The 57,671-nt window shown below is 46.2% G+C and carries 44 protein-coding genes, 1 other RNA gene and 1 pseudogene (1 of these 46 running past the window's edge); 29 read left to right on the forward strand and 17 right to left on the reverse strand.

Translation table 11 applies throughout. The annotated features are described in order from the left end of the window. On the reverse strand, positions 1 to 1,519 hold a 1,519-nt coding region (locus B3K42_RS04435; protein ID WP_292597075.1), incomplete at its 3' end, for an HD domain-containing phosphohydrolase. 311 nt (positions 1,520 to 1,830) lie between these two features. Continuing rightward, a complete protein-coding gene (locus B3K42_RS04440) occupies positions 1,831 to 3,387 on the reverse strand; it encodes a hypothetical protein (RefSeq protein ID WP_110990965.1) in 1,557 nt (518 codons plus the stop codon). 1,322 nt (positions 3,388 to 4,709) lie between these two features. Here B3K42_RS04440 and B3K42_RS04445 point away from each other — a divergent pair. The 3 genes from B3K42_RS04445 to B3K42_RS04455 all read left to right on the forward strand — a co-directional run bounded on the left by B3K42_RS04445 (position 4,710) and on the right by B3K42_RS04455 (position 13,844). Beyond that, positions 4,710 to 5,564 (forward strand): pirin family protein, encoded by an 855-nt coding sequence (locus tag B3K42_RS04445; RefSeq protein WP_110990966.1) that lies wholly within the window; start codon positions 4,710 to 4,712, stop codon positions 5,562 to 5,564. A gap of 208 nt (positions 5,565 to 5,772) precedes the next feature. Continuing rightward, positions 5,773 to 8,565, forward strand: a complete 2,793-nt coding sequence (locus B3K42_RS04450; protein WP_110990967.1) for a Two component regulator three Y domain protein — start codon at positions 5,773 to 5,775, stop codon at positions 8,563 to 8,565. A gap of 371 nt (positions 8,566 to 8,936) precedes the next feature. Continuing rightward, on the forward strand, positions 8,937 to 13,844 hold the full coding sequence (locus B3K42_RS04455) for a right-handed parallel beta-helix repeat-containing protein (protein ID WP_110990968.1): 4,908 nt from the start codon (positions 8,937 to 8,939) through the stop codon (positions 13,842 to 13,844). Positions 13,845 to 13,930: 86 nt separating this feature from the next. Here the strand turns inward: B3K42_RS04455 and B3K42_RS04460 are convergent, their stop codons facing one another. Further along, positions 13,931 to 15,274 (reverse strand): APC family permease, encoded by a 1,344-nt coding sequence (locus B3K42_RS04460; RefSeq protein WP_292597081.1) that lies wholly within the window; start codon positions 15,272 to 15,274, stop codon positions 13,931 to 13,933. A 616-nt stretch (positions 15,275 to 15,890) separates the two neighbouring features. Here B3K42_RS04460 and B3K42_RS04465 point away from each other — a divergent pair. The 3 genes and pseudogenes from B3K42_RS04465 to B3K42_RS04475 all read left to right on the forward strand — a co-directional run. Further along, positions 15,891 to 16,514 carry a SatD family protein gene (locus B3K42_RS04465; protein WP_110990971.1) on the forward strand — a complete coding sequence of 208 codons (624 nt, stop codon included), beginning with the start codon at positions 15,891 to 15,893 and terminating at the stop codon, positions 16,512 to 16,514. A 128-nt stretch (positions 16,515 to 16,642) separates the two neighbouring features. Further along, positions 16,643 to 17,431, forward strand: coding sequence for a DUF3307 domain-containing protein (locus B3K42_RS04470; protein WP_110990970.1), 789 nt, complete (start codon positions 16,643 to 16,645; stop codon positions 17,429 to 17,431). A 228-nt stretch (positions 17,432 to 17,659) separates the two neighbouring features. Then, positions 17,660 to 17,800: pseudogene (locus B3K42_RS04475) on the forward strand (HD-GYP domain-containing protein); the annotation flags it as partial. Here the strand turns inward: B3K42_RS04475 and B3K42_RS04480 are convergent. Together B3K42_RS04480 and B3K42_RS04485 are read right to left on the reverse strand one after the other, a co-directional pair. Then, positions 17,797 to 19,308: a hypothetical protein gene (locus tag B3K42_RS04480; RefSeq protein ID WP_110990969.1), complete on the reverse strand. Its 1,512-nt coding sequence runs from the start codon at positions 19,306 to 19,308 to the stop codon at positions 17,797 to 17,799. The pseudogene B3K42_RS04475 and the gene B3K42_RS04480 sit on opposite strands and share 4 nt — an antisense overlap. A gap of 1 nt (position 19,309) precedes the next feature. After that, the gene (locus B3K42_RS04485) at positions 19,310 to 20,065 is read right to left on the reverse strand and encodes an ABC transporter ATP-binding protein (protein WP_292597089.1); all 756 of its coding nucleotides are present in this window, start codon (positions 20,063 to 20,065) and stop codon (positions 19,310 to 19,312) included. Between the two features lie 181 nt (positions 20,066 to 20,246). Here B3K42_RS04485 and B3K42_RS04490 point away from each other — a divergent pair, with 181 nt between their 5' ends. The 3 genes from B3K42_RS04490 to B3K42_RS04500 all read left to right on the forward strand — a co-directional run bounded on the left by B3K42_RS04490 (position 20,247) and on the right by B3K42_RS04500 (position 25,434). Beyond that, entirely contained in the window at positions 20,247 to 22,367 is a 2,121-nt protein-coding gene (locus B3K42_RS04490; RefSeq protein WP_292597091.1) for an efflux RND transporter permease subunit, read from the forward strand. Positions 22,368 to 22,470: 103 nt separating this feature from the next. Next, positions 22,471 to 22,959: a 2'-5' RNA ligase family protein gene (locus tag B3K42_RS04495; protein WP_292597129.1), complete on the forward strand. Its 489-nt coding sequence runs from the start codon at positions 22,471 to 22,473 to the stop codon at positions 22,957 to 22,959. Between the two features lie 105 nt (positions 22,960 to 23,064). Beyond that, positions 23,065 to 25,434 (forward strand): Lon protease family protein, encoded by a 2,370-nt coding sequence (locus B3K42_RS04500; RefSeq protein WP_292597093.1) that lies wholly within the window; start codon positions 23,065 to 23,067, stop codon positions 25,432 to 25,434. 82 nt (positions 25,435 to 25,516) lie between these two features. On the opposite strand, the gene B3K42_RS04505 is transcribed toward B3K42_RS04500, so the two are convergent. Next, positions 25,517 to 26,527, reverse strand: coding sequence for a phospholipase (locus B3K42_RS04505; RefSeq protein WP_110990946.1), 1,011 nt, complete (start codon positions 26,525 to 26,527; stop codon positions 25,517 to 25,519). A gap of 130 nt (positions 26,528 to 26,657) precedes the next feature. On the opposite strand from B3K42_RS04505, the gene B3K42_RS04510 reads away from it, so the two are divergent. The 3 genes from B3K42_RS04510 to B3K42_RS04520 all read left to right on the forward strand — a co-directional run bounded on the left by B3K42_RS04510 (position 26,658) and on the right by B3K42_RS04520 (position 30,356). Continuing rightward, on the forward strand, positions 26,658 to 27,881 hold the full coding sequence (locus tag B3K42_RS04510) for an alpha/beta hydrolase family protein (RefSeq protein ID WP_110990945.1): 1,224 nt from the start codon (positions 26,658 to 26,660) through the stop codon (positions 27,879 to 27,881). A 2-nt stretch (positions 27,882 to 27,883) separates the two neighbouring features. After that, entirely contained in the window at positions 27,884 to 28,573 is a 690-nt protein-coding gene (locus B3K42_RS04515) for an aspartate/glutamate racemase family protein (protein ID WP_110990944.1), read from the forward strand. Positions 28,574 to 28,808: 235 nt separating this feature from the next. Continuing rightward, a complete protein-coding gene (locus tag B3K42_RS04520) occupies positions 28,809 to 30,356 on the forward strand; it encodes an ankyrin repeat domain-containing protein (RefSeq protein WP_110990943.1) in 1,548 nt (515 codons plus the stop codon). A gap of 104 nt (positions 30,357 to 30,460) precedes the next feature. Here the strand turns inward: B3K42_RS04520 and B3K42_RS04525 are convergent, their stop codons facing one another. Beyond that, positions 30,461 to 30,907 (reverse strand): MarR family winged helix-turn-helix transcriptional regulator, encoded by a 447-nt coding sequence (locus B3K42_RS04525; protein WP_110990942.1) that lies wholly within the window; start codon positions 30,905 to 30,907, stop codon positions 30,461 to 30,463. Next, positions 30,897 to 32,276: an MATE family efflux transporter gene (locus B3K42_RS04530; RefSeq protein ID WP_110990941.1), complete on the reverse strand. Its 1,380-nt coding sequence runs from the start codon at positions 32,274 to 32,276 to the stop codon at positions 30,897 to 30,899. Before B3K42_RS04530 ends, B3K42_RS04525 begins: the two co-directional genes overlap by 11 nt. A gap of 834 nt (positions 32,277 to 33,110) precedes the next feature. Between B3K42_RS04530 and B3K42_RS04535 the strand changes: the two genes are divergently transcribed. The 4 genes from B3K42_RS04535 to B3K42_RS13840 all read left to right on the forward strand — a co-directional run bounded on the left by B3K42_RS04535 (position 33,111) and on the right by B3K42_RS13840 (position 37,049). Continuing rightward, positions 33,111 to 34,013, forward strand: a complete 903-nt coding sequence (locus B3K42_RS04535) for a DMT family transporter (RefSeq protein ID WP_110989546.1) — start codon at positions 33,111 to 33,113, stop codon at positions 34,011 to 34,013. An 86-nt stretch (positions 34,014 to 34,099) separates the two neighbouring features. After that, complete coding sequence (locus B3K42_RS04540) at positions 34,100 to 35,485, forward strand: TldD/PmbA family protein (protein WP_110989547.1); 1,386 nt, start codon at positions 34,100 to 34,102, stop codon at positions 35,483 to 35,485. Next, entirely contained in the window at positions 35,485 to 36,828 is a 1,344-nt protein-coding gene (locus B3K42_RS04545) for a TldD/PmbA family protein (protein ID WP_110989548.1), read from the forward strand. The genes B3K42_RS04540 and B3K42_RS04545 overlap by 1 nt, the downstream gene beginning before the upstream one ends. A gap of 8 nt (positions 36,829 to 36,836) precedes the next feature. Further along, positions 36,837 to 37,049 carry an FmdB family zinc ribbon protein gene (locus B3K42_RS13840; protein WP_375232233.1) on the forward strand — a complete coding sequence of 71 codons (213 nt, stop codon included), beginning with the start codon at positions 36,837 to 36,839 and terminating at the stop codon, positions 37,047 to 37,049. 161 nt (positions 37,050 to 37,210) lie between these two features. Here the strand turns inward: B3K42_RS13840 and glnA are convergent, their stop codons facing one another. After that, positions 37,211 to 38,536, reverse strand: coding sequence for a type I glutamate--ammonia ligase (gene glnA / locus B3K42_RS04550; protein WP_110989550.1), 1,326 nt, complete (start codon positions 38,534 to 38,536; stop codon positions 37,211 to 37,213). Between the two features lie 135 nt (positions 38,537 to 38,671). On the opposite strand from glnA, the gene B3K42_RS04555 reads away from it, so the two are divergent. The 4 genes from B3K42_RS04555 to B3K42_RS04570 all read left to right on the forward strand — a co-directional run bounded on the left by B3K42_RS04555 (position 38,672) and on the right by B3K42_RS04570 (position 41,499). Then, complete coding sequence (locus B3K42_RS04555; RefSeq protein ID WP_110989551.1) at positions 38,672 to 40,096, forward strand: phosphoribosylaminoimidazolecarboxamide formyltransferase; 1,425 nt, start codon at positions 38,672 to 38,674, stop codon at positions 40,094 to 40,096. 45 nt (positions 40,097 to 40,141) lie between these two features. Next, positions 40,142 to 40,403, forward strand: an RNA gene (gene ffs / locus B3K42_RS04560) — signal recognition particle sRNA large type. Between the two features lie 80 nt (positions 40,404 to 40,483). Then, positions 40,484 to 40,951 (forward strand): peroxiredoxin, encoded by a 468-nt coding sequence (locus B3K42_RS04565; RefSeq protein ID WP_014729978.1) that lies wholly within the window; start codon positions 40,484 to 40,486, stop codon positions 40,949 to 40,951. Between the two features lie 44 nt (positions 40,952 to 40,995). Next, positions 40,996 to 41,499, forward strand: a complete 504-nt coding sequence (locus B3K42_RS04570; RefSeq protein ID WP_110989553.1) for a flavin reductase family protein — start codon at positions 40,996 to 40,998, stop codon at positions 41,497 to 41,499. On the opposite strand, the gene B3K42_RS04575 is transcribed toward B3K42_RS04570, so the two are convergent. Then, positions 41,482 to 41,955, reverse strand: coding sequence for a hypothetical protein (locus B3K42_RS04575; RefSeq protein ID WP_110989559.1), 474 nt, complete (start codon positions 41,953 to 41,955; stop codon positions 41,482 to 41,484). The genes B3K42_RS04570 and B3K42_RS04575 overlap by 18 nt on opposite strands. 991 nt (positions 41,956 to 42,946) lie before the next feature. Between B3K42_RS04575 and B3K42_RS04580 the strand changes: the two genes are divergently transcribed. Further along, positions 42,947 to 43,888, forward strand: a complete 942-nt coding sequence (locus tag B3K42_RS04580) for a DMT family transporter (protein WP_292597105.1) — start codon at positions 42,947 to 42,949, stop codon at positions 43,886 to 43,888. A 283-nt stretch (positions 43,889 to 44,171) separates the two neighbouring features. Here the strand turns inward: B3K42_RS04580 and B3K42_RS04585 are convergent, their stop codons facing one another. From B3K42_RS04585 to B3K42_RS04595, 3 genes are all read right to left on the reverse strand, one after another. Further along, positions 44,172 to 44,459, reverse strand: coding sequence for a hypothetical protein (locus B3K42_RS04585; protein ID WP_258367043.1), 288 nt, complete (start codon positions 44,457 to 44,459; stop codon positions 44,172 to 44,174). A gap of 68 nt (positions 44,460 to 44,527) precedes the next feature. Then, the gene (locus B3K42_RS04590) at positions 44,528 to 45,127 is read right to left on the reverse strand and encodes a cation:proton antiporter (RefSeq protein WP_292597109.1); all 600 of its coding nucleotides are present in this window, start codon (positions 45,125 to 45,127) and stop codon (positions 44,528 to 44,530) included. Between the two features lie 17 nt (positions 45,128 to 45,144). Then, positions 45,145 to 45,336 (reverse strand): hypothetical protein, encoded by a 192-nt coding sequence (locus B3K42_RS04595; protein WP_258367045.1) that lies wholly within the window; start codon positions 45,334 to 45,336, stop codon positions 45,145 to 45,147. 163 nt (positions 45,337 to 45,499) lie between these two features. Between B3K42_RS04595 and B3K42_RS04600 the strand changes: the two genes are divergently transcribed. From B3K42_RS04600 to B3K42_RS04630, 7 genes are all read left to right on the forward strand, one after another. Continuing rightward, the gene (locus B3K42_RS04600; RefSeq protein ID WP_110989555.1) at positions 45,500 to 45,700 is read left to right on the forward strand and encodes a hypothetical protein; all 201 of its coding nucleotides are present in this window, start codon (positions 45,500 to 45,502) and stop codon (positions 45,698 to 45,700) included. Further along, positions 45,697 to 46,596, forward strand: coding sequence for a nitrilase-related carbon-nitrogen hydrolase (locus B3K42_RS04605; RefSeq protein WP_110989556.1), 900 nt, complete (start codon positions 45,697 to 45,699; stop codon positions 46,594 to 46,596). Before B3K42_RS04600 ends, B3K42_RS04605 begins: the two co-directional genes overlap by 4 nt. A gap of 155 nt (positions 46,597 to 46,751) precedes the next feature. Next, positions 46,752 to 47,699 (forward strand): D-alanine--D-alanine ligase family protein, encoded by a 948-nt coding sequence (locus tag B3K42_RS04610; RefSeq protein ID WP_292597112.1) that lies wholly within the window; start codon positions 46,752 to 46,754, stop codon positions 47,697 to 47,699. Next, positions 47,686 to 48,117 carry a hypothetical protein gene (locus tag B3K42_RS04615; RefSeq protein WP_258367046.1) on the forward strand — a complete coding sequence of 144 codons (432 nt, stop codon included), beginning with the start codon at positions 47,686 to 47,688 and terminating at the stop codon, positions 48,115 to 48,117. The genes B3K42_RS04610 and B3K42_RS04615 overlap by 14 nt, the downstream gene beginning before the upstream one ends. A 69-nt stretch (positions 48,118 to 48,186) precedes the next feature. Continuing rightward, the gene (locus tag B3K42_RS04620) at positions 48,187 to 48,972 is read left to right on the forward strand and encodes an amidohydrolase family protein (RefSeq protein WP_292597115.1); all 786 of its coding nucleotides are present in this window, start codon (positions 48,187 to 48,189) and stop codon (positions 48,970 to 48,972) included. 79 nt (positions 48,973 to 49,051) lie between these two features. Then, positions 49,052 to 49,732: a hypothetical protein gene (locus B3K42_RS04625; RefSeq protein WP_258367048.1), complete on the forward strand. Its 681-nt coding sequence runs from the start codon at positions 49,052 to 49,054 to the stop codon at positions 49,730 to 49,732. Between the two features lie 257 nt (positions 49,733 to 49,989). Next, the gene (locus tag B3K42_RS04630) at positions 49,990 to 51,210 is read left to right on the forward strand and encodes a uroporphyrinogen decarboxylase family protein (protein ID WP_292597117.1); all 1,221 of its coding nucleotides are present in this window, start codon (positions 49,990 to 49,992) and stop codon (positions 51,208 to 51,210) included. Positions 51,211 to 51,242: 32 nt separating this feature from the next. Here the strand turns inward: B3K42_RS04630 and B3K42_RS04635 are convergent, their stop codons facing one another. The 4 genes from B3K42_RS04635 to B3K42_RS04650 all read right to left on the reverse strand — a co-directional run bounded on the left by B3K42_RS04635 (position 51,243) and on the right by B3K42_RS04650 (position 55,976). Next, entirely contained in the window at positions 51,243 to 52,202 is a 960-nt protein-coding gene (locus B3K42_RS04635) for a uroporphyrinogen decarboxylase family protein (RefSeq protein WP_110989561.1), read from the reverse strand. Positions 52,203 to 52,205: 3 nt separating this feature from the next. Continuing rightward, complete coding sequence (locus B3K42_RS04640; RefSeq protein ID WP_110989562.1) at positions 52,206 to 53,984, reverse strand: ASKHA domain-containing protein; 1,779 nt, start codon at positions 53,982 to 53,984, stop codon at positions 52,206 to 52,208. Between the two features lie 205 nt (positions 53,985 to 54,189). Continuing rightward, positions 54,190 to 54,888: a vitamin B12 dependent-methionine synthase activation domain-containing protein gene (locus tag B3K42_RS04645; RefSeq protein ID WP_110989563.1), complete on the reverse strand. Its 699-nt coding sequence runs from the start codon at positions 54,886 to 54,888 to the stop codon at positions 54,190 to 54,192. After that, positions 54,888 to 55,976 (reverse strand): uroporphyrinogen decarboxylase family protein, encoded by a 1,089-nt coding sequence (locus B3K42_RS04650; protein ID WP_110989564.1) that lies wholly within the window; start codon positions 55,974 to 55,976, stop codon positions 54,888 to 54,890. The genes B3K42_RS04645 and B3K42_RS04650 overlap by 1 nt, the downstream gene beginning before the upstream one ends. A 297-nt stretch (positions 55,977 to 56,273) precedes the next feature. Between B3K42_RS04650 and B3K42_RS04655 the strand changes: the two genes are divergently transcribed. Further along, positions 56,274 to 57,671, forward strand: partial view of a DUF2779 domain-containing protein gene (locus B3K42_RS04655; RefSeq protein ID WP_110989565.1) — the 5' portion only. The gene runs 84 nt beyond the window's last position; 1,398 of the gene's 1,482 nt are visible here — the first part of the coding sequence; the start codon lies at positions 56,274 to 56,276; the stop codon falls past the right edge of the window.

Genomic DNA, 57,671 nt, shown 5'->3' on the forward strand with positions numbered 1-57,671 from the left:
ATTCATTGCTGTCAAAGTTGAGTTTAAGTCCACGAGGATATCCACTTCTGTCCCAGCGTTCGTGGTGACAGTAAGGAATATCCAGTGAAGGCCGGAGGTACTCCACTTGTGACAACACTTCATATGCGGTTACAGGATGAGTTCTCATTACCTTCCATTCTTCTTCATTGAGTGGCCCCTTCTTCAATAGAACGCTGTCTGGTATTGAAATCTTGCCAATATCGTGAAGCAAGGCTCCTCGATAAATACTCTCCAGTTCTTCTTCAGTCACCTCCATCTTTTTGGCAAGACGAACCGTAAGATCAGTTACTCGCCTGGAGTGTTCCTCAGTATCCATATCCCTCATTTCAAGAGATCTCGCGAGAACTTCAAGAGTCTGGTCATAGGCCATTGCTATCTGCCTATTGCTTTCCCGGAGATTTTCCATCATTATAGCAACATCGATCGCTAGAGAGGCTTGACCGGCAAGTGTCTGGAGGAAGTCGTTCCATTCACTGTCCCGACTAACTTCCTTCGTATCGAATACTTCAAGGACTCCTAGTGTCTTACCTCTTGTCTCAAGCGGAACAGCGTGGTAGTCCTCGACTCTCATTTCAATGAGCTTCTTAAGTCTCGGGCAGTTTGTATTACCATGATTAATCGGGCCTGAGTATGACTTCCCCGACAAAACTACACTTCCCGGAATTGTCCCTTCTATTGGGAGTTCCTCGAAATTTATTTCTCCGGCAAAGATGCCCATTCCGTGAGTATATTTGAGGACATTCTCTTCTTTGTCTATGAGAAAGATATCGGCTCCATCGACGTTCAACCTTGAAATGAGCCTTTCCAGGAATACTTCCAACATCTCGTTGAGCTCAAAGTGATAGCTGACTGCCATATCTATTTCATGTAATGCGCGGATATTTTCCAGCCTATGCATCGCACTCCTTTCAGATTCTACAAGCTGTGTGATATCTACGCCTGTCAAAACAAAGTACTCATGCTCCTCCTTCCAGCTCGTAAGGTTGCTTAATGTCCAGCGAACGTGAAGAATTCCAGAGGGGGATTCAAGATCTGCCTCGTAGAAGCTCTCGGCTTCTTCTGAACTGATTTCACTGATTGTCTTTCTTATCCAACTTACCAGTTCAGGGCTAGCGAAGACATTGGTGCACTTTTGGCCGCTTATTTCTTCAGACGTAACAACAAGAACTTTTTCGAAAGTGTCATTTGCGAAGATGATTCTACCTTCGCTGTCAAATACTGCAACGAAGACCCCTGCCGTGTCTAGTACTGCATCGGAGAAGTCTTTCTGTTTCACCAGCTCAAATTGTGTCTTGTTCTTCTCGTGGAATTCGCGATGAATAAGAATGTAAAAGAGGAACCCGCTGAAAAGGACGAAGGCCCAACCCTTGTAGGTTTGCGCATGAGTGGCAAGACGTTTTTCAACAAACATCCAATCTACGATCATGTCAGATAACAAGATCCACAGAGCACCAAAAACAACATATAGTAACGCAACCTTAAGCGCCGGATTCTTCATGGTTCAATTCTATGTAGCAAGAGCAAAGAAAAGCAATGGATTGGAGGAGAGCAAATTAAATATCTAGGCAGTCGCCTTTCTGTAGTGAGAGGTAAAGAAAAGGCGACTGCCTTTTCAGTTGTCTTGAAAAGTTCAACCGTTCTCCAATATTCGGCCCACGATATTGATCTGGGGAGTCTGAAATTAGAGAGTTCTCTTATCAAATTAGTTGGAAGAGATGAAAATGTGTTCAATATCAGGTTATTTCGATCAAGATGTTGAAGAGATCGGACCTATTGAAGCTATAGTCTTTCAAGAAGGGTTGAAAACAATCACTCTTCATGAACATTGAGCTCTAGATTACCTGTCATTCCAGGTTCGAGCCATATTGTCCTTAGATTTTCAGAAACAGCATATCCCTGAGGCAATTCGGTTATTTCGATAGAGTGCTCCCCAAAGACAAGTCCTACCCGCTCGATCATTCCAAAGACCTGAAATTCGACTCCATCGACATTCAGATTGACCACTTCGTACAGATAATCTCCCGCCTGTTCAATTATGGAAATGTTAAGAGAACTTCTTTTGGCAAAACCAATTTCCAGTCGAGTATCGCCTTTTTCACCTACTTCAACTGTCTCGATTTCCGTCGTGCGCGAGTAAAGCCGCTCGAATCCTTTGCCCATTGAAAGGACCACACGGCTTTTTCCTGAAGGGACGCCTTCCAGAAGAGTCTGTGAATTTACTCTGAAGGGACGACCGCCGATCGTAAGGACACCCGAGGCATCGAGTAGAGGTTCCTCGGGTTCTCTTGTGCCGTTTCCATTGAGATCGTCAAAAAGTGTCACTTCCATCGTTCTCTCGTATGCAATTCCAAAACGGACACTCGCTCTCTCCCCCGGTTCAAGCTCTACATTTATATCAACGGCTCCCGTGGTGATGCTTACTCCTTCTCCAAATGAAGCCAGATCGAGTGAAAGCTTCATTTCCCCGGGAGTTACCGGCACCGTCAATGTTCCTGATGTTGTAAATATCGACTCCTCGCCAACGCTTACCGAAAAACTTTCAATGTATTCCTCGCCTTCTTCGAACTGGCCTGAAGTATTCGAATCTACAAATACCGCAACGTTCAAGTATGCCGGAGATTTCATGAAAGGCCAATCAAAATCCCTAACACCCGATTCGGTAACGTTGATCTCCACAGGAGCGTCTACAAGAGAGATCATCCCCGAAGGGTATTCTATCAGCTCCACCCTATGTAGATCGGCGGGAAGAACGATCTCTATCCGGCCTCTCTCGTCGCTTTGATATTCAGTCTCTCCGATTCTGATTCTTACTGGTATAGATTCTTCATCGGGTTCCATGACCCGATCAAGATTTCTATCCTCGAAGAAGTATAGACTCAACCTTCCATCATTCTTCTTCTCGAAGAACCAGCTGTCATCGAATTTGAATCTCATTCCGAAATAGAAGCCGCTCTTTTGGAGATTCCCTATGAAGCTTTCTTTTAGAGAGCCCCAGCCGTATCCTGCATAAATCTGTACATCGGGGAGAGGAGTTATCCCAAGTTCAACAATGTATCTGCTGTAGAATCCGCCTGAGTTATCCAGTACAAGATACCCCGCACCGGAAATAGAAAGCAGATCCATGAGTGCCTTTTCGGCTCTAAGGCCACCAATCATATACAATGAGCTCTTCTTAAGGTACAACTCTCCAGTTATCGAAAGGTTCATTGTTCTGTCCATCCAGAATGCAGCATCAAGTGATAGGCTTCCCTCCGCCTGGACTTCAAATCTGCTTGTCTCGTCGGCAGGACTGTTTGAGTAGAGCATGCGGTAAGCTGGTCTTAGTCTTTCGAATCCCGAGTACTCCCCGTTACTCTCGAGAAGCATTCTCGCAAAGCTAAAGCTACCATCGAGTTTGAGATCTGCGTCGAAGGTTAGCTTAAGACAACAGCTTCATCTTCCCTAAGTCTGAAAGTGAAAGGGAAGGTTTTCTTGGCTGTTTGGGATGGAGCCAGGGGCAGGTAATACACACACAGTACTGCGTGTCTGCGTTGTTTCCGTAACAGCTGGGCGTAATGTAGTTTGAGAAGAGATCGGGCATATCGAATGAGTAAAATGTACTTTGCTGCACGATGAATCCTTCCGATTCAAGCCGTCCAATAAATGTGTTTACATTCTCCTCGGTGAAGTAGGGTCTTTACAATAAACTGTCACCAACAGCGCCACGAAAAGAAGGACCAACAGACATTTCATACCTCTTTGAAGTTTTCAATATCATCGGCCGATCTCAAAGTCACTTTGGCGCGTTCGGTTGTGAGATAATAGCTCTTTTCTAGATCAGCAGATGATTTCCGATAAGTATTCAAAAGACGTCTGTATTTCTATAAGACAAAGAGAAAATCATTGAGCATAAGTGGAGTTCCAAATATGCTTCGAACAACTCATCTGTAAGTATCGACAGTAGGTGGATACGATTTATGAAAGCACTGAAAGGATAACGGGCATCTAGGAGGGGATTCATAGATAGCAACTGTTGCCGAACTAACTAGCATTCATTGCATATGGATGGTGTCTTGACCTCCGGCAACGACACCTTTCTAACCGGTCCATCTTCCTTGGAATATTGAACCTAGATATTATCTAGTGCACCCCGGAATTCTTTCATCATCAGCTGTGAATCCAAAGAGATCGCATCATTATGTACGCAGTGATCTGCAAATTTCTCAATTTTTCCTTTCTGTGCAAGCAATGCTGTTTCAATAAGGTTTGCCGAGAAAAGAAAACAACTTTCAGGTTATCTCTCATCTTTTCCCATACTTTTGCGACAATACTCCCAAAACCCTTTCTTATAATTTGTTTGAAGATGAATTGAAGAACCCAAAGGCAAGTATGACCCCGACATAGTAGTACGATTAGCGGCAACTAATTGCCAATACAGCAGAACTGACAGTGGAAACCTTTATTACCTTTCTCACCCCATCCCTTAAAGCCGGGCAGGACATGGTCCAGCCTTCTTGTGTTCGTACTCTTACTATGTTAGAAAGATCGATAGATGATCTGAGATAATTGAGATAGGTAGGCTGATACGGAATGTATAATAGCAAAACAGCTGAAGTGTGGCATGGGAATCTGAGACTCATTGGAATAGTCCATGTGGGTTCTCATTATCAGGCTGAAAATCGTTGTATAAAGACAAACAGGAGGTTACTGTGGGCAAAATCCGAAGGACAAAGAGGATCGTAACCGGAAGAGCAGCCGTTGATGGAGCAGGTGTGAAGCTTGTTAGAGTAGTGGGCCACAGAGACGTTGAGGATTTCGACCCCTTTCTATTGCTTGATGCCTTTGATTCCAGCGACCCGGAGGACTATGTCAAGGGGTTCCCGTGGCATCCTCACAGGGGCATCGAGACCGTAACTTATCTTGTAAGCGGGGTGATTGAGCACGGTGACAGCCTGGGTAACAAAGGAGAGATACTGGATGGGGACTGTCAGTGGATGACCGCAGGTTCGGGAATTATCCACCAGGAGATGCCAAAGCCAGCAGAGAGGATGCTGGGAGTTCAGTTGTGGTTGAATCTTCCGGCAAAGGACAAGATGGTTGACCCTCAGTACGGAGACATCAAGAGTGAAAACGTTCCGATTGTAAGTGAAGAAGGTGCAAGAATACGTTTAATAGCCGGGTCTTACAAAGAATTGGCAGGAGCGTTTGAGGGTAGGTATGTGAAAGCCACATATTTAGACGTTGAGGTTGATGCGGGGAAGGAATGGTCATACAATTCTGAAGATGGATCCACGCTGTTTATTTACATTCTGCTCGGCAGTGGAATCTTCGATCCAGAACGATCCGAAGTCATCGAAAACAAGCGAGCAGTTCTCTTCGATGAGGGTGAGCTATTTTGGGTTAAGGCAGGGACAGAAGGAATCAGGTTTCTTCTTTTATCGGGGAAGCCTTTGAAAGAACCTGTAGCATGGGGTGGCCCCATAGTTATGAACACAAATGAGGAGCTTGAACTTGCTTTCAGGGAACTAAGCGATAATTCTTTCGTCAAGAGTGACCGGAGATAGTTGAAGTAAGGGAAAATTAAAATTTGAGAAGAGGCGTTAGGCGTTTCAAATGATAAACTACTCATAATAAAGGCGTTTTGAATGGTTTTTGAACAGCATCTGCTATTGCAGAGAGTTAACAAACTGGATTTGATCAACTGTTTTCTCATATTGAACAGACTTTTGATTGAGGCGGCTCTGTTAGGAGCATCTCTAGGGGGAGAGTAACTTGAAAAAACCTATTATATTCATTCTGTCTTTGTCTCTTATTTTCCTGCTGCTCGGATGTCCGGTCGTTAACAAATCGCCCGAGGTCACAAAACTAGATGGTGCGAGTGGAAAAGTAACGGAAGACAGTTGTACATTCCAATGGTCAGGAAGTGACGCCGACGGTTCAATTATTAAATATGAGTATAGAAAGGACTTCGCTGGCTGGGAGAGCAATGGAAAGGAAACCGGGTATACTTGGGCCTATTATTCCGAAGGTGAACATACGTTCGAAGTTAGGGCGCTCGACGATGAAGGGGCATATTCGGAGATAATCGTCTGGACCTTCAATTACGATCCGCCAAACGTGCCCCCAATAGTCACAAAGACCGGTGGTCTTGAAGGAGAAACGGAAGAGTCGAGTAATACATTCTCGTGGACGGGAAACGATCCAGATGGTGAAATAGCGCGATTCGAACTGAGAAGAGACTTGGGAGAATGGAGCGATGCTGAGCTTTCCAATGAATACACATGGAACGGTTATTCCGAAGGCGAACACACTTTCGAAGTAAGGGCACAGGACAATGAAGGAGCCTATTCGGAGATAATCGTCTGGACCTTCAATTACGACCCTCCCAATGTGCCACCAGCAGTGACAAAGATCGGTGGAATTGAAGGAGAGACAGAGAACGCCTCAAACGCCTTTTCCTGGTCGGGCAATGATCCCGATGGAGCAATAGTTGAATACGAATACAGAAAAGATACTGGGGCCTGGATTGGCAATGGAATGGAAAACGAATACGTCTGGGGCGATTACTCTATCGGTAATCACTCTTTTGAGGTTAGGGCAAGAGACGACGAAGAATTGTATTCTCAAACTGTTGTCTGGAATTTCGAATATATATTGAACAATAATGCTCCGACAGTTACAAAGACCGGTGGAATTGAAGGCGATACGACCAGGTATCTCAATACCTTTACCTGGATCGGAAGCGATTCCGATGGATCGATAGAACGGTATGAATACAGAAAAGACCACGGAGAATGGATTAATGTAGGTACTGATTCTAGTTATACGTGGAGGGGATATTCAGAGGGAAATCATGTCTTCGAGGTTCGCGCTCTGGATGACGGAGGGGCGTATTCGCAGATAGTTATCTGGTCATTCACTTACAGCTACGCGAATCAGCCCCCGATCATTACGAAGATCGGCGGTCTTGAAGGCAATATAGACGTGCCAAGCAATTCATTTTCATGGACAGGCAGCGACTCAGATGGCACGATAGCAAGATATGAATACAGCAGGGATGGCGGAGATTGGATAGATTTCGGTCTTGGTACAGGCTATACATGGAGCGACTATCCCGAGGGAATCCATTCGTTCAAAGTAAGGGCGCGGGATGACAGAGGGGCTTATTCGGATGAAGCAGTCTGGAGTTTCACATACAGCATTCCTCCGCAGGAGATGGGGGCCTTCAAGGTCGTGAATTCATGGGGAGTCGGTGGTTGGGAGAACGTTCCAGATGGCTTCCTGTACATTACATACGAAGCGATGAAGGAGAACCAGGTTCGCTGTTTCACTATAGATCCGAGAGACAACTACGAACCGAGAGCAATAGCTGTATTCGAGATCTCGCATGGAATAAGAGATGATTGCGAGATAACGATTGGAGTCGGCAACCCTTCTTCTCCCATAAGAGAAAAGAGATTCGATGACTATAGCTATAGAGGAGGGCAATATCCTTTCCCGGACAACAAGATGGTGCTGGATATCACCGAACTCCTTCCCTTTGAGGATGAGACATTGTTCCTGAAGGTATTTGATTCCTTCAGTAATTTCACTACGGGAAGTATCGAGTTCTTTTCGGTGGAAGTATTCGACAGTTATCAATCTGGAGTTCCCGTCGCGATATACACTTCGACCGAGACACCAAAGAACACCGTAAACAACTCATTCGTGAACGTGCAGATTCATAATGTTGTTGCAGCACAGGGCTCTTCATACTACCTTTCAAGCATAAGGGAGGGATTGTCAACGGAAATGCTCGAACTTCTTAAAGCAGACCTAGGGGTCCTCGAAGAAGGAGGAAACTACAATGAGATCATTGACGGACACGGTACTGGTCTGCGTCCTCCTTCTGAAGACGATTGGGATGAAATCGCCAGGACCTGGCATTTGATGGATGGCTTCTCATTCCAGGGAAGCTTACCATCAACTGTAGATCATTCCGTTTCGCCTTACTTTCCTCCCGTAGGAGATCAGGGCAGCGAGGGCTCGTGCGTAGCCTTTTCAAATGGGTACTATACTTCCACTTTCTACGAGGCCAGGGACAGAGGCTGGGACCTCAGCGGTGCAAGTTGGACAAATGGCGGTGAACCTACTCCTTCGTATCAGAACAGGATATTCAGCCCTGATTTTATCTATCATCAGATAAATGATGGGGAAGATGGCGGTTCATCTTACCTAGATGCCCAGAAGCTTTTGTCGAGAGTGGGAGTGAGCAGCTGGGAGAGGATGCCTTACGATACGAGCGATCACACTTCATGGCCTTCCGAATCTGCATGGAGAGAAGCTCCTAGATACAGGAACGGTATGAATGTAATTAGCTATTTGACCGTAAGGACGGATCAGGACATACTGACTATCAAGTCCTATCTCGCCGCGGGTTATCTGGTATCTGTTTCAATAGACGCCAATCAGTACAAGAACCTTACAGAGAAAGACGTCTGGAACACATCAACTTACATTTATCCCGATACTAATCACGCAAACACAATAGTTGGTTACGACGACATTTTCAACGGCTCTCTTTGATTTGCGTAGTATTTAGGTCATTCGAAGCAGGCAGAAGAAAAGACATGTATATAGGGAAACTCTCTTAGAGAAGGATAAACTTGCAAACTATTGGGTTCTTTAGAATTATTGTCGTTTTGTCTAAATTGGTATCTGTCTGTTAGTCCATAATAATTACTCGACAATGGGATTCAGTTAGTGGCTCAGGTTTTCTTTGCTCTGCAGTATCAGTATATCCTGCAATCTTCTTGTTCAAGTTATTTCAACTGTTCACTTCTGCAAGGTATTGCTTCTAGACGAATGTATAATCTGTTCATACGATGGCTTTGATAGGAATACAGTCGCTCTCCGATCAAAGTTCTACAAAGCCTGGGACAACTCGGAGGTGCCACATGAAGAGAGTTTTGGTGCTCATTTTAGAGTTCGTTAGATCTTGGCTGCTGATAATGCTTCTTATACCTTTTGGATTGCTTTTTGCGGAGAACATGGAAACACCTGTTGACAATTACAAACCTCCCACAGAGGTTTCTGGAACTATAGCCGAGGACACGGTATGGACGATAGCGCAAAGCCCATACCTGGTTAGGGCGACAATAACGATTTCTCCAAACGTTATCCTCACAATAGAGCCCGGCGTGGAAGTTCTCATAGTCCAAAATCAGGATTTCATCGTTAACGGTACGCTGAGGGCCGTTGGCAACGAGGCAAACCCGATTGTCTTCACCGGTACTGCTCAGGTACCAGGTTGGTGGCGATCGATAAATATTCAAGGCGAGGGATCGGCATATCTTGAGTGGTGCGAGGTCTCATTTGCAGGCGCGTCAACGGGTGCCGGCGTTCTCAAATCGGGAACGGGTTCTCTGAGACTTGTAAATTCAGTTGTTCGAAGGGTAAGAGGAGACGGCCTTCGGATTTCGGCAGGTTACTCTTCCTTTGAAAGTATCAATAATGCTTTCATGTATAACACAAACGGTATTAGGCTCGGAATAAACGCATCCTACTCTGATCAGAGTTCGACCTTCATATCGAACGAAGTGGACATACACCTTGACGGTGGAGCTATTACAGGAATTGTGAAATGGGGAGCCAGTGGGGATTACTCCATGACTGTTACCGGTGACGTCTCTATAAATGCCGGAGCATCGCTTGAAATCGTACCGGGAACAGTAGTCAAATTGAGACAGAACAACAGGTTTTTGGTTTACGGTCAATTTCAGGCAAGAGGAGTAGAAGATCAACAGATCTACTTCACCGATTTGCGTGACGATACAGTGGGCGGAGATTCCAACAGAGATGGGAGCGAAACGCTTCCCGAAAAGGGATGGTGGAGGTCGATCAACATCCAGAATGAAGGCTCGGCCGTTCTTGAATGGTGTACCATAGCCTACGGAGGCAGATCGGATGGTGCAACTCTGCTCAAGAGTGGGACGGGCTCTATCAGGATATCTAATTCAGCGATTGTAAGAAGCTCCGGGGATGGGCTTAGAGTGACTGCAGGGTACTCTCTATTTGAATCTTCGGACAACTATTTCGGGTATAACTCGGTTGGTTTGCGGTTGGGCATAAATGCATCTTTCTCTGATCTAACTTCGCATTTTGAAAGCAACGATCTGGACGTGCATCTAGACGGCGGGACGATTAGCTCCAGTGTAGTGTGGGGTGCAAGCAGCGAGTATTCGATGGTAACGGGCGGCGACATTGTTGTCGCTGCGGGAGCTTCATTGAAAGTGATGCCCGGAACTGTAATCAAGCTCAAGCAGAACAACAGAATCCTCGTATACGGTCATCTTGAAGCAGCTGGTCAAGACAGCGCCCCGATTTATTTCACAGACTTTCGAAACGACCTTGTCGGAGGGGACGCAAACAGAGACGGTGAAGATACTTCTCCTGCAAGTGGCTGGTGGCGCAGCATAAATTTGCTTACAGAAGGTACCGCGAACTTTGAGTATTGCACAATCGGGTATCTTGGAGTAAGTGATATGGCAGGAGTAATTAAGAGCAGTACCGGAGCCTTTTCTATTCTGAACAGCACTATTCACGACGTTACCGGTGACGGATTGAGGATCGACAATGCCGCAGGCGGTGCGGAAGTAAGGTATTCAACACTCTCTTACAACACAGGTGCCGGACTGTACTATAAAACCGACGGCGTCCAAATTGAGGCGCTGACCATAGCTTCCAACGGAATTGGGATAAGACTCCCGGCGGGCTGTTCGGTCGAGGTTGATGAACAGACCTATTTTGATGGGAACAATATTGCAATACAGATCGACCCCGCCACAATCTCAGGCAAAGTTACGTGGGGAGCACCTGACTATATATCCATATTGATGAACGGCAGTGTTTCAGTTGCATCGGGGGCAAGTCTTACCGTTAAGCCCGGCAGCGTAGTTAAGATAGCTCAGAACGCACTAATGGCAGTAGACGGAGAACTAATTGCGAGCGGAACAGAGGAGAATCCGATCTTTTTCACTGAGACTCGCGACGACTCTGTTGGAGGGGTGATACCGGGTGATGGTTCTTTGCCGGAAGCAGGCTGGTGGAGGTCTATAAACATACGTAATGAAGGTAAGGCCATTTTCGACTGGTGTAGAATTGCTTATGCCGGTCGTTCCGATGGGGCTGCAATATTGAAGAGTGGAACCGGCTCTCTAAGGATATCGAATTCAGTTCTGTCAAACACATCTGGAGACGGTCTGCGCCTTTCTGCGGGTTATTCATCCTTCGAGCATTTTCAGAACGAGTACTCTGACAATACAATTGGAGTCAGGTTAGGTATAAACGCTTCATTTGCCGATGTAACCACCACGTTCGAAGACAACTCAACAGATATTCATCTTGATGGTGGGGCGATAAGTGTTGCAACATCGTGGGGATCGAGCAGCGACTACTCTATGGTCATAACTGGTGACGTGAGCATCGCGGCCGGCGCTTCTCTGAGCATTCTCCCTGGTACGGTGGTCAAATTCAGGCAGAACAACAGAATCCTTGTTTACGGTAGTCTCAAGGCAATCGGAGAAGCGGATCTGCCAATCTACTTCACCGACTTGAGGGATGATCTAGTTGGCGGAGACGCGAACAGAGACGGTGAAGAGACCACCCCCGCTCCTGGCTGGTGGAGATCGATAGGCATTATGACTGACGGCACGGCGAGTTTCGAACACTGTGTGATTCGATACGCTGGATACGGTGATCGGTCCGGAGTTCTAAAGAGCAGTACTGGAGCGGTTTCAATGACAGACACGGTAATTGAAAAGGTTGCAGGGGACGGCTTCAGAGCAGATAATGCTGCCGGAGGAGTGAAGATCGCCAGATCAACTTTCTCAGAAAACTCCGAAGCCGGACTGAACTGCAGGACGGACGGGGTTTCGGTAGAAGAATCCGTCTTCGTATCCAATGATACGGGTGTAAGGGCAATCGCAAACGGCTCTCTGGTAATAGACGATAAAACCTACTTCTCTGAAAACAGCAAAGACATCTATGTAGAAGCGGCAACTATTAGCGGTAGAGTGATCTGGAGAGTTCCGGAACACTTGTCCTTGCTCTTGAGCGGCAGCACTTCAATTACAAGAGATGCGAGACTTGAGATCAAGCCGGGAACTGTAGTTAAAATGGCTCAAAACTCTCTGATCACTGTCGATGGGGAGTTCATCGCGCTTGGAACTGAAGAAGAACCCGTCTTCTTCACCGATCAACGTGATGATTCCGCTGGTGGCGATTCCAATAGAGATGCCGATGCTACCTTGCCGGTCAAGGGCTGGTGGAACTCCATAAATATTAGAGAATCCGGATCGGCTGAACTGGACTTCGTTGACATCGGCTATTCGCAAAATGGCATTGTAAGAGCCGGTTCGGGATCATTCACATTGACCAACTCTACTATCCATGATGTTTCTGGAGATGCACTAAAGATTCTTGCAGGATATTCAAGCCTTAATCTCTCGAACAACCATTTCCTTAGAAATGGGACCGGAGTAAGGATGGCAGTTAATGTCTCTTTCGATGATCCGCTGGCTCGATTCGAGGAAAACGCGATAGATGTACATGTTGATGGCGGGACAATAGACGCCGATACGGTCTTTGGTCTAAGCAGTGAGTATTCTTTCTATATCTCAGCTGAGATAACAGTCTCAAAAGATGCGACTCTTGAAATAAGGCCCGGCACAGTCTTGAAGTTTGCGGAATACAGGGGATTGAGGATTTCCGGCAGGCTTAAGTCGATTGGGACCGAGGAAGAGCCGATAACATTTACCGACTGGCGAGATGATTCCGCTGGGGGAGACGCAAATCATGATGGTGATGCCTCACTTTCTGAACCTGGTTGGTGGAGGTCGATCTACATACAGGAAGAGGGCAGCGCAGAACTTGAGTGGGCACAGGTTATGTATGGCGGTTACGGGGACAAGGCGGGTATTTTCAAGACAGGTTCTGGATCGCTGAGCGTTAGAAACATTTCGGTCTCGAACACTGCCGGTGATGGCCTTCAACTAAGCAACAGTACAGGATTTGTAGAAGTTATAGAATCTTCGTTCTTTGGTAATTCAACTGGAGTAGGGATTTCCTCCTCGCAGACCGCTCCTATATCGTTTGCTGACTGTATCTTCGAAGAAAACGCCGTCTATGGTGTCAGAAACGACAGTCAGGTCGAGGTAGTTGCTGTAGATTGCTGGTGGGGCGACATTACAGGTCCTCATCATCCTTCTCTCAATTACCGGGGAACCGGGAATTCGGTGAGTGACAACGTGATATTCGATCCATGGATAGGAAAGGATGAGCTCATGAATGAGACCGAAAGTGAGGAAGTACCCTCTGAGAATGCTCAAGAGGTAGTTCAAGAGACCGTTCTTGCGGAATGGATAGAAGTCTCTTCGGACGGACTGTGCTATGAAGTACCTTCTTCCTGGTTCGATGATTCGGAGGGGTACAGACTCGAACTGGAGGGCGATGAGAATTCGAAGCCGGTAAGCAGATGGTTTGATGCTGAATCCGGGTCAGAGAATATTTTCTTTGTCATCGCTAGAGTGAAACCGGAGTTCCTTGAAGATGAAAAAGAGGAAATCAGACTCTCTATGGAGGTTGTTGAGGAGTCTGAAAGGCTCATTGCCGGGGAACCCGGCATATGGATAGAACTTACGGCGCCCCAGTGGGACGTTGAGAGAACAATCTACTCACATGTCTATCAGCCCGGTGAAGACGGGTACTGTCTATCGATTGGATTTGCAGCTAAGATGGGCTTTTGGAGCCAGAACGAACCGATTTTCGAGAGAATCATGGATACAGTGAGATACTGTGTGAACTGAACAGCGTGACTGTACGTTTTCTCAATTTGATTGATGCGGAAAAACAATGCGCTTAAAGAGTTAGGAGGCTTGCGCTGCAAGAGTTTTCAATCGTCGAACGCAGATAAATCGTCTTTAGCGAATGGGTTGTCTTTCATTCGATTGAGATATTTCAATCTGAAGATGAAGTATATTATTCCGATCACTTCCCAGATGATGAAGAACAGGAAGAAAGAGGTGCTGAAGTCCACTCCGACCTGGTAGAGAAGAATAAGCATTATAACTATTGAAAACACTACACCGAGAATGGGAATGAAGATGAACAATTTCCTTCTGACAATTGCAGGAGCCATTTTTCTAAGAGTCTCATTTTTCTTCAGTCTGAAGACTGCAAACATCGTGGGAACGATTACCGCTATTCCGCCTATTGAAGCAAAGGTTGCAAAGAGGTTAAGCCCAGATTCGCCAACAGAAAGCAGCATGATTGAAGAGAGAAGCCATATGATTGTCAACAGAACCCAGGGAGTTCCTCTCTTATTGACTAAACCAAGTTTGGATGGAAAGACTCGGAGCCTGCAGAGAGCCAGAAGAGATCTCGTTCCCCACATGTATGTAGCGTTTATTGTTGTGGCAATAGCGAGAATTGGGCCACCGAATGCGAAGACGTAGAAAAGAAATCCGTTAAGGTAATTCGAAGCTACATCGTTAAGATTGCCGTTTATCATTACCTCTTTTCCTACTCCAAAAGAGACAATTGCCATCAACAGATAGCAGACCAGAACAATTGAAAGAGATAATAATACGGAAAGCGGGAGATTTCTCCTGGGATTTTCCACTTCTCCGCCTAGCTCTATTACCGCATTTGAACCGGCGAAAGTAAATGTCAGGAGCGCAGAAGCGTAGACCATTGAACCCAATCCCTTTGAGAAAAGGCCCTCGAGGTTTCTCGAATCGATTTTTGCCATGCCGGGAACGGTGTAAATGGCAATTGCTACAAAGAGGAGAGCAACAAATACTATCTCTACTATAGAAGCCATCTTCAGCCCGAGCAGGTTGACCGCAAAGAAGAATGCGAGAATTATCAAAGCGACAGGTAAGACAGAAATCCCATCCCAGATTCCTTTCATGTAGGATGCCAGCGCCAGAGCATTCAGCGGGAAAAGTCCCACAAATGCACCGAAGAGATATGCCCAAAGGCCAAGGAATGCAGCTTTGGGTGAGAAGAGAAAAGCGCCGTACTTGAACGTGCCTCCTGTAGTGGGAAGTGTCGATCCAAGCAACATGACATTTATCATTATTATTGCCATAGGAAGAAAGGCAAAGATAAAGGCGACGATGGCCCCAACCCCGGCGCTCTTGTAAGCTATCGGCATGTAGACAAATATGCCGGCACCAATAGTCATACCTACTTCTAGAGCAACAAGATCCCAAAACTTGAGTGATTTCTTCATTTGAGACACCTTTATGGCCGAGTGCCAAAGACAATCAGAATGGCCTGATAGTATATGGCGTATTATACAGTAAATCTTCTCTATAAGAAATTCTCCGATATGCATCACTTTTGGGAGTCCGGGCGACGATTTAACTCGCTCCGCTTTTTCAATAGGGGATAAGATAGTTTTCGCCGGATACTCAACATCTCTTGAAAGGCCAGGCATTTCTTCGGAAGCTAAAGATCTTTGGGTTATTGAAGTCGAGAAATAGAAAGAAAAAGTACCTGTCGCGAATAGTTCAAGAGCAGGAGGTTTTCGCGTGTCCACTAATCGAAACCGGTGGGAAGACTAGAAACCTCATGTAAACTGTTCAACGCGATTCTATGCAGGAATTTTACGACTGTCATACGCTTCCACAAGATTGGGCAGCAGATACACTGTCTGTCAATCGTCATGTTAGGTGGTTCTAGATTGCAGATCCATATCTCGAGAAAGTCATGAGCGAGAGTTACGTAGTAGTTTTCTTTCTCTGGGAACCCAGTTTTCCAATTGAAGCGTTGTTTGTATGGGTCTTGGAGACTACTGTGCTACAATCAGTTTGGATCCGTTCTTCGATAAATGGAGTGTGAAATAAATGGGTCTTTATGCGGTCATTACCGCCGACATTATTCAGTCCCGAAAGCAGGTGCTTTCATTTGAGAGAATTGAGCAAACTCTTGCTTCCTTCGCAGGAGAGCATCTCGTCAAGTCGTTCGCACTGTCAAGAGGCGACGAAATTCAAGGCGTAGTATCTGATCTAAGTGTCATCGTATCGCTGGTGCGAAGGTTAAGATACGTTATGCGGCCTTTAGCCCTTAGGGTGGGGATGAGCATCGGCGAAATAGAAGATGACAAACTTAAGAAGGCTGGGACTTCGTGGGATTTGAGCGGAGAGGTTTTCTTCAGCGCAAGAGACGCTCTTGACATGGCAAAGAAATCAAGGGTTTCTAACACGTTCTTTCTTTGCAGTGATGATTTCTTGTCCACTGCACTGAACACGTCTCTTTCTCTATTGGAGACTATTGAAAGCGGCTGGACTGAAAAGCAGTGGCAGGCCGTTCATGTATATGAAAGGGAGGGGACCTACGAGAAGGCGGCCAGGGTTCTGGGAGTTACTGCTCCGGCCGTGCAGCAGCATTGTGATAAAGCTGGCTGGAACGTGGTCAGGGCGGCGGAGAAGGAACTGGCGAAATTGATCTCTCTTTCATTGAAAATATAAACCTATTTGGATTTATATGTGTACACTAAAGTTAATTATCTTTATGTAAGTTAAATAAAGCTTTTAAGGTTAAACCCGGTGTTTATCATGATTAGTGAGTATCTTTCTGGAACTGGATGGAGGCAAATATGAATGGATTCATGATACCTTTAGCTCTTTCGATCTTGGCTCATGTACTCGCCGATTTCGTGTTCCAAACAGACAACAGTGCAAAGGAAAAAAGCGAGCTACAGGCAAAGGGCTTCCTGAAACACTGGATCGTTGTTTTCTTGACGCTTGTAGTTTTGATGATGCCCTTCGGACTTGTGGATGTGCTTCTGTATTGTGTAGTCCTTTCACTATTCCACATACTTCTGGACGTCTTCAAGTCCAGCACTGAAAGTAAACGTGGCCCGGCTGCCAAGTTTTCTATGTTCATTATTGACCAACTTCTTCATCTATTGTTGATCGTCTTTCTTGTTCCGATTTCCAGTTTTACAATAGCCAGAAGCTTTTCTGCCCTTATAGTCTGGATAGATTTTCATACAGGACTGGATTTAGCCGTACTTCCGGTTGGCAAAATGCTTTCCGTACTTATTGTCTATCTATATGTTCTCTTTGCGGGAGCGGTGTTCATAAGAAAGCTGTTCGATCTAATATACAAGAACCAGCCGGACTACCTTGAGAGAATCGTTGGAAACAGCTCCTCTCTAGATAATGTGAGAACGGGACGAGCGATCGGCATCTTCGAAAGACTTCTAGTTCTAACACTTTACCTCACTGGAAACGTGGCTTCCATAACCATTGTCATTGCCGCGAAATCTCTGGCAAGATTCAAGAACTTCGATAACAAAGACTTTGCCGAGTACTATCTTATCGGGACACTGGCTAGCGTGATGATTGCAATTATCGGTGGCATGATTTTGAAGGTTCTTTAAATTAGGCAAGCATAAATTGCAAAGCCCGTCTGCTAACGCAGGCAGTCAGGCTTTGCCTGGCCAGTCTCGCCTTCGGCGAGGCCAGTTCCGGCTACGCCGAACAAAAAGAGCCGCTTGGATGAGAAACGCTGACCGCTGTACGCTGGGAAAAGCATCACAGGAAGTGAGGCTGCTTCGCAGCAAGCATCTCAGGTCAACCGTCAACGGTCCTCCGTCCTCCGAGAAGCCGCGATGACAAATGACAGGCCTTACAGCAGGGCGATAAGCAAAGAAGAGGCAATTGAAGAAATAATGAGATGCTCAGGCACCCAGTTTGACCCGAAACTGGTCCAAATGTTTAAGAATATTATGAGCAATGAACTTGTCTAGATCTCGTTGATTACCAGCTTCACCTTTTTGTAGCTGAAGATAGAAATCACGATAGCTACTGCAAGCGACGCTAGAGAAATCAGGATGAGCCAGATATTTGAACTGCTCTCTGAAGCGCCTCTCAGTATTGTTGTTAGTGGCATTATTGCGCCAAAGCTGAGGCCCATGCAGATCACCTGATTTAGAAGAACAAACTTTGTTCTCATAAAAGTATTCGGATTATCCATCTGATCCGGTGGGGATACCAGGACACCCCTGATTCCTAGTAGAGAAGAGGTAATATATAGGACGAAGACTACGGGAACTACAACAAAATAGCTGAATGACCCGCCCTTCACGAGGATGCTGGTTGTGAGAACCCCGACGAAGAGAACTGACCCCAGCAGAACGGGCAAGGTTGCCTTCAGAGCTATCATTCTTCCCAGAGAGATCGGAAGTATCTTTGTCGTTTCAATGAAAGGGAACTCCCTTCCCATAAGAAATGCAGATTGAATTGTTGTAAAAATCGTGCTTATGAGCACCGTAGTAAATATTGAAGTAACTGCGTCATCTGAAATGAGTCCGAAAATCAAACCGAATACTACGGGATAGAAAAGATAGTATATCAGTTGCTCATATCGTTTGTAGATCTTAAGCTCTCTTCTCAGCAACACCCCTCGCGATTTCTCATTAAAGGGAATCGTTTTCGATCTGGTTTTAGTGTAGGAAACCGGTTCGAACTTAATAGATGAAGCTACTCTGAAAAATATGTATCCCAAAACCGGAATTGCCCCAAGGCCTACAAGAAGGTAAATCGGCTGCTCCGAAGCTTTCACACTCCAGGTAAAAACGTTCATGGGATTCGAAAGAACTCCCCATGCGGACGCCAGCTTCTGCAAGTACAGCGGTATGTTGTCTGTGCTTCTTGGAACCAGCTGGACGATAATGAAAAACATAAAACCTGCGATTATCTGAACAATGAACATCACTTTTCGCGCTGCCGCCCTTGACATGAACTTTCCGAAAGCCACTGAAACTATGGAGGCCAAGAGCACAGTGTCTATTACTACCAGAACAAGCGCGGGAATCCCAATCCAGGGATTGGGATCGACTCGCAGATGAAAGGGAAGGGCTATTCCGATAAAGACGGATAAGGTAAGTCCCTGATATACAGTCGATATCATTATTTGATAAGCTATTATGCTGACTCTTTTCACGGGAAGAACGAGAAGCATATCTATCTCCTCATTTCTCATGAAGAGATAGGATGACGTCGCAGAGAAAGAAATCAGGAAGAAGAACCCTGAGATAGTCAGGAAGAAACCTGCCATAACCTTTCCGAGAGCAACTCCCTCGATAGAGACCCCTGCAGTAGATCCATACACCTCCCAAAGAAACATGCCGATCATAATCGCAAATACGGCGAAAACAAATAGTTGACCGGAAAGGCCACCCCTGTTGCCTCTCTTGCCTGGAAAGAGGAATAGCTTGTGTTTGAAGAATAGCTTCAGATCGTTCAAAGGGGTCACCTCACAATGCACTGACTATTTCCTGGATGTCTTCGTCTTCACCGGTGAGCTGCAGGAACAAGTTTTCAAGGCTCTCCCTTTCACTGGCACCGGCCTTTTTTCTCAATTCATCCATTGTGCCTTCTGAGATCAACTTCCCCTTATTGATTATCCCTATCCTGTCACACATCTTTTCAGCGATTTCAAGCACGTGAGTCGTCATGAAAATTGTAGATCCCTCATTCTTGTACTTCTCCAAAAGCATCTTCAGAATTTTTGCACTTCTTGCGTCGAGGCCGACTGTGGGTTCGTCCAGGAATATCACTTCGGGCCTTCTCATCAGAACGGATATGACCATTATCTTCTGTTTCATACCGTGGGACATCTCGGAGATCATCTTACCTAGATAATCGATTCCAAAGGCTTCGCATAGCTCCCCGACTCTTTTCTTCGCTTCTTGCTTCTTGTCCGGGAAGACGTCCATTATGAACTCCAGAAACTCCGCGCCAGTGAAGTAAGAGTAGATTCTTGGCTCATCGGGTACAACGCCAATCCTGCTTTTGATAAGCAGTTCGTTTCTGGAGAAGTCCATATCGAGTATTCTCACCTCTCCCGATGTGGGCTTCAAAGTGCCCGTCAACATTCTTATGGTAGTTGTCTTTCCGGCCCCGTTGGGTCCAAGAAAGCCATATATCTCCCCTGAATTAATCGACAGATCTACTTCATTTACTACCGGGTCTTTGTCGAAGACCTTAGTAAGCTTTTTACAGCTGATCATTTGGATCCCTCCAGACTCTATTGCCAGTGTCGGACAGATTATTCGCACTCCCCAATTCTACGACAAGAGTCAAGGCATTTCAAATTACGATTCCAATTCAGCTGCGAAGCGTTCAATCTCCACAAGGGCGATGAATCATAAAGTCAGATGATATAATAAGGCGAGTTCATGAGGTGCACATATGAGAAGAGCGGTTTCCTTCGCTATACTGGCCGTAGTAGTCGTGGTTCTGTTGTCGGGAATCGACGGGTTTAACTTCGATCCCTCGCCGGCTGCTTTCTTGAGCGATGACGATGCGGAGCTTGAGGCGTTCAATGAAATTGCGGAAGTTTTCGGTGATTCCGGATCGATTGCTTTGGTTCTTGAAGCTTCTGAAACCTCTTTGGAGCTCCTGAAAAGCATCACTGAGAAAATCAATTCTCTTGAGTGGGTGAAATCCGTTTTGTCTCCCACTGAGGCCGTTAAGCTGGGGAGCTTCAATCTTTTTACAATGAGTATTCCATCGGAAAGCTATGTTTATGAAGAAGAGGGCCGACTGGTTCTTAATGAAGAACTGCTGGCAGATCCTCTTTACAGCAACCTGATCGTCTCTTCTGATGGCAGCTACTATGGGGTTATGATCACCATAGCAGAGGGGTACGAGCTCAGCAGTGACAAGTTGATCGCGGAACTGCGGTCGGCATTAGACTCTTCCGGCGTAGATGACTACAGATTAATCGGGGAGAGTGTCGCTAATTCCGAAACTTTCAGGTCTATCATTGATCTCGCCTTCAAGTATCCGCCCTTCATACTGCTGGCCATCATGGCGGTTTACGTGATCAAGTTCAGAAGAATATCGCTGTCACTTCTAACCCTTGTACCCCCTTTGGCAGCAGTAATGGTGATAGTAGGAATAATGGGATTGATGGAGCTTTCGATAAACAGTCTTACTGTTATGATTCCTTCGTTCATAGTGATAATCGGAAGCGCATACGGGATGCATTTTCTATCGAGATTTGAAGAAAACATACATATGAAGAACGCCGTAAGAAGAACCGTCCACGAAGAGAGAGTGCCGATTCTCTTTTCTGCTCTTACAACTATGGCGGGCTTTTCTTCATACATCTTGCTTGATATGAAGGCCTTTCAGGAGATGGGAATATTTGTCTGCTCCGGGATCTTTCTTTCTGCTATTTTTACTATCACTGTCCTTCCAGGTCTTGTTACCTCTAAGGCAGCCACTAAAAGCGAGGTTTCGCCGCCGAGAGATGTTCATCCAATAGTTAAAAAAGCAGTTATCTGGGTTGTTATAGTCCTCAGCATCTCTTCTCCTTTACTGATCATTACTATTCCAATAACGATTGATCAGTATAATTTCTTCAAGGAGGATTCAGAGATCAGAGAAAGCGCAAGAACCATGAAGGAGGCCTTCGGTTGGTTGACAAATTATGCCCTCATGGTCGAACCTGTAGAGAGTGCAAGCATTTCGTTCACGGCCGATCAGGTTGAAAATCTCGAAGCTCTTGAAGAGGAGCTGAAGGGAATTGAAGGAATTTCAAAGGTTATGAGTCTCTTTGACCTTTCGAGGGAGACCAACGTTCCCTTACCTTTGATGATCAGGATGCTCAACTCAACAGATGCATTTGAAGATTTTACTTCACTTCTGGTGAGCGATAATGCGATTCGTTTCAATCTCTTTTCATCTGAGAGCGACAGCCTGAGTGCAGAGAGATTAAAAGCCGCAGTCGAAAACGCTATAAAAAAATTTCCTGAACTGAACAAGAGCTTCGAATTCACTCTGGCTGGGACAACTCTCATATGGAAGAGTATCAACTCATCGGTCGTCAACAACCAGATTCAAAGCCTGATAGTCTCATTCGGACTTATCATAATTCTTCTGTTTTCAATATTCAGGAGCTTGAAGTCAACCATAATAGCTACCATTCCAATTTTGCTAACGACACTATTCAACTTCATCTTCATGGCCGTTTTCAGGATTCCTCTAAGCATTTCCACAGCTCTTATTTCTGGAATGTTGATGGGACTGGTAATCGATTACGCCATACATTTCACGATCTGGTTCAGGAGGTTCGGTGATTCACGTAAGGCATATCAACAGACAGCAAATGCAATTCTTGCAAATGGGCTTAGTCTTGTTGCCGGCTTTTCAGTTCTTCTGCTTTCACCTCTCTTGTTATACGTTGATGTGGCGAAGTTGATGGTTAGCGGACTTGTTGTGGGAATGGTTCTTACTCTCATACTTCTTCCCGAAATCGCATCGAGGAGTGAAAGGTTTTTGAGCAGGAGGAAAGATTCCAGCTGATATAATTCTTATATAAATCAACTGGAGGTGCTCGGTTCTGAAAGCACTTGTTTCTCTTCTCCCGGAGGATCTTGATTGCTTCGTCAGAGAAATATGGGATGAACTGAAGACCGAGTTTGGCTTTAATTCAGTTTTTCTCACACCTTTCCCTCATATAACCTACTGCATTGTAGAAGAGAGGAAGACAGGAATCGACCCTTTGATCGAGGTGACGGCTTCCAATACGCCCCCTTTGATGGCCACAACGGAGTATCTGGGAGTCTTCTCCGGCGAAAAGCCGGTGATATTCATTGGGCTGGCAAGGAATTCGCGCTTAGCATCTCTTCACCATGCTTTGTGGAGCGAACTCTGCGATTCGGTAGACAACAGAGCGATCGCTTACAATGAAATCCACTGGATACCCCATATTACAATTGTTTTCGGAGATGATCTTAATCGATCGAACATTGGTCCGGTTATGGAAAGACTTGCCTTCAAGGATTTTCATCACGAGTTGACGATAGACAATCTGACGGTACTTGAAGAGGTCCCCGACGAAGGGATTATTATCAGGAAGAGACTGAAACTCGCAGGCCCGTCGAAAGAGGATTGAGCTCTCTCTCGCGCTTACATTCGCTTCTAGAAAGGTAAGTAACTAAAAATCGAGCTTCCAGAAGACCAGGTTTGTTATAATCTATCGAAAGGAGGAGGTAGATGCATGAGAAAAGTTAGTTGGAAGGACATTGATCTGAAGATCGCGCTCCCGAGAAACGTGAAATCTACTGAGTGCATTGGCGAACTGGAAGAGTTCATAGGTCAGGAAAGAGCCATAAAGGCACTTGAGACTGGACTTCACATAAATGCGAAGGGTTACAATGTGTTCGTTTCGGGTACTACCAATACCGGCAGAAGGACCTTTGTAAGTCGCTATCTCAAGAAGAAAGTCGAGGGTACTAAGACCCCCGGAGACTGGATATACGTCTATAATTTCGACGACCCGAGGTCTCCAAACTCAATATCCCTTGAAGCGGGAACGGGGAAGATATTTCAGAAGGAAATGAATGAGTTTGTCGAGATCGCTATAAACACTATTGGCGAGAGTTTCCAGAGCGAGGACTTTCAGCAGAAAGTTACATCCATACAGAATGAGCAGTCGGAGAAACGTTCAAACATGTTGAAGGAACTCGTTGAGAAGGCCAAAGAGAAAGACTACACCGTTCAAATAAACCAGACCGGAGTCGCAACCATTCCTCTATGGAACGGAAAGCCACTTACACAGGAAGTATATGAGGCTCTGCCCGAGGATTATCAGAAGCAGATCACGAAGAAGGGCGAAGAGGTTCGTGAGCTGGTTAATTCCTATCTTCTGAAACTGAGCAAGATGGAAAAAGACTACGGTGAAAAGTATAAGGAATTGAACAGAAAAGTAGCCTCATTTGCCGTTGAAGGCCACATAAAAGAGATGAAGGATAGATTCAGCGAAAGTAAAGAGGTTGTGGACTTTATTGAGAGCATGAAGGAGGATCTTCTTGACAATCTTGGAATCTTCTTCAGCCATGAGATCGATTCGAAGGCCTTTTTTGGCAAGAGATACGCAGTTAATCTATTTGTCGACAACTCAGGAATAGAGGGGAAACCAGTTGTAGAGGTAACGAACGCCAATTACTCTTCCCTCTTTGGAAGAATCGAGTACATAGCGAAAATGGGCATGCTCGATACCGATCACACAATGATAAGACCCGGAGCGATACACAGTTCCAACGGCGGATACCTTGTTCTAGATGCCAAAAACGTGCTAAGCGAACCGTATGTCTGGCAGACACTGAAACAGGTTCTCTTTTCGGGCCTGGAGGGGATCGAGAATCTTGAACATAAGATCGGCCTGCTTTCGACTGTGAGTCTGAAGCCGGAGCCGATTCCACTTGACATAAAGATCGTCATGATCGGAGAGCCCTGGATATACAGTATGCTTAGCACCCTTGACACCGATTTTAAGAAGCTCTTCAAGGTAAAGGCAGAGTTCGACTGGGAAATGGCTATTCAGAATGATACTGTTAGCAAGCTCTGCGGACTCACCTGCAATATTGTCAAAGAGAATTCCTTAAGACCACTCGAGAGAGAAGGGATCAAAGAAGTAATCAAAAGGGCGGTTTTCCTTTCTGGCACTAGAAAGAAGGTCTCGACCCAATTCGGTGCACTTGAACAGATCCTTCTTGAAAGCTCGGCCGTCGCGGAAATCAATGGTCACGAGATGATACAGGCCGATGACGTATCGACTGCATGGGAAGAAATGCACAAGAGGGTTTCGCTCTATCAAGACAAGATTAAAGAGATGTTCCAGAACTCCACTTTAATGGTTCAAACAGAGGGGGAACTTGTCGGCGAAATAAACGGGTTGACAGTGATCCAGACTGAAGATCTTTCTTTCGGGATACCTGTGAAGATTACCGCCAAAGTCGGACCGGGTGACAGCGGAATCGTCGACATACAGAAGGAATCCGAGCTGAGTGGACATATTCACAACAAGGCAAGTCTGACCATTCAAGGATACATGAGCTCGAAATACGCGCAGCAGTTCCCGCTAAGCCTAAATGGCTCGATAAGTTTCGAGCAGGTTTACTCGGCAGTTGAAGGAGATAGCGCTTCGGTTGCCGAAACGGTCGCCTTCCTTTCTGCGATTGGTGAAGTCCCAATAAAACAGTCGATAGCCGTGACAGGTTCAATAAACCAGAGCGGACGGGTTCAGCCGGTGGGTGGAGTCCAGTACAAGATTCAGGGCTTTTATGATCTCTGCAAAATTAAGGGCTTCAACGGCCAGCAGGGAGTGATAGTGCCCGAAGCGAATTTCGATAACGTGGTTCTAGACGACGAAATAATAAGAGCGATTAAAGAAGGTAGATTCAACGTCTGGACTATCGAAACCGTGGACGAGGCTATAGAGATACTTACAGGAATGAAACCGGGGAAAATCGGAAAGAACGGGCAGTACTCTTCGGGCACTTTCAATCGACTTGTCGTTGATAGGCTCAAGAAGTTCTACGAGATTGCCTCTCGAACACATAATCGAACCGGCAAGGACGCCGATTAATCAGGCAACTTCATTAAACTAGCAAAAACGGCGATAGATAAAACCTCTGTCTATCGCCGTTTAGAGTTTGCAGACAGCGTTTCTAGGATTTCGAATCTATCTCGGCAAATCTCGCAAGCATATAGTTTATGTAGCCCTTCACATAGGAGGCAGTTTCTTTCAGGATCTCTACTGAAAGCGCATCAAGCTTCGCTGTTTCGCCTGCGTTTTGAAGATCGTCGAAATAGGCTTTGCCAAGCCAGACTGCTTCGGGGTTTTCCAGTTCGTCTCCCATTGTACGCTTAAGCTCGTAGTAGACTGAACTCAACTTATTCCTGGAGTACCTTCGCAAACTAACGGCCGCTTGCTTCGGGTCCTTAATCTTTTTGGGTGAAACCTCTCTTAACGCCTCAACGAGGGGTTCGTATTCTTCCCAAAGCAGGTATCCACCGTAGAAGTCATAAGCAAAGTGGTAGTTCGCAAAAACAGCCACCCACTTGTCCATATTGAACGGCAGCTTCACCATCTCGACGAATGGTGCCGGGAACGTATGGAATGGCTGACCTACATCTTCAAGATAGTGAAGTGCTCTCCCCATGAAGCGGTATGCCCAATAATGGTCTCCTCTAGAATAAGCGATCTCGGCCAGATCACTGAAATACTGAACCACGTCGGTTACTTCTCCAACTCTAATGAAGAAAAGCATCCTGTATTCCATATGCCTCAGCCCCTGGCTGTCACCGAGAAGCGTCTCTATTCCCTTAATTTCAAGCCCCTTATCCATACCTAGATCGGGCTCGTAAGAATATACCGAGAGAATCTGCCACAGGGGTGCCAAATTGTCAGCCGGTTTGGGGTTTGGGAAGACTGAGCTGTACAGATCGAGGTCTTCTTCTGGCAGATAGCTTTCGCCGAGATAATCGTAGAAACCCTCTAAGGCCGGATTGTACTCCTGAGTATCTACATCGGCGTATGTATAAGGGGTGATTTCCACGAACTCATCGAAATCATCCTCATACTGCGAAACAATAATATAAGTAAGCGCATCGTGGCCAGACCACGAAAAGGCAAACGCAGTCACAAGAAGTATAAGAATCACCATCACTCTTTTCACATAATCACCTCCAGTCCGATAATATCAGATTTCACGTTGCAATATTACTTTCTCAAGAGCACATCCGCTTCGGCAATGAAACTCTTTTCTGATAGTATTATTTGAGAAAAGGTGTTGTTGGAGGTGCGATATGGGGGACAATTTAAGAAGAGTCTCAAGAGGTTCGCTGGATGTCAGAATACTGCGTGATGCCGAATTCGATTTTCAACTTTACAGGTCTCTCGGTGCGGTTTCCTATGAAGGGGGAACGGTCGGGGAGATCCTCTCTCTTGTACCACATATAAATTGCGATGATCCAGACTCATGGGTGAAGTCATTCAAAGAGCTCGCGACGAAGCTGAAGAATCACGCCCTCATAGTTCTTCAGAAAGGCAGTAGCGAGAGCGCGAGACAGGAATTCTTGAGGGCGGCAAGCTATTTCAGAGCTGCCGAGTACTTTGGCGACCCCAGAGACTCGAAGACAAGATACCTTGGAATGGAAAGTAGGGATTGCTTTGTATATGCTTTCAGAACTACTGATATTCAGTTTGAAGCGGAGAGGATACCATACGGCGAGGATTTCATTCCGGCATACTGGATTGCTCCAACAACCGGCGGCAAGAAGAAGACAGTAATGATGATGAGTGGCTTTGACGGGACATCGGAAGAGATGTATTTCCAGGCAGGCTCGGCCGCTTTGCAGAGAGGTTACGCGGTTGTTCTCTTCGATGGTCCCGGTCAGGTGGGAATGAGAAGGTTCTCGCCCGAGACTCCTTTGCGCCCGGATTACGAAGTCCCGATCTCCAAAGTCGTCGATTATGCCTTGTCGAAGGAGGATGTCGATCCCTCAAAACTCGCACTTTACGGTATAAGCCTCGGAGGATATTTCTCGCTTAGGGCTGCTGCTAACGATTCCAGAATAAGAGCGCTGATTTCTAACTCACCTGTTACTGATATCTACAAATACATGTCTGCATTTGCCGGAGAAGCGATCAATTCTCCTGAAGACATAACACTGGAGACGGTCGACCTTGTGCCATCGGAGCATTTATCTAAGGCCCAAAAACTGCAGCTCATTAACATAATGCTTAAATACGGAAGGCATTCAATGTTCAAGGCTTTCGAGAGAATGAAGGACTTTGTGGTCGGTGACAGTATAAAAAGTATCCAGATTCCTTTCCTTGCAATGGTTAGTGAGGGAGAAGGAGAAGAGGCGCTTTCCCAGGCTAGGGAAGCCTCAGATAACGTTTCGGGAAAGGCAATGATGAGGATCTTCACGAAACAGGAAGGCGCAGATTCCCATTGTCAGGTTACAAATCTTCCTTTGTCCAATTCAGTTCTTCTTGACTGGTTGGATGAGGTCTTCGGAGCGTAGAAATGAAGCGTATAGGTTTACTTGGGGGAATGAGCTGGGAATCGTCGCTAGAGTACTACAGATTGCTCAATGAAATGGTTAAGAACAGGCTTGGGGGATTGCATTCTGCAGAATGCATAATGGCTTCCGTTGATTTCGGCCCCGTTTCTGAGATGATGAAGAGTAATGACTGGAAGGGTATAGAGAGAGTCTTGACTGCCGCAGCCAATGATCTGAAGAGAGCAGGTGCAGACTTTCTGATCATATGTACCAACACAATGCATCTCCTGGCTAGAGAAATCGAAGGAGCATCAGGGCTTGAAGTCCTTGAAATCGGTAAGGCAGTCGGAAAAGAGATTGAGAGAAAAGGACTCAAAACCGTTGGGCTCCTCGGCACAAGATTCACCATGGAAAGATCTTACTACAGAGATACATTGGCGGGATTTGGAATAAATGAAATCGTTCCCTCAGAAGAAGAAATGGTAGTAGTAGATAGGATTATCTTCGAGGAGCTGTGCAAAGGAATCTTCAGAGAAGAGTCAAAGTCGGCTTATAAGAGGGTAATCAATGAGCTGCAGCTTAATGGAGCAGAGGGAGTGATCCTTGGTTGCACCGAAATACCTCTCTTGATAAAAGAGTCCGATGTGGACATTCCCGTTTTCGATACGACTGCAATTCACGCGCGGGCGGCCGTCGATCATGCTCTTGCGTGATTCGAGACCGCGAGTAGTAGATCGTTCACAGTTACGCATGCAGCAAGAGGTCGCTTCATTGAACAAGCGAGGCTGTTTCTAACCGATTAGTTCAACCTGATGTTAGATTCCAGATTATTCTTGAATGGATCTCGACAGGGTAAAGTGATAATTTAGCTGATACTGTCATTCACGATGATCAGTTGCTATTCCAAATAGCTAACGATCGCTCACATCCCGGAAGGAGGATTTAAGTATGAAAAAACTTTTGTTAGTGCTTCTGTCATTACTGCTGTTATCAGTAGTCTCTTTTTCTAGCGTTTACAATAGTGCGTCCAACGGTGACCTGCGAGGTGTACAGGAAGCTGTCAATAATGGTGGTAATATTAACGAGCGTGGTTATGCAAACAAAACACCCTTGATGGTCGCAGCGGATTACGGCCACTCGGAAATAGCAACCTACCTTATTGAATCTGGGGCAGACATTTCAACTGTTGACGACAACGCTTATACTGCTCTTCATTACGCGGCGAGAAAGGGTCTCCTCGATGTTGTGAAGATGCTCCTTGAAAGAGGAGCGGACATAAACGCTCATCCGGCCAGTTCAATGTTTTATGAAGGCTATACACCTTTGATCCTCGCCTGTGACAACTCCAAGAATGACGCTACTCTGGAAGTCGTTAAGTATCTTGTGGGAAAGGGTGCCGATCTAGAGAGAGTTGAATATGCTTTCCGCTCACCTTTGATTGCCTCGATATTTTCGAAGGGGACAAACACCGTAAAATTCCTGCTCGAAAACGGAGCCGATCCAAATCGACCGGCCAAAGACGGCAGAACTCCTCTCTATTTAGCTATATCGGAAGGCCTTCCAATTGAGGGTATAGAAGCTCTTCTAGAACATGGGGCAGATGTATCTGTCGGGAACGAATACTATACGCCGCTTCAACTGGCAGTGTCAAAATCGAAAAACGATGTCGCTAGAAAGCTCATTGAGTTTGGAGCGGACTACTCGGCTGTCGATGACGACGGAAACACTCTCCTCCATCGTGCTGCCAGGAAAGGCTCTACAAAAAACATTGAAATGTTTGTCGAGCTTGGGATTGATATAAACGCGAGAAACAACGAAGGAAAGACACCTCTCCACATCGCTGCCGAAGATGAATACTTCAATAACGTCAAACTGTTGATCTCTCTTGGAGCAGACATCCTGGCAAGGGACAACAACAACTATTTGCCCTTCCATCTGCATCTTGCCGTTTATAAAGAAGATGTAGAAGTCATAGAGCAGTTGCTCTCGGCAGGAATCAGCGTAGACAACAACGAAGTCGAAGCCGGTATCTCTCCACTTCATATCGCCGCGGCATACGGAAAAATCGACATGGCGAAGCTTCTGATCCAGAAAGGTGCAGACGTGTCGATTAGAGCAAAGGATGGTTTGCAGCCAATCCATGCGGCGGTAGGTAGTTATGGGAGTCTGGAGATGATTGATTACTTGCTGGAAAGTGGAGCAAGTATTGACGCCGAAGATCACGGGGGCAGAACCCCAATCTTCTATGCGGTAATGGACTACAACATGGAGTCGATCTCCCATCTCGCAGAGAAGGGGGCAAACGTAAATCATCAGGACAATACTGGTATGACACCCGCGCACTATGCAGTTCAGGACAAATGGGACGCAATCGAAATGTTGACGATTTTGAGCGATTTCAGCCTGGTAGCAAATGTCAAGGACGACTCGGGAATGACTCCCGAAGATTACGCGGCTTCTGAAGAAATAAAAGAGTTCTTGAAGACTCTTTACTGAAGATTCAGATAGGCTTTTCGCAGTGTCCCACAAACATGGCCTCTGCGTTTGCGGAGACCATGTTTTTTGATTGCCTGAGAAGGGACCCGGAGAAAGTTATGAACTTACTTTGCCTTTTTCGCATTAGTGGCTGCTCTCTCAAGAAGGGATAGCAGTTGCTGTTTTTCGTCGTCTGAAAAGCCTTCCGTTAGTATCTCTTCAAAATCCACGCCAGGTTTTCGGAGTTCCTGTCCGATCTTCTTCCCGTTATCGGTAAGAAAAAGCCTGTAAATCCGGGTGTCCAAAGAATCGATGTCTCTCTTAACGTAACCCGCTTCAGTCAGTTTGCTCATAGCCTTTGCGGTTGTGGCCTTGTCAACGCTCAGAATATCGCTAAGCTCGTTCTGGCTGATTCCTTCTTTTGACATAAGAACTCTCAAAAAGAAGAAGTGCCCGCTTCCCAATCCATATTTATGCATTTCCCTGCTGAAGTAGACGTTTGCACTGCGTGAAATGCAGTATATACAGCGACTTATGTACCCTTCCCCATTGAAGAATAGATCATGAGACATCCGTTGTTCCTCCCTCAACATTGAGCTCGCCTGAACGGAATATCTTCAGTTCTCTAAGGTAGAAAACCAGCGAGATTGCGAAAGCAATCAAATCGGCAAGAGGGAAGGATATCCAGATGCCATTAATCCCAAGGAAGCGCGGGATAACTAAAATCAGAGGGATAAGTATGATTATCTGTCTGAGGAGGGATAAGAAAAGTGCTGGTAAGGCCTTTCCGAGAGCCTGGAACATTCCGGATGCAATAACCTGAACTCCTATCGTGGGGGTGGCAAGGATAACTATTCTGAGTGCAAAAATGGTGGACTCAATAAGCTCTGTTTCATCGGTGAAAATTGATATGAGTTGTCTCGCAAACAGAAACATGACTATTGACGAGAAAAGAGCAATCATAGTAGTAACTGCAGATGCAAGTTTGACGGACTCTCTTGCCCGTCTCATTTTTCTGGCGCCATAGTTGTATCCGACAATTGGAAGAAATCCCTGGTTTACGCCGAACATGGGCATGATAAAAACCATCAAAAGTCGGTTGATCACTCCATACACTGCAACGGCAATGTCTCCTCCGTAGAAAACCAGCGAATTGTTGAGAACCACGGCCAGAAGGCTGCCGGCTACCTGTCTTGAAAAGGCGGAGAGTCCTACCGAGACAGTCTCCCTCATGATTCTCCATTCGGGGATCAGCGATCTTAAAGAGATTCTCAGTAGGCTTTTCCCACTTAAGAAGTAGAAGAGAACATAAATTGAAGTGGCAGCTTGAGACAGAACGGTTGCCAGCGCCGCACCCCAAATCCCCATATTTAGAGAGAATATGAAAATCGGGTCAAGAATAATATTAAGAACGGCAGAGATCAACATTGCGGCCATTGCTATTTTCGGTTTTCCTTCGGCCCTCACCACATGATTCATAGCCATGCCGAAAGAAAAGAAAGCGCTTCCAAGAAGTATTATACTCAGGTATTCTCTTGCATACGGAATGATGGCTTCACTGGCGCCGAGCACTATAAGCAGCTGATCTAAAAAGAACTGTCCTAGGAGAGTCATTACCAATCCGAAGGCGACCGAGAAAACCATTACGTTTCCGGCGGCTCGTCTCGCCTTTTCGTGGTCCCTTTCACCTAGTGCCCTCGATATCACTGAAGCGCCACCGATTCCGAACATTTGAGCGAATGCCATAACGAATATTTGAACAGGCAAGGAGATCGAGATGCCTGCGATTCCCATCGATCCGACACCTCTTCCAACAAAGATTGTGTCAACAAAGTTATACATAGCCTGTACAAGCATCCCGATAGTAGCAGGTAAAGAGAGACTAAGAAGCAGCCTCCCAATCTCTTCTTCACCGAGCATCTTATGTATGTCTTTTACCATAACTCACCTCACAGATGGTTGCACATTCAACTATTATAGTCCGAAATAGTATCAAATGTAGCGGCTCCGCCCAGCGAAGGTAGTGCCGATTTCAGAAGAAGAGAATTGATAGTCGTTGTCCGTCAGTGGTCCCACCGTCCCTTGAGAAGAACGGTTCTTCGTTCCGACGCTACGCGTCCAGGTTGTTCGTTCTTAGTCAAGCACACATCGTCAAGAACTTGTTTCAGCATCCCGGCAGGCTTGCCGAAAACATCACATCCCGTGACAGCGTCCTGTAATTCTTAAGAACACAACAACCCGTCTGAACTTGATTCAGAATCTCGGTGCTCTCTTCTTGAATGTCAGTAACGAGCTTACTTAATAGCCCTTAAGAAAAAGGTTTTCTTTCTTCTTCTCTCAACTTGCATCTAGGAACTTGCAACCGTTCTTTTCTGAGAACGGAGAACCATTCAACGGTGATCCGGTTTCACTAGCTCTTTCCAACCCCCAACCCGCTACCCCCGGCCACGTCTTCAAGAGTGCAGATCCCGGATCAAGTCCGGGATGACAACGTGAGCGACACGCGAGAAGGCGAGACTGGTATTACAGCCTTTGCTGATTACGAGAGTGAGATAATTCGTCATGAACTTGTTTCAGCATCTAGGTCTAGCATTCTGGTTTTGGTTCTTATTCTTGCAACTTGGAACTTGCATCTTGCAACTAATTTTCTGCTCTTCCAACCTCTGACGACTAACCTCTAACCTCGCTTTCTCTTAACGGTCGGATGCTTGTCTACTGCTATCATCTGATGTATTCTTCTTCCATGGGGATTGAAGCAGAATCGGCAGGTGAATTATGAACCGGAGTAGAGAAAAGTCTTCTAAAACAAAGTCTGTGATCTTATTGATTCTTACCGGTCTTCTTTGGAGCACCGGAGGTCTCTTGATCAAGAACGTCGACTCAAACCCTCTTGCGATATCGGGGATCAGGAGCATGATTGCATCCCTGGTAATACTCGTTGCTCTTGGAAGACCGAAATTCACATGGTCCCTGCCACAGATAGCCTCTGCTCTCTCTTATTCGGCCACGGTGATTCTCTTTGTTTCGGCAAACAAAATGACAACGGCTGCAAATGCTATTCTGCTTCAATCGACTGCGCCTATATATGTTGCTCTGTTGAGCGCATGGATATTGAAGGAGAGGGCGAAGCTCCTCGACTGGGTCACCATTATTGCGGTCTTTGGCGGTATGGCCCTCTTCTTCTTTGAAAGCCTGGACAGCAGGGGAATGACGGGAAATATTCTGGCGGTTGCCAGTGGAGTTACCTTTGCTCTTTTCAACATCTTCATGAGACTCCAGAAGGATGGTTCGCCGATGGAGTCAGTACTTCTGGGGAACACACTGACGGCTGCGATCGGAGTGCCTTTCATTGTGGGATCTCTACCGAGTCCTTCCGGATGGATCAGCCTCTTTATTTTGGGCGTGGCACAACTGGGATTATCGTATGTTTTCTACTCTGAGGCAATCAAACATTCCACAGCCCTCGAGGCCATTTTGATTCTCATGATTGAGCCCATTCTCAGTCCCGTTTGGGTCTTTTTGTTCATGGGAGAGATTCCCGGTAAGCTTCCCATGATTGGAGGAGCCGTAGTCATAGGTGCCATTACGATTAGGTTTGTTCTTAGAAATCTCGCCGGCAGACCGATTTTCCTTAAATATGGAGTTCCCAGGAGATCCAGAAGGAGAAATTCCACCTAACCTTAGATTTCATTTCCTTTGTTAAGACCTCAATCTCGAAAATGTTGTAGAATTGTAAGAATACCTAACAAGATTGGAGGTGCATCATGCATTCAGATGAAGCATACTCCGCAGTTATCAACAAGATACTGTCTGGCGGAGCGGATTTTGCAGAGATCTTTTTGGAAGAGAGATATACGGGAAGTATAAACATGGTTCAAGGTGAAGTAGAAGGGAGCGTGTCGGGGAAATTATTCGGAGCTGGATTACGTGCCTTTAAAGGTACTAGAAGCATCTATGCTTACACAAACGAACTTTCGCTCGATGGTCTCATGAAAGTTGCAGAAAGGCTGAGGGCCGTTATAAGTCAGGATAGGGTCGCGGATTCAGTTATTGATTTTAGAAATGAAGAGTTTGTTGACGTCTGTCCAGTTCTCTTTTCACCGAATAATGTACCGAAGAAAGAGAAGGTAAGAGTTATGCAACTTGCCCATGAAGGAGCATCGACCTTCGCTTCGACAATATCTCAGGTTGTCGTGAATTTCGTTGAATACGATCAGAACGTCTGGATCTACAATTCCGAAGGCGTGAAGGCTCATGATCGCCGCGTAAGGACGAGACTGGCGATATCCGCTGTCGCCACAAAAGACGGACAAATGGAAAGTGGTTTCTACGGACCGGGAGCAGCAATGGGCTTTGAGTTCTTTAATATGGTCGATCCCAGAGCCGCCGGAGAAAGGGCCGCAAGAATCGCAGACAGAATGGTAAGGGCGGAGTTTGCTCCTGCTGGACGAATGCCTGTGATAATCTCCAACGAGTTTGGAGGAGTAATATTCCACGAGGCCTGCGGCCATGCGCTCGAAGCTACGGGAGTAGCCAAAGGCGCATCTGTATTTGCCGGTAAGCTCGGTCAGAAGATAGCAAATGAATGTGTCTCGGCCGTAGATGATCCGACGATACATAATGCTTGGGGATCGGCAAATGTCGATGACGAAGGAACTCCGACCAGGAGAAATTTATTGATCGATAAAGGAGTTCTAAAAAGCTACATGATCGATCGCCTTGGTGGAATAAAGATGAAAATGAAACCTACTGGAAGCGCAAGAAGACAGGATTACACGTTTGCGCCGACATCGAGAATGAGCAATACGTTCCTTCTTCCCGGAGAGTACTATCCCGAGGAGATAATAGCTGCCACAGACTACGGTCTCTACGCGAAGTCTCTCGGCGGGGGATCGGTTATGCCTTCCACGGGTGAATTTAACTTTGCGGTAAAGGAAGGATACATGATAGAGAAGGGAAGGATAACCAGACCGGTAAGGGGTGCGACACTTATCGGAAAGGGCAATGAGGTCCTTACGAAGATTGATATGGTTGGCAACGATCTCGAACGGGGGCAGGGCATGTGCGGGTCGATCTCGGGTTCGATCCCGGCCGATGTGGGCCAGCCAACCGTAAGAGTGTCTGAACTGATTGTTGGGGGGCGAAATTGATGGATTTCAATACCTTTGCCGACAAGGCTTTCAAAATCTCCAGAGAAAAGGGCTTTGATGAAGCCGAGGTCTATTACTCGAAAGGTGGAGAATTTCAGTTAAGCTCTCTGAACGGTGAAATCGATTCATACACGGATGCCAGTTCGATAGAGGTTTACTTCAGAGGCCTCAAGAACGGAAAGATCGGCACGGCATTTTCAGAGATTCTAAGCGAAGAGGCGGCGACACTGCTGGTCGAAGAGGCTTTTGAGAACTGCTCAATAGCGAGCGGAGAGGATGTCTATATCTTTCATGACGGAACTGGTGAGTACCGTGACTTTGAAGGTTATTCAGGAGCCTTCCAGAAGAAGACCGTGAAGGAAAAGATCGATACCGTGGTGTCTCTGGAGAAGCTGGCTCTCGAATACGACAAAAGGATCGTGATGGTTCCGACATGCAGGACTGCCGATACCTGGTCGGAAGTAACCATAATCAATACACTTGGACTGAATAGGCGGTACAAGAGCGACGGCGGATTTGCCGTTGTCGTGAGTCTTGCAGGCGATGAGAAATCCAAGAAGACGGGTTTCAGTTTCTCTCTTGTCAGAAGGCCTGAAGAGCTGGATGTGAAAGGAGTCGCTGAAGAGTCTTCAAAAAGAGCCATAGATCAACTCGGCGCCAGAAATGTGAAGAGTGGAAAGTACAGAGTTGTTTTCAGGAACGATGTTTTCGGGCAACTTTTCGGAACTTTCACCTCTATGTACTCGGCGGACAACGTTCAAAGAGGCCTTTCCGTCTTGAAAGGAAAAATGGGGACCGTAATTGGATCAAGCAAGCTTACGGTGTACGATGATCCCTTCCTTCCCGAGAGTCCTTACAGTAAGCCATTTGACGACGAAGGAGTGCCGACGCGTAAAAAAGCGCTTGTTGAGAAAGGCGAGTTGAAGACTTTCCTGTATGACTTGAGAACGGCCGCGAAAGATGGTACGAAGTCCACGGGGAACTCCGTAAGGGGTACTTACAGATCAAAGCCTTCAATAGCCCCAGTGAACACTGTTGTTAGATCGGGAGACTTGAGTTTCGATGCACTCCTCGAAAGTATGGGCGAAGGCATTCTGGTCACTGATCTTACCGGCCTTCATTCCGGCACGAATCAGGTTTCGGGCGAATTTTCGCTTGGAGCGAGCGGCTTTTTCGTGAAGGACGGGAAGATAAGTAATCCCATAGAGCAATTTACGATATCTTCGAACATATTGAAGGCCTATAGTGGCATTTTAGAAGTTGGCAGCGACTCGGTTTCATCTATCTATCGTGTGAGTTCTCCTTCGGTCTTAATAGATGAGATCGATGTGGCTTCTGAATAATTACGGAGGTGATTCTTTTGCCCTTATACAGGTTTGTCTGCGAAAAATGTGGTCACGAAGAGAGTCTTCTTTTGGGAATGAGCGCTACGGTGCCTCCCTGTGAAAAATGCGGGGGGATTCTCTCAAAGCAGATAACTAATATTTCGAGCTACGGATCATCCTCGAGTTCCGATAGCTGCGGCTCATGCTCCGGCGGAAGCTGTTCAACCTGCGGACACTGATTCTTTCGGATACTGAAGTGCCCGGATAATCTGCCCGGGCACTTCAGTTTCAGTAAATCCGAATGAATTCACTTGACTACAGGATAATTCGACTGAGAATGCAAGATCATCGAGAACAGTTATACCGCCTTCATCCTTCCCACCCAATTGCAAGACCCTGCTCAATAGAGCTCCAGATACTTACTGATCTCCCAGTCGGTGACCGAAGCGCAGAATTCGCTCCATTCGCCCTCTTTTGATCTGACAAAGGTGTTGAATATGTGATCGCCTAGCGTCGATTTCACGAATTCGCTGTTTCTGGTAAACTCAAGAGCATTGATCAGAGTCCCTGGAAGGTTTTCTATCATCAGTTCCTTTCTTCTCGAGCCTTTCATCTTGAAAATATTCTCATCGACTGGATTAGGCGGGTCGATCCTCTTCTCAACACCGTCCAGACCGGCGGCAAGAGTCAATGCTAACGCAAGATAAGGATTGCACGTGGGATCGGGACTTCTGAATTCCAGCCTTGTTCCTTCTCCCCTTGTGCTGGGTATTCTGATCATTGCGCTCCTGTTTCCCAGCGCCCAAGAGATATTCACGGGGGCCTCATATCCAGGTGTAAGTCTCTTATAACTATTTATAGTTGGATTTGTGACGGCGGTAATCTCTTTTGCGTGTGAGATGATTCCCCCGACGAAACTCAGAGCGGTTTCACTTAACCCGTGATCTTTTGAGGAATCGCAAAAGGCATTGTTGCCGTCCGAGAAGAGGCTCATATGGATATGCATTCCCGATCCGTTGACTCCCGAAAAGGGCTTCGGCATAAATGTGGCATGAAATCCGTCGGCTATAGCTATTGTCTTTACAACCCATTTGAATGTCTGAATATTATCTGCGGTTTTCAGTATGTCAGTGTATCTGAAGTCAATTTCGTGTTGTGAAGGGGCCACCTCATGATGTGCCGCCTCAACTTCAAACCCCATTTCCTGAAGAGAAAGCACGATCTGTTTTCTTACCTCCTCACCTCCGTCAACTGGAAGGAGGTCGAAATAACTTCCCGTATCCAGAAACGCTCCGATCGGTTTTCCACGGTCATGGTCTCTCTTGACTATAAAGAATTCTGGTTCAGGACCGGCGTAAGTCTCGAACCCCATACTCTTGGCTCGCTGGATAACTCTCTTCAAAACATATCTTGGATCTCCCTCAAATGGTGTACCGTCAGGTTTGTAGACATCACAGATGAGTCTTATGGTTTTTCCCTGACAATTGTCCCAGGGAAGGAAGGCGAAAGTCGAAAGATCCGGCCGTAGATGCATGTCGGATTCCTCGATTCGCACAAAGCCGTCGATTGAAGATCCGTCGAACATTGCACCCTTTTCCAGAATTGTAGGCAGCATTCTTGCAGGAACTTCCACATTCTTCAGCATACCGTTTATATCGGTTATCTGAAGCCTGACAAAACCAATTTCCCCAGATTCGCATTTCTGAATCAATTCTTTTTCAGTCATGTTACTCCCCCGCTATCCTTGCCCGACCCAAGGGCATGAGATACTAAAGTATACGCCAAACTGATAACATTATAAATCATTGGTTGAATTTCTCAGGGATTGATTGATGATAAACTAATCACATGGAGGTGCCTGATGAACATAAAGCGTGCCTTTGTCAGCGTACATGACAAGTCAAGAGTGGAAAAGATCGCTGGATATCTAGTCTCGAACGGTGTAGAAATCGTCGCCACTGATCATACCGCGGAATACCTTATAGATCATGGTGTCGAGGCAATAAAGGTCGCTGATTACACTGAGTTTCCTTCGATATTCGACGGAAGGCTAAAAGCTATCCACCCAAAGATTATAGGTGGAATTCTTGCGATCCAGGATCTTCCTGCCCATATTGAGGAAATGAGAGAACATTCGATTCTGCCTTTCGACATGATAGTTATGAATCTCAAGCCTTTCGAGTCCGCCGTAAAGGAATCACCGGATGAGTCTAATCTCTCAAAAGAGATCGATATCAGTGGACCGGCCCTGCTGATGGCGGGCGCCAAGAACCACAGGGACATTGTAGTCATATCCGATCCTATGGATTATGATGAAGTGATTGACAGTTTAGAGGACTGTGGAGATGTTCCCCTTCTTAAAAGAAGAAGATACGCTCTTAAGGCGATCTACGCTGCCTTGCTTTACAATTCTTCCATTCATAAGGCGTTATCGCAGATTTTTGCTTCCGAGAAATACGACTATACGGTCATGGAACACGTTATGCAGCTGCTTTACGGGGACAACCCCTCTCAGAAGGCTCATCTGCTAAAGCTTTCGAAGGAACCTGGTCTGCTTGATGAGGTTCAGATCGGTAATCCCGCCATTGGACTCAAGAAGTCTCAGCTGAGAAACATTAATGTTTTCATGGAACTTTATTACTACAGCGATAATATTTCGCTTTTCCTTGACAAAGGTAAGATCATAAAAGTCTTTGCAGGCAAGGTACCGGACGATTTTTCCACGGGCGGTCCCGATACGATGTTTGCTTCGACCTTTGCCATCGATGGTGATACTTTGAAAAGACTGAGTGACGATGGCGTAGAAGCTTTTGGAGGCGTTTTCGACCGCGATGCCATACGCGCTGCAAGAGAGAGAGATATCATGATACTGACCGTACCGGCCCACGAAGCGGTGACACTATCGAAGGAAACGTATTCGGGCTTTGGCAACTATTTTGTAAGAGAACTCACATTCGAGATGAAGAAGTATGACCTTGATACAGACGGAAGGCTCGCTATTTATTGTTCACGTGTGAACAGGGCGAACAATTTCTCGATTTTCAAAGACGGTGAGAGTATTCTTCTCAAGAGCGGTTTGAGTTACGGAGAAATGATGAACTACGACTTCACAAAGCACGATCTTAGAGAGTCAGTTATGGCTTGCGATAATGATTTGACCGACGAGTTAATAAGAAAACTCGTAACCGCCGGGGTCAAGAGACTTATTTTGCCGGGTACAAAAAGGACTTATTCCCACAGAAACGTTCTTGTGCTTGGAATTGACTTCACAAGACTCAACAATTGACTAGCACTTGAAAGCTGCGAAGACAGACTATATAATGTAGTTACACCATGCTAGGCGGGGAGCTGGCGGTTCCCTGTACCCGAAATCCGCCACACGCGGGGCCGAATGCCTTTTGAGGCTTTGCCGGTTTGGTGTCGGTTTGTCTGAAGGTGTTGAGGATTGAGTCCTGCGCAACGGGAACTTGCGAACCTGGTCAGGTCCGGGAGGAAGCAGCCATAAGCGAGCGCTCTCGTGTGCCGCGGGGTTGCTCAGTCTGAGCCGGAAGGCAAATGCGGCCAGGTCGGGAATGTCGATGAAGGATGCATGGTGTTTCTTCTTCTATGTATCACGCTTATCATCTGCTAGAATTAATATGACAATAATAGACGGTTTTGGGAGGTACATGGGATGTTACTAAAAGGAGAAAAGGCAATAGACTTCTCACTATTCGGTTCGGATCTTAAGGAATACAAACTCAACGAATATCTAGGAAAGAAAGTTGTACTGGTTTTCTACCCCGGTGCGTTTACGAGTGTATGTCAAAAGGAACTATGTACATTCAGAGATTCTCTTGCGAACTTTGAGAGCCTTAACGCTACAATTCTCGGGATAAGTATGGACAGCCCTTTTGCCAACAAAGCTTTCAAGGAGCAAAATTCCCTTTCTTTTCAGCTTCTCTCAGATATTGGAGGAGAAGTATCCGGAAAGTACGGCGGCGTGCATCAGGACTTTGCCGGCGTCAGGGGTCTCACTGTTTCAAAGAGAGCCGTATTCATTGTGAATAAAGACGGGAAAATTTCCTACACATGGGTTTCAGACGATCCCAGAGTTGAGCCAGATTACACAGAAATTTCGAATCATCTTAAGAAGATTTAGCGATGGGGGGATAACCCTAATCGTCTTTGTTACAGGAGGTTATCATGACAGAATTCAGCTTTCCGGAGCACTCGAAGGAGCTTCTTGAAACCCTCAGGGACGGAAGAGTTCTGATCGGAGTAACAGATGGCGTTGAAACAAATTTGATAACCGTGGGTTGGGGTTTCCTTGGTTATACATGGAATCGACCGGTCTTCATTGCCATGATAAGGCCGAGCAGATTCACGCACGATTTTTTCAGAAGCAGCGATGGATTCTCGGTTAATTTCATGTCAACAAACTGGCAGGAGGCGCTGGACTTCTGCGGGACAAGGAGCGGAAAGTATTTCGACAAATTCAAGGAAACCGGTTTGACTCCACAAGAGGGAGTGTCGCCATCGATAGTGGTGGTGGGTGAGGCAGATAAGGTATTGGAATGCCGCGTTGTTTCTAAGGAAGCATTAACACCTCTTGCTCTGAACGGAAGCATAGCAAGCACTTTCTACGGTGATAATTCATATCATTCGCTCATATTTGGAGAAATCACCGATTCATACACTCTTCCTTGAATAGACTCCCACGATAACGGTAAGTATGAGAGAGGCTATTAGAATCGACCAAAGTATGTAAGACGACCAGTTTGGTGTCTGAAGACTTAATCTCGAAGAAGAGTCTTGCAGCAGAATATCTCTTGCGAAAATCAAAGAAACAATCGATTGAAATGAACATAGGAATCCAAGGACAAAATTCCAATTCTTTGCTCCCGCGGCTATTGCGGCTATCTGTGCGGAAATGAATATCAGAAAGGAGACTGGCGCCAGCAATACTCCCAGGAGAAAGATTAATCTTATGGAATCAGGGTTTTGCACTATGCTTGTCGACATCTGGTTTGCCGTAATGATAAGAACAACCGACGACAAACCAACGACTATTCCTGCACCGGTCAGATGTTTATAAGCCTTTTCTTTTCTACGGACGTGAGCAACGCTTACTGCGCCACGATCTCTCTTCTTCAATTCAATCACCCAGACAGCCAAAAATCAGATCAAAAAGCCTGAAAAACAATGAATGCATCTATCCAAATGCTGTGAATACCTGAGATGCTGACAAAACATTATCATTATACTGCAAATAATATTGATTATCAAAAGTTAATTTAGAACCAGTAATTGCACCGTTTGAACTAATTCATTCGTTTAACTTTTATGTTCATTTTCCTGTTTTCTTCATAGAGAAGACCTCAGAATTGCAGCACATACAACAAGCGACTTTCCCTCCCAGCGTTTTGATAGGAAAACTCTTCTTCATTGGCGGAAAAACCCCGAGTAGTTCTGTTTCAAAACCCAAATGAAAAGGTAGAAGCTCTCCTAAACACAAGAAACTGAAAAGAGCTTTGGATGAGGTTCCCGTGCTGATATAATCAAAGTATAGAATTCAACAAAGACCTTATTTTCTCCAGTTCTTCTTTCCGATCCCTCGATTGAAAATCTTCAAGGTCATATTTGTCTGGCAGATCGCCAAAAAAACCAGTTATCATGACGGTTGTGGGGCTTTCTGGACGCTTGAGGAGGGATAAGCATGACTAAGTACGTATTGATTATCACACTGCTGGTAATACTCCTGACCTTATCTTCTTGTGAAAAAAGAATCAGCATATCATGATTCTTACGGCAAATCCAGCAAAGGTCTGAACAAGGGACCTCTTTGCGGCGGGTGCGAGACAGCCTTTGGGATTGATGGCTTAGTTGTGCGTGTTGGCAAACTATCACCAGTTCTTTCTTGCCTAGTGCAGAAAGCGACGCAAAACAGAGGTCAAGTGACACTTCAGCAAAGCTTTCCCAAAGTTCATACCTGTGCTGCAGTTTATCATCGAAGCCCTTATTACGGCGTAAATGGGGATTTTGAATGTCATGTGCCAGGCGTCACTAAAGAGTTTTCGTGACCTTCTCGGTGATTGTTTTTGGCTAAATTGCTTATTTTGCAGCTCACTTGGCCTTTTTGGTGTAGACTAATTTCATGGATGTTTTGAAAAAGAAGTGGATGGCGGCTTTGGTTGCGATATTCTGTTCGGTTCTTTGGGGCAGCGCTTTTCCGGTGCTTAAACTAAGTTACGAGGAAATGTCTATCGCTCCGGATGACGTTTCCGCCAAGCTTGTCTTCGCGGGAATTCGATTTTTGGGCGCCGGTGTCATGGTACTCATGCTTTCAATACCCCTTGGTAGAAAGGGTAGAACAAGATTCGCGAAGAAGGACTACCTCCATTTTCTGGCGCTCGGGCTACTGCAGACTTTTCTGCTCTATTTCTTCTTCTATAACGGGTTGAGCTACACGACGGGTATGAAGTCTTCAATAATAATGGCCGGAGAAAACTTTCTAGTTATTCTTCTTGCTCATTACATATACGAGAATGACCGCTTGAGCTGGAAAAAGACACTCGGGATGATACTGGGATTCGCTGGTGTCTTCCTCGCGAATTTTGAAACCGGCTTCACTCTGAGCTTCGTGTTTCTGGGCGACGGATTCATGTTGATCGCAGCGACTATTGGTGCATTCGGCACTATGTATGCCAAAAGGATTTCGGCAATTAGGTCGCCTTTCCTCGTATCAGGATGGCAGCTTTCGATCGGCGGCTTTCTTCTCCTGCTTGCCGGTCTTCCAGGGCTGAAAGAGGATTCGCTTGTTTTCACGCTCAAGGGTAATCTCCTTCTAGTATATTCTATGCTTCTTTCGGCAATAGCCTTTTCCTTATGGTATGCGATTCTCAGCTTTCACAAAGCCGGTGAAATCACTATGTTCCGTTTCGTGATCCCGGTGGCCGGTGTCTTTCTCTCGGCAGCCTTCATTCCGGGAGAGGCCCTCAACTCATACATGGCATTCGCCCTCGTATTGGTTTCGGCCGGTATTGTGGTTGTCAACTGGAAGAACAGAGGAGTCTCAGAAGATAATTCCACTCAATAAATCTGAATATTGCTTTGGAAATTCACATCAGGATACTGTGGGCTATTGTTAGGTGTAACCTCGCCCCATCGCCTAATAGAATTGCGAGTAAATCTTTTCTTCAAGCAAAATCACTTTGGCAGAAGGACGCAGCAAAGAATAGAAAACTGGGGTGAGCCGTTTCTTTTTGGGTCTGAGATGGAAACGAGGTCAAAAGTAATCGACGACTTCTCTGGATCGAAAACTACCTCCACATTTGCATACCTTCAGAAAGAGACTCGAAGAGAAAACGGAGTCGATTCTCTCAATTGCTTTTCGCGAGTCTTCCTGCCGCGATTCTGATGCCGATGGCGCCAAGTGAGGCCGTTGTAAGGATCGAGAGTACTGAAACCGAAAGTATTACATCTCCGTAAGCAACTCCCATTGCTAAGGGTATTCCTCCAACTGCAGCTTGAACTGTGGCTTTTGGCAGATAAGAAATCATGCAAAAGAGTCTTTCGCGGAGATCTAGTTTCGAACCGAGAGTGGCGGCCAGAACGCCTGCGCTTCTAAATATGAGTCCAAGTAGAATTACAAGCAGACCATAAGCCATGAGTCGCCTATCGCACTTACGTAAACACTTGCGCCCACTAGAACAAATAGGAAGACCTCGGCGACAACTCAGATTCTCTCCATCTTTCCTGCAATCCTGTCGGCGGCTACCGGAAGCCTCTCTCGCAGGACAAAACCTATCGGCACCACACCCATGAGAGTTGCTACGGGCAGTACTTCCTCGAGTTTATGGAAAACGAATGCAATCGATAGGATCAAAAGAACCTTCTTCGTGTCCCCGATATGGAATCTTTTGGACAGTAGGCTGAAGAGAAAACCGATTGTCGCTCCAAGAGATATTCCGAGAATAATCTCTATTGGCAACATAAGAAGGGACATTCCGATACTGACATCCTGTCCTCCTTCAATTCCCAAAAACGCTGTAAAGAGTGTAATGGTCACAACGTCGTCTATTGAAGCTACCGCTAGAATAGTAGAAGGTATTTCGTTTCTCTTTCCAAAGTCCCTTTCTTTCAGTCTCAGCATCTCGGGAACCACTACCGCAGGTGACACCGCCGCAATTATGAAGCCGAGCATTCCTTCTTGAATGAGGCTGAGATTCAGGAAGAAGTGAGCCATTACCATAATTGAGAAACCTTCGAAGAGGCTTGGAAGAAAACTAAGACGAAAAGCCAGGGAACCTATCTTCTTGATAATTCTCCGGTTCAATCTAAGACCGGCACGCATCAGACTATTAGTGCGAGCAGCCGGACTTCATCGGAAATTGAGAGCAATGATGTGTCGATGAGATTCATTGCACCGGGTCCCGAAGCTATTCCAAGCGAGACCAGGCCTATAAGACCGGGAAGACGAATTCTTTCAAAGAGGGAAAGTACTCCGATCGAGAGAATCACAATAAGGGAGATGCTAAGAATCATATGTTCCTCCAGAGTCAAGCAGAACCAGGCTGCGAATTTGGTAGAAACTATCAGCTGGACGCAGTTCTAAAGGAGTCTGCTCCGAGGCAAGCTTTTCATTGCCAAATGAATTATAATAGCTGATACGTTATACTGTTAATGAGCAGTGAACGGAGGTGATCTCTTGAGCACTTTTCTAGCAATTATTGGTGCGCTTTTTCTTTTATATCTTGCAATAAGATTCTTTCCTGCAATAATAATGATTGTTGCCGGAATCGGGGTCATTCTGATAGTTATCTTCGCCTTTGCCGGTCTTGTCGTTGCCTTTCTGCCGATCTTGCTAGTAGTCGGCCTGATTCTGTTCATTTTCAAACTTGCATCATGAACAGTACCGATCTCACTGCAGTTCAGGTCTGGTTTGATCAGGATTCATTTGGAGAAGAGGCATTTCGCAGAAAGATGAGGGACTATGTGGCCGAGGCTTCTCTGTCATGGAAGGGAAGGAACCACATTGTGGTCTTCCCCGAGTTCTTTGCGACCTTTCTTTACCCATCCTTTAGGAAGCTGAGCTTCGAGGAGACGACCGCAAAGACTCTTGTAAAATATGCGATCAAGAACATGGGGCTTTCCTTCAATCCCTTCAAGAAGGCCTTTCTGAGAGACGCTCTTGAGATCGAAGCCTACTATCGTGATGTCTTCGAAAGCATGGCAAAGGAGTTCGGTACGTATCTTCTTGCGCCTTCGATCCTGCTCCCGGTTGTCGACACGGAATCAGAGAAAGGGAGATTCATCCGTGATGGAAAGCTCTACAACCTCGCCTACTTCTTCAACCCTTCGGGAAAAGTTGTAACAAAGGCTTTCAAACACAATCTCACTAAAGCCGAGAGTTCCATTATCTTTTCCAGAGGAGAGCAAGAACATAACGTCGTGCACACCGAGATAGGAGTGATTGGTATTGCAATCTGCTATGACATGTTCTTTCAGAGTGAAATAGAGAAACTGGATGCCGCAGGTTGTGAAACCGTTCTTGTTCCTTCATGCAACTTCGCCTTTTGGAAGGGAAAATTGAGTGGCTCAACGCAAGAAAGGATCTGGTTTCGTGACGGGCCAATCAAGGCATCATCAGGTAGAGAGAAGATTCGCTATCTCATGAATCCAATGGCGACTGGAATTGTCGGCAGAGACAGAGCGCAAGGGATTTCTTCCATCTGGTACAGGGGAAGGGCGCTTGCCGTTGCCAGAGAATTCGATAGGGAAGAGATTCTCAATTTTACGACTTAAAGTGGTGTGTTTTATTAGCAATCCCCATCGCAGTCCACTCTAGCTTTTGAGACTGGGATTCCCCTTCCTTTAACACTTAGTTTGGAAGTCAAGAATTAGGAGTCTGTACAATTCTTTTGTTGTGATACTTTGAAGATATCCTAAGGAGGAATGTTATGAGAATCACTGTCGTTCATGACATACCGCTCGATTTCCATCATCAAGAGATGGTCAATAGTGTTATGAACTCACTCGAGAAAGGCTTTGAAGTTGATTCGAGACCATTTGAGATCGATACTGTCGGCAGGCTTAGAGGCACTGATCTCGTATTCAATCTAACTACGGATATGGGCAATGTCGAGAGGCAGGTCCATCTTCCGGCCGTACTGGATCTTCTGGGAGTACCCTTTACCGGCTCGGGAACTACGGCTAACGCTCTTTGTATAAACAAGACACTCACAAAGTTAATTATGAAGGCCTACGGAATATCCACTCCCGAATTCTTTTCGGTTCGTCCCGGAGATACAGCTGACAACCTTCCGTTCAGACCTGCAATCGTTAAACCCGTTAAGGAAGGCGGTGCAAAGGGTATCTGGAAGGACTCGGTTGTGGAAAGCGTTGATGACATGCAGAAGGCAGTTTCACGTATTCACGAGAGCTTCGAACAGGCCGCTCTAGTTGAGAGATTCATTGAAGGAAGGGAGTTCACCGTTGGAATTGTTGGCAGTGAAGTTCTTCCGATCATGGAGATAGATTTCTCGTCGTTGCCAGATCACCTTGAAACTTTCTATTCATACAGGGTGAAACAGTTCCACGGTGACGAGACGAATTACATCTGTCCTGCGAAGATCTCACAGAGAAAGGAAACAGCTATAAGCGAGCTCTCGATGAGAGTCTTCGAGGTGCTCGATCTGAAGGACTATTGCCGTATCGATTTTAAGATTGACGAAGAAGGTAAGATCTACTTTCTGGAGGTCAATTCCCTTCCTCTCCTCGTTCCAGACTACTCCGATATCGTCAAGATGGCCGAGGCCAAGGGGTGGAGCTACGGCGATCTCATTAACAGGATCGTCGCTTCAGCAATAAATAGATATAGAATCGGGGAAGAAAATGGGAGTCTATGAAGAGATCCTCGATTACATAAGGCAGATCCCGGTGATCGACACTCACGAACACCTGGTCCATTCGGAAGATTTGCTCGTGGGGCGAGACGATGTTCTCCAGGAGTTCCTCATTCACTATATGAACTCTGATCTGATTTCTTCAGAACTCGACCAAGAGATCTTGGCCATCGCCAAAGATAGTGAGAGAGATCTAGTCCAGCGCTGGGAACTTATCGAACCTTACTGGGAGTTCTGCAGGCACACTGGTTACGGAAGGGCGCTCGATGATTCGGTAAGAGAGATATACGGGATCGACGGAATAAGGGGTTCAACCATAGAGGAGCTCGGAGAGAAATTTAGGGAAGCAAACAGACCGGGGCACATGAGAGAGATCCTGAAGGGTCTATGTAACATAGAACTTGCGATAATAGATCCCTAGACCGGTCGATTCGAATGCGACAGGAGCCTTTTCAGGAGGGTCTGGCAGCCACAAAACTACATTATTCCTATGCCACCGGAATTCGATATAATAGGATGGCTGGAGGAGACCTACGCCACAGAAATAAGATCGCTCAACGACTGGCTCCAAGTCTTCGAAAGGGAGTTAGACGAGAATCTTTCGAACGGCATCGTTGGTCTGAAGAGCGTTCTGGCCTACCAAAGGCCGATTAGATTTGAAGAAGTGGATTTCGACGATGCCGAAGCAGCGTTTCGTAAGGCCCTTGAAGAAAGGAACAGAAGACGTCCCTGTCGAAACAAAGGCCTCTTGATTCCCGAAACAGTGCAGGATTACGTGAGGCATCACACACTTTCCGCGGCAAATGAACGTGGTCTTTTCATTCAGTTTCACACCGGGCTCCTTGAAGGTAATCGTGGAATACTAAGCAATTCTAATCCCGAACTACTAGAAAATCTCTTTTCAAAATATTCGCGAGTGAAATTCGACCTCTTTCACATTGGATATCCTTACTGGGGAGTCACTGCGGCTCTTGCCAAAACCTATCCAAACGTCTTCATTGACATGTGCTGGTCTCACATCATATCGCCGGTTTCTGCGCGGAACGCTTTGAGCGACTTTCTAGATGCTGTGCCTTACAACAAGATAATGGGCTTTGGTAGAGATTATGCAATCGTTGATGCGATCTACGGCCATCTAAAGATCGCGAGAGAAAACATTGCCCTAGTCCTCGAGGGGAAGATCAGAGATCGAACTCTTACTGTTTCACAAGCGATAACAATCGCCGAACGACTTCTCCATGACAATCCGAAAGAAGTCCTTTTGAACAATCTATGATCTGTGAAGCAGTCTCAGAAAAGACGGTTTTGGAGAACAAGAAGGTGGAGATCACTTGACACATGAGGAGAGGTACAACTTGGCTCTGGAGATTTCCAGAAAGATTTCGAGAGAGATTGATGAAAATCTAATTTGCAGGCTGTATGGTTCTACCTCAAGAGGGACCGATACTCACTGGTCGGATCTAGAAATGCTTATGATAACCAGAGAAGAGGTTCCCAAGAAAACCTTTCTCGATGGCTTTGTCCCAGTCACTATAAATTCGATAACCGAAAACAGACTTTGCAGAATACTCGAGGAACCGGGAGTTGAATGGCCATTCTATGCTGGACTGGTAAAGAACCTTGTCGTACTGGAGGGTGATGGATCGAAGCCGGAGCAGTATTATGATCTCGCTTGCCGTGTTCCTGAAGAGAAGTTCAGGAGGGCTTTGAAGGAGAATCTCTCGGAGCTCGTATTCGAGTCTTGCGGGAGAATCTTCTCCTGTATTTCAAGGAAGAGATACGAGGATATTTACTGCGCAATGATAGAGACCCTGCTAGAAATGAAAACCGCTCTTTGCCTTCTGAATTGTACGCACGTGAATTATGACTACTTCGAAGGGTTGCAGGAGAGTTTCATGTTCAAGAAGTTGCCAGAACGCTATCCCGTTTTGGCAAACAGATTGTGGAAGAGCAGGAGTCCGTTCCCCATTGTAAATGACTCCAGAGAGCTTTTAAAAAACTATCTCTCTCTTTTGAGAGAAGAACGACTTCTCTAAACGTGACAGAGATCTACCTGCGAACTTGACGTTTGATTGTATGAAAACCCCTACGGTTTAAGGCACGTAACCGGTATCTGTGACCCATAAACTGATGTTGTCGAACATGATATACGAGTAGTTGTCATTGCTGGTGGACATTCTTACCCAATTTGTTTCAGAGGGAACCGGTGTGAAAGAAATGGTCTTGTCTAGATCTTCTAAAGATATAATCAGGTTGTGAAAGTCTGAAGCAAAATTGACGCAGAGGTGAGCAGATGACATCACGTGAAAGAATCCTTGGCACTCTGGGCCACACCGAACCTGACCGCGTTCCCATCGATCTGGGAGGGATGAGGTCGACCGGCATTCATGTCAAGGCTTACAGAAGACTTGCAGATTATCTTGGTTACTGTGATCTTCCAGTAAAGGTTTTCGATGTTCATCAGATGCTTGCCTTTGTCGATGAGGAGATCAGAAGAGAAGTCCATTCCGATGCGATAGAACTCAAGAGATTGAACGGAGGCTTTGGAACTAGAATCGATTCCTGGATCAGGCGAGACATCTTCGAAGATGGGTCGAGATACCTCTTTCCGGATGGATTCGACCCCAGAGTGAAAGAGGACGGTTCGCTCGTAATCGAGAGGGACGGTATCGAAGTTGCGACAATGCCCCGAGGTGGCCACTACTTCGACAGGAGTTACTTTCCCCTGGCCCATGCCGAGAGCGAAGAGGAGATCTCGGCGCTTGTTCTGCCAAAATTGACTGGCGAGGAAATTGAGTTCCTGAAAGTTCAGCTAACGGGAATACGCAAATCAACAGACTGCGCCGTAATCGGGGCCTTCGGGGGAAACTTCCTCGAGGCGGGCCATTCAATGTTCGGGTACCAGGAGTTCATGGAGAGATTGATAACCGACCTCCCTCTCATGGAGTATTTCCTTGACCGACTTCTCGAAAGTTATCAGATAGATCTAGAAAGATATCTCGCCGCCGTCGGAGATGAGATAGATATCATCCAAATTGGCGACGATTACGGTACTCAGGGAAACACGGCCATATCTCCAAGAGTCTTCAGATCTATTTTTAAACCCAGGTTGAAAGCTGTGTGTGACTTCATACACTCAAGAAAGCCGGAGTTATTTATCTTCCTGCATTCTTGTGGGTCCATCTATCCATTCATTCCGGATTTTATCGATGCCGGTATCCAGATACTGAATCCCGTTCAGACAAACGCTAGAAACATGGAGCCTGAAAAGCTGAAGCGGGAATTCGGGAAGGACATAGTCTTCTGGGGAGGCGGCTGTGAAACTCAACACACACTTCCTTTTGGAAGCCTCAAAGAAGTCGAAGATGATGTCAAGAAGAGAATAGATATTTTCGCGCCTGGTGGAGGCTTTGTCTTTGCGCCTATTCACAATATTCAGAGCGAAATACCTCCTGAGAAAATCAAAATGCTCTTTGACTGCGCATACGAATACGGTTCTAGTAATGCCCAATGAACAGACGGCTTTTCTTGTCGACTCTGGATGGCCTATTCCGACCGATAGTCCCTTCCCGTCCTCACGAATGCAGCGATGTTCTCTGGAGGGGTTTCCAGTGGTATATCGCAACCGGAACTCAAAATGAAGTTGGGTACGTTCTTCATTTTCTCTAGAAGGTTTGCAGTTTCTCTTTCAACTTCTTCTTCGTTTGACTGCAGAAAGACCTTAACCGGATCTATATTACCGATAAGGAAGACATCTTCGGGAACTCTAGCCGCTGCTGCCTTCAGGTCCACCATGCTGTCGAGGCTCAGTCCATAGGCGCCGCTGGCGCCCATAGGTTCCACTATGTGTTCTGTGTCTCCACAGATGTGATAAATCAAGGGTTTTGAAAGATCGGATCTGAGCCTTTCAAAATGAGGAAGCGCGAAACGTCTGAACTGTCTCTTAGACAAAAGCACCGCCGTCGGTTCGAGAACGGCTATCATGTCCGTGCCGTGGTCGATTAGCGCTCTCGAGTATTCATGTACAACCCTTGCGCAGAAGTCTATTACACTCCCTGCAAAATCCGGCTCTTCTATCAGTTTCATACAGAGGTCTGTAACCCCAACTAGTTCTCCTGCAAGGCTAAGTGGACCGATAACATAGCTGCCCCTCTTTCCCGGCAGTTCTCTTGCCATTTTATCAGCAACTTCTGTGAAGACCGGCATTCTCCCGGATACTCCCCTCCAGGAGTTCTCAAGAGAGTACAGCTCGTCCTGCCCCTTTATGGGATGTTCCTTAACGTAGGGATTGTCATCCTCAGGGAAACCGATCTCCAGTCCAAGCGCCTCGGCTTCGACGGTCAGGTCCATCATGAAGAAGATCCCGTCGGGCTGAAATTCCTCCATAAGTTTGGCCAAAGAATTAAACTGGATTTCCGCATTCGTGAGATTCTCTTTAAGCTTTGTTCCCGTCAGTCTTGCGCCCGGCGCGCCGAGCAAAGGTATGATTGATCTATTGAAAGCCATTCCTTATCCCTCCCTCAAGGCAAGATTGTCAACGAAGATCTCGTTGAAATCCTTTCTACCAGATAGTTCAACATAATATATCTTGTTACTAAGATTTTCCGCTCTCTCTCGAATCCCGCTATCCAGAAGTGCCAGAACTGCCCCGAGACCGGCCGCATTACCGACGGGTGAAACTCTTTCGACTGGCACTTTGGGAAGCATGCCTATTCGCAGAGCATTCTCGGGGTCGATGTAGTTTCCGAAGGCTCCGGCAAGCAAAATCCTGTCGATGTCTCGTGTCTCGATGCCGGCCCGGTCCATCAAGACGGATATTCCCGCTCGAATAGCTGCCTTTGCAAGCTGCACTTCACGAATATCTCTCTTGTTTATCCGCACTCTACCCTCTGGGCTGCCCAGCTCGAAGTATTCTCTTTTGATTCGTCCCGATTCGCCCAGAATACCCGCATCTATCATTACAGCAATCGCGTCTATCAATCCCGAACCACAGATGCCAGAAGCATTCGAACCATTCACTGTACTGAACCCGATACCTTCTCCACTGAACCACACATGATCTACCGCTCCAGGCCTGGCAATAGTTCCTTGGCTTATATTGCCTCCTTCGAATGCCGGACCTGCCGCAGTAGAGCAGGCGAAGATTTTGTCGCCCCTTTTGAGGGCCATCTCCCCGTTGGTTCCGATGTCTACAAGGAGAACGTTGCCGGAATCTTCGACAAATCCCGACGAGAGAATACCGGCCGTGATGTCCGAGCCCACATAGGCTGAGATTCCGGGCATTATGTAGATTTTCGAATTTGGAATGGACTCTTCTAGATCCAGTTCCTGCGCCTCGAATACCTTCCCTCCTGTGAATGCCGGTATGAAGGGTGAGGAGGCGATTCTCTCGGGGTTTATTCCGAGAAGGATATGGATCATCGTCGTGTTTCCCACTATCGAAGTATCGTAGATCCTTTCCCTAGATACTGCGCTTTCTTTGCAAAGATCGTCGATCAGCTTATTTAGTGTTGTCAAAACTGTCGTTCTTAGTTCATCGATTCCCTTATCTCTCTTTATTGTGTAATCGATCCTGGAAATAACGTCTTGACCATATGCAGACTGGAGATTGGGAGCAGATCGAACCGCAACGATCTCTCCCGACTTTAGATCTACCAGGTAAACCGCGAGAGTTGTCGTGCCTACGTCAATCGCTACGCCGAAGATGCTACTTTCATCCAAGAAAGGTAGTATGTCGATTACTTCGCTTCCGTACATGACCGCCCGGCCTCTGTAGTCTATCTCTCTTATGATATGGGGAAGCCTTCTCAGAAGATTCAATCTGTCAATTCGTGGTCTTTCGGTAACGAGAGCACTCATCAGCCTTGAATAGTCTGAAGTCTGGTCATAAATATCCGGCCTCGAAAGAGAAAACTCTTCGAGTCTAACCTGTGGAGATATCTCCCGTACCAAGACCTTCGGAAGAGGCGGTTTGGAAACTGCAGAATTCACTGCCAGGTTCTCCGTTTTGACTCTGATATTGGCCATGACTTTGAACTGGCAGCTCAGCCTGTATCCTGCCGCAATCTCTTCTCGTGTCAGAAGTCTTGTCTCGGTAAGGGTGAGCGGAAAGGCCTCGCTTCCTTCAGTCACAAGGGTCTTGCACTTCCCGCAGTTTCCCTTCCCACCACATATAGCATTTACTGGCTGGGATTCTCTCCTCAGAAGGTCTAGCAAAAGTTCGCCTCCCTTTGCTGTCGCCGTTTCTTGCGAAGGCAGGAATGTGACCTTATGCACTGCTTCTTTCATTACTTATCCTCTCTCCTCATCGGTATCATCGATTCTATCTGCCTGTCCGTTCACTCGAGAACTACACTTCAGCAGGCTCTTTCTTGGCAGCGGTCTTTCCAAACAACGGTGCCCTAAGAAATGATTTGTTCTGCTCTTACTACCTCTCATCACAAACCCCTAACCTTTTCGGTGAGAGTGGCCTGCTTATGCAGACTGGGCTATTCTATTCAAGGGAGTCCCTCAGCTTCCGATCAAATGGTGCGCTTCTGTAATGACAGTTGACCCTTCTGCAGACCATACAGCTCCTGTAATCCTTCTCGGATTGAAAGGCAATTCCCGAAATCGACTTGGTCGGAATCATGAGAAAAGATTCCTTCAGTTCGACCCCAATCTCTTCCTTCACATTACCAATCAAGGAAAACAATTCCTTCTGCTGCTGCAAAGGCCAGATCTCTGCATCTCCCGAACCCGGAGACATCCAGACGAGTCTCTCAACCAAATTTCTTCTGGAAGCCTCTTTCCTGAAAAACTCCACCGCCTCATGAAGAACGTACTCTTTGACACTATCCCAAAGGAACGCTTCCAGGAAATCTCTACGATCTAGCGGGTACTCTTCAAGCTCTCTGCCTGAAGTTACAACGAAGGGTAAGACCCTACCCACAGATTCGAGTTTTCGAGATAACAACGCGCTCTTAAAGACCACGCCTCCTACCGAGATAGAATCTTCGACAGAACCGTCAATGAAAACAGTTCTGTAGATCGCCTTTGGTTTGCCGAACTCACGAGCAAAGTCGGCCATCTTATCAAGATTGTACGCCTCCTGAGAACCTGGTCTTATCCTCAGGAGTCTCTGAAGGCTTTCACTATCAACACTGAAAGGTATCTCTCTCAGTACGGTAATATCTTCATCTCTGTCAATCATCATTGGACTCTATCTGACACATTTCGGATTCGGCGTGAATTGAACTCGTTGCCTGCCTCAAGCATTGCAAGATAGTTCTTCACGGGAATGTAGTTCGCAACAGTGTTACCGGTTCCCAGGGCATATCCTCCGCCCGGAGCGCACTCTTCAAGAGTCTTCAGAGTCCTCCCTCTTACCTGCTCAGTGGTTGCATGGCAGAGAAAGTCAACGTCAATTCCGCCAAGAATTGAGATCCTCTTTCCCCATCTTCTTTTCACTTCCGATACGGGCATTATCTGGTCTTCAAAGGAGTGTTTTGCATCCACTCCAGCCTCAATTATGTCGTCCATCACTGACGCTAGATTGCCACAACTATGCAAAACAAAGGGTTTTCCATTTCCATGAACGACTTCGGCTATCTCTCTATACCACGGAAATACAAGTCTTCTCAAATGTCTGGGAGAAAATATCGTTGAAGTCTTGTATCCGAGATCGTCTCCAAAGCAATAGGCTCCGACGCAGTCCATGGAAGAGACGATTTTAGCTGCTCCGACGAGAACATTTCCGATCTTTTCATTGAGAGTGTTGACCAGCTCGGGGTCCTCGTAAACGGCCATGGAGAGATTCTCAACACCCATCAGGAAGCTGGAATGCTCAAATGGACCACCGGAAGCTCCTCCAACTACTTTCATCCCTTCGGGAAGGTGCTCTCCCAGCTTACGGAAAAGATCGAAATCAACAGCTTCCTCTGGCTTCGGCCAGTCCGCTTCCTGGAGGTCTTTCAGCGTCTTAATAGGGCCACCCTTTTCATTCATCCACTTCCTGCTTTCTCTCCTGTATGTGGCCGTGTCTTCACCATGGATGTAATCGGGAGTAGGAAAGCGGGGAGCCTGATAGAAGGGCACGTAATCATATCCAAGTTCTCTGTAGAAGCTTATTAGTTGAACGAAGTATCTGTCAGGATCCTCTTCTACTTTTGCAAGTTTGTAGCCCATCACTTCTTCCATTATTTCATCGTCCGCAAAGAGCTCAAAGAACGGAACTCTGCAAGGTTCTCCATTGCGCCTGAAGACGTCCAGAATCACTGAAAAATCGGGTGCCGGTTTCAACTAGATCCCCCCATTTTTTCCAAAGGCTCAAAACTTCTGAAGCTCCGATCGGATTCAAGTGTATCGGGTATTCATCAAAAACATTCTAGCATCAATTCACATCTCAAATGAAGCCTCTCTCTTGAGTAGATTTAATTATGAAGCATTATGGCCTCGACGGATGCGTACCTACATTTGCAGGAATAATCAACTTACGAAAGAAAGCGTGAAAACCGTACGCATTGGTGCTGTTATAATCATTATGAGTTGAGGTCTGAGGTTCCGCACTGAGTCTTTTCGTGTTTGAGGTGAAGCCAGATGAGACTGATCACTAAGAAGATGTTTCTCGAGTACGATTACTGCCCTGTCAGGGGATGGATCGAGAGGAATGAACCTCAGGAATTCACGCCGAGCATCGCAGAGGATTTCAGGATGAAAGAAGGCCTCGATGTCGGCAGAAGGGCTAGAAGTCTCTTTCCTGAAGGTATTCTGATAGAGGAATTGGATCCATTTGAGGCATCCTTCATAACCGAACGGATTATCAGCGACGGACAGTCCGTAACTCTTTTTGAACCTGCTTTCATCAGCGACGATTTCGTCTCAAGGGCGGATGTTGTGATAAAAGAGGGCGAGGAACTGGATGTTTTCGAGGTCAAGTCCAGCCTTGCCGGTTCATCGAACACAAAGGACTACATCAGGGATCTTTCTTACACGGTATCTGTCATAGAAAACTCGGGTTACAGAGTCAAAAAAGCCTGCTTGATAATGGTCTCAAGAATGTATCGTAAGGGGGACGATGACCGGAAACTCTTTGAGATAATAGACGTCACTGGAGAGGTCTCGGAGCAGAAAATCGAGATAAAGGCTAAACTCGAATTCGCCTCAGCTATCCTGACTTCAACATTGATTCCTTCCGGCTCATTGGGGTACAAATGCAGAGACTGTGAGCATCTTCGAAGATGCTTCAGTCTGGATAGGAGACTTAGCATCTTTGAGCTTCCTAGACTGGGTGCCGATAAGACAGATGCTTTGATCGAGAAGGGATACTTCTATCTAGAAGAGCTTCCTCAAGAGGTACTTGGCGACAAACCACTTCTACAAAGGGTCTTTCGCGGAGCTAAGTCAGGAAGGATAGTGTTTGACGAACCCGAAAAGCTGCGAGAAAAGCTGAATAGTTTCAGGTATCCGATAGGTTATCTCGATTTCGAGACTGCCGCCTCAGTTATCCCCCTGTATGATGACCTGGCTCCCTATGAGGGGATCCCGTATCAATATTCACTGCACATTCGAAGGGAAGCCTCCGGCGCCCTGGAGCACAGGGAGTTTCTCTTCAACAATCCATCGAGGGATGAGAGTCTCCTGCTCGCCAAAAGGCTGGTTGAGGACCTCAAGGACTGCAGAACACTTATGGCGCACCATGCTTCCGTTGAGAGAAATATACTGAGATGGCTGTCGAACAGATACAAAGATTATCCAGAGCTTTCAGAGCAGCTCATCTCCTTCTCGGAGATATTTGTGGATTCAGAACGCCTTGTCAAAGATCACATATATCATGCCGACTTCGGGGGAAGCTTCTCAATCAAAAAGCTTCTTCCCGCACTTGTAGAAGGTATTGGTTATGAAGGGCTTTTTATCCATAACGGCGACGATGCCCGTTATGTTTTCGTGAATATGGCTCTGGGAAATTGCCGAGAGTCAGAGGTAGAGAGAATAAGA

This window comes from Mesotoga sp. UBA6090 (assembly GCF_002435945.1).
Taxonomy (GTDB): domain Bacteria; phylum Thermotogota; class Thermotogae; order Petrotogales; family Kosmotogaceae; genus Mesotoga.

Excerpts from the sequence above, each read along its gene's own strand:
- B3K42_RS04440 (WP_110990965.1), bottom strand. The coding sequence starts at position 3,387 with ATGCTTCTCGAGAGTAACGGGGAGTACTCGGGATTCGAAAGACTAAGA.
- B3K42_RS04490 (WP_292597091.1), top strand. The coding sequence starts at position 20,247 with ATGAGAAGAGCGGTTTCCTTCGCTATACTGGCCGTAGTAGTCGTGGTT.
- B3K42_RS04610 (WP_292597112.1), top strand. The coding sequence starts at position 46,752 with ATGAGAATCACTGTCGTTCATGACATACCGCTCGATTTCCATCATCAA.
- B3K42_RS04635 (WP_110989561.1), bottom strand. The coding sequence starts at position 52,202 with ATGGCTTTCAATAGATCAATCATACCTTTGCTCGGCGCGCCGGGCGCA.
- B3K42_RS04455 (WP_110990968.1), top strand. The coding sequence starts at position 8,937 with ATGAAGAGAGTTTTGGTGCTCATTTTAGAGTTCGTTAGATCTTGGCTG.
- B3K42_RS04620 (WP_292597115.1), top strand. The coding sequence starts at position 48,187 with ATGCCACCGGAATTCGATATAATAGGATGGCTGGAGGAGACCTACGCC.
- B3K42_RS04510 (WP_110990945.1), top strand. The coding sequence starts at position 26,658 with ATGGGGGACAATTTAAGAAGAGTCTCAAGAGGTTCGCTGGATGTCAGA.
- B3K42_RS04535 (WP_110989546.1), top strand. The coding sequence starts at position 33,111 with ATGAACCGGAGTAGAGAAAAGTCTTCTAAAACAAAGTCTGTGATCTTA.
- B3K42_RS04545 (WP_110989548.1), top strand. The coding sequence starts at position 35,485 with ATGGATTTCAATACCTTTGCCGACAAGGCTTTCAAAATCTCCAGAGAA.
- B3K42_RS04540 (WP_110989547.1), top strand. The coding sequence starts at position 34,100 with ATGCATTCAGATGAAGCATACTCCGCAGTTATCAACAAGATACTGTCT.
- B3K42_RS04595 (WP_258367045.1), bottom strand. The coding sequence starts at position 45,336 with ATGATTCTTAGCATCTCCCTTATTGTGATTCTCTCGATCGGAGTACTT.
- B3K42_RS04605 (WP_110989556.1), top strand. The coding sequence starts at position 45,697 with ATGAACAGTACCGATCTCACTGCAGTTCAGGTCTGGTTTGATCAGGAT.
- B3K42_RS04465 (WP_110990971.1), top strand. The coding sequence starts at position 15,891 with ATGGGTCTTTATGCGGTCATTACCGCCGACATTATTCAGTCCCGAAAG.
- B3K42_RS04555 (WP_110989551.1), top strand. The coding sequence starts at position 38,672 with ATGAACATAAAGCGTGCCTTTGTCAGCGTACATGACAAGTCAAGAGTG.
- B3K42_RS04645 (WP_110989563.1), bottom strand. The coding sequence starts at position 54,888 with ATGATTGACAGAGATGAAGATATTACCGTACTGAGAGAGATACCTTTC.
- B3K42_RS04580 (WP_292597105.1), top strand. The coding sequence starts at position 42,947 with ATGGATGTTTTGAAAAAGAAGTGGATGGCGGCTTTGGTTGCGATATTC.
- B3K42_RS04470 (WP_110990970.1), top strand. The coding sequence starts at position 16,643 with ATGAATGGATTCATGATACCTTTAGCTCTTTCGATCTTGGCTCATGTA.
- B3K42_RS04615 (WP_258367046.1), top strand. The coding sequence starts at position 47,686 with ATGGGAGTCTATGAAGAGATCCTCGATTACATAAGGCAGATCCCGGTG.
- B3K42_RS04530 (WP_110990941.1), bottom strand. The coding sequence starts at position 32,276 with ATGGTAAAAGACATACATAAGATGCTCGGTGAAGAAGAGATTGGGAGG.
- B3K42_RS04485 (WP_292597089.1), bottom strand. The coding sequence starts at position 20,065 with ATGATCAGCTGTAAAAAGCTTACTAAGGTCTTCGACAAAGACCCGGTA.
- B3K42_RS04515 (WP_110990944.1), top strand. The coding sequence starts at position 27,884 with ATGAAGCGTATAGGTTTACTTGGGGGAATGAGCTGGGAATCGTCGCTA.
- B3K42_RS04520 (WP_110990943.1), top strand. The coding sequence starts at position 28,809 with ATGAAAAAACTTTTGTTAGTGCTTCTGTCATTACTGCTGTTATCAGTA.
- B3K42_RS04630 (WP_292597117.1), top strand. The coding sequence starts at position 49,990 with ATGACATCACGTGAAAGAATCCTTGGCACTCTGGGCCACACCGAACCT.
- B3K42_RS04525 (WP_110990942.1), bottom strand. The coding sequence starts at position 30,907 with ATGTCTCATGATCTATTCTTCAATGGGGAAGGGTACATAAGTCGCTGT.
- B3K42_RS04460 (WP_292597081.1), bottom strand. The coding sequence starts at position 15,274 with ATGAAGAAATCACTCAAGTTTTGGGATCTTGTTGCTCTAGAAGTAGGT.
- B3K42_RS04640 (WP_110989562.1), bottom strand. The coding sequence starts at position 53,984 with ATGAAAGAAGCAGTGCATAAGGTCACATTCCTGCCTTCGCAAGAAACG.
- B3K42_RS04500 (WP_292597093.1), top strand. The coding sequence starts at position 23,065 with ATGAGAAAAGTTAGTTGGAAGGACATTGATCTGAAGATCGCGCTCCCG.
- glnA (WP_110989550.1), bottom strand. The coding sequence starts at position 38,536 with ATGACTGAAAAAGAATTGATTCAGAAATGCGAATCTGGGGAAATTGGT.
- B3K42_RS04585 (WP_258367043.1), bottom strand. The coding sequence starts at position 44,459 with ATGGCTTATGGTCTGCTTGTAATTCTACTTGGACTCATATTTAGAAGC.
- B3K42_RS04570 (WP_110989553.1), top strand. The coding sequence starts at position 40,996 with ATGACAGAATTCAGCTTTCCGGAGCACTCGAAGGAGCTTCTTGAAACC.
- B3K42_RS04565 (WP_014729978.1), top strand. The coding sequence starts at position 40,484 with ATGTTACTAAAAGGAGAAAAGGCAATAGACTTCTCACTATTCGGTTCG.